The sequence below is a fragment of the Cupriavidus oxalaticus genome (assembly GCF_038900635.1).
Taxonomy (GTDB): domain Bacteria; phylum Pseudomonadota; class Gammaproteobacteria; order Burkholderiales; family Burkholderiaceae; genus Cupriavidus; species Cupriavidus oxalaticus_B.
The window spans coordinates 111,911-168,469 of the sequence record NZ_JAYMRX010000014.1 but is presented as its reverse complement, the minus strand read 5'-3'; the positions used below and the strand labels follow the sequence as shown (position 1 = coordinate 168,469).

General features: G+C 66.4%; 52 protein-coding genes (2 of these 52 only partly in view). 18 read left to right on the top strand and 34 right to left on the bottom strand.

Annotated features, from left to right (window positions below; genetic code table 11):
• From VSR71_RS21740 to VSR71_RS21725, 4 genes are all read right to left on the bottom strand, one after another.
• Window positions 1–341 carry the 5' portion of an alkene reductase gene (locus VSR71_RS21740; RefSeq protein WP_342915905.1) on the bottom strand. The gene continues 766 nt to the left of window position 1, outside the view, so 341 of the gene's 1,107 nt are visible here — the first part of the coding sequence; its start codon is at window positions 339–341; the stop codon falls past the left edge of the window.
• A 127-nt stretch (window positions 342–468) separates the two neighbouring features.
• Entirely contained in the window at window positions 469–1,215 is a 747-nt protein-coding gene (locus tag VSR71_RS21735; protein ID WP_342915904.1) for an SDR family oxidoreductase, read from the bottom strand.
• A 30-nt stretch (window positions 1,216–1,245) separates the two neighbouring features.
• Window positions 1,246–1,647, bottom strand: a complete 402-nt coding sequence (locus VSR71_RS21730) for a nuclear transport factor 2 family protein (RefSeq protein ID WP_342915903.1) — start codon at window positions 1,645–1,647, stop codon at window positions 1,246–1,248.
• A gap of 32 nt (window positions 1,648–1,679) precedes the next feature.
• Window positions 1,680–1,946, bottom strand: a complete 267-nt coding sequence (locus tag VSR71_RS21725; RefSeq protein WP_342915902.1) for a hypothetical protein — start codon at window positions 1,944–1,946, stop codon at window positions 1,680–1,682.
• 55 nt (window positions 1,947–2,001) lie between these two features.
• Between VSR71_RS21725 and VSR71_RS21720 the strand changes: the two genes are divergently transcribed.
• Entirely contained in the window at window positions 2,002–2,631 is a 630-nt protein-coding gene (locus tag VSR71_RS21720) for a TetR/AcrR family transcriptional regulator (protein ID WP_342915901.1), read from the top strand.
• 379 nt (window positions 2,632–3,010) lie between these two features.
• Here VSR71_RS21720 and flgL read toward each other — a convergent pair whose 3' ends face one another.
• The 11 genes from flgL to flgB all read right to left on the bottom strand — a co-directional run bounded on the left by flgL (window position 3,011) and on the right by flgB (window position 14,050).
• Window positions 3,011–4,234: a flagellar hook-associated protein FlgL gene (gene flgL / locus VSR71_RS21715; protein ID WP_342915900.1), complete on the bottom strand. Its 1,224-nt coding sequence runs from the start codon at window positions 4,232–4,234 to the stop codon at window positions 3,011–3,013.
• Between the two features lie 41 nt (window positions 4,235–4,275).
• Entirely contained in the window at window positions 4,276–6,198 is a 1,923-nt protein-coding gene (gene flgK, locus VSR71_RS21710) for a flagellar hook-associated protein FlgK (protein ID WP_342915899.1), read from the bottom strand.
• Between the two features lie 372 nt (window positions 6,199–6,570).
• Entirely contained in the window at window positions 6,571–7,608 is a 1,038-nt protein-coding gene (gene flgJ / locus VSR71_RS21705) for a flagellar assembly peptidoglycan hydrolase FlgJ (protein ID WP_342915898.1), read from the bottom strand.
• 2 nt (window positions 7,609–7,610) lie between these two features.
• Window positions 7,611–8,780 (bottom strand): flagellar basal body P-ring protein FlgI, encoded by a 1,170-nt coding sequence (locus VSR71_RS21700; protein WP_342915897.1) that lies wholly within the window; start codon window positions 8,778–8,780, stop codon window positions 7,611–7,613.
• Window positions 8,764–9,462 (bottom strand): flagellar basal body L-ring protein FlgH, encoded by a 699-nt coding sequence (gene flgH, locus VSR71_RS21695; protein ID WP_342915896.1) that lies wholly within the window; start codon window positions 9,460–9,462, stop codon window positions 8,764–8,766. Before flgH ends, VSR71_RS21700 begins: the two co-directional genes overlap by 17 nt.
• A gap of 11 nt (window positions 9,463–9,473) precedes the next feature.
• On the bottom strand, window positions 9,474–10,259 hold the full coding sequence (gene flgG, locus VSR71_RS21690) for a flagellar basal-body rod protein FlgG (protein ID WP_209758555.1): 786 nt from the start codon (window positions 10,257–10,259) through the stop codon (window positions 9,474–9,476).
• 94 nt (window positions 10,260–10,353) lie between these two features.
• A complete protein-coding gene (gene flgF / locus VSR71_RS21685) occupies window positions 10,354–11,097 on the bottom strand; it encodes a flagellar basal-body rod protein FlgF (RefSeq protein WP_342915895.1) in 744 nt (247 codons plus the stop codon).
• A 45-nt stretch (window positions 11,098–11,142) separates the two neighbouring features.
• The gene (flgE, locus tag VSR71_RS21680) at window positions 11,143–12,405 is read right to left on the bottom strand and encodes a flagellar hook protein FlgE (RefSeq protein WP_342915894.1); all 1,263 of its coding nucleotides are present in this window, start codon (window positions 12,403–12,405) and stop codon (window positions 11,143–11,145) included.
• Window positions 12,406–12,470: 65 nt separating this feature from the next.
• Entirely contained in the window at window positions 12,471–13,142 is a 672-nt protein-coding gene (locus tag VSR71_RS21675; protein WP_342915893.1) for a flagellar hook assembly protein FlgD, read from the bottom strand.
• A 68-nt stretch (window positions 13,143–13,210) separates the two neighbouring features.
• Window positions 13,211–13,618 (bottom strand): flagellar basal body rod protein FlgC, encoded by a 408-nt coding sequence (gene flgC / locus VSR71_RS21670; RefSeq protein ID WP_029048751.1) that lies wholly within the window; start codon window positions 13,616–13,618, stop codon window positions 13,211–13,213.
• Between the two features lie 24 nt (window positions 13,619–13,642).
• On the bottom strand, window positions 13,643–14,050 hold the full coding sequence (gene flgB, locus VSR71_RS21665) for a flagellar basal body rod protein FlgB (RefSeq protein WP_342915892.1): 408 nt from the start codon (window positions 14,048–14,050) through the stop codon (window positions 13,643–13,645).
• 290 nt (window positions 14,051–14,340) lie between these two features.
• Between flgB and flgA the strand changes: the two genes are divergently transcribed.
• The 3 genes from flgA to VSR71_RS21650 all read left to right on the top strand — a co-directional run bounded on the left by flgA (window position 14,341) and on the right by VSR71_RS21650 (window position 16,105).
• Window positions 14,341–15,147: a flagellar basal body P-ring formation chaperone FlgA gene (gene flgA, locus VSR71_RS21660; RefSeq protein WP_342915891.1), complete on the top strand. Its 807-nt coding sequence runs from the start codon at window positions 14,341–14,343 to the stop codon at window positions 15,145–15,147.
• A gap of 180 nt (window positions 15,148–15,327) precedes the next feature.
• Entirely contained in the window at window positions 15,328–15,636 is a 309-nt protein-coding gene (flgM, locus tag VSR71_RS21655; RefSeq protein WP_342915890.1) for a flagellar biosynthesis anti-sigma factor FlgM, read from the top strand.
• A gap of 7 nt (window positions 15,637–15,643) precedes the next feature.
• Complete coding sequence (locus VSR71_RS21650) at window positions 15,644–16,105, top strand: flagellar protein FlgN (RefSeq protein ID WP_342915889.1); 462 nt, start codon at window positions 15,644–15,646, stop codon at window positions 16,103–16,105.
• A gap of 101 nt (window positions 16,106–16,206) precedes the next feature.
• Here VSR71_RS21650 and VSR71_RS21645 read toward each other — a convergent pair whose 3' ends face one another.
• The 11 genes from VSR71_RS21645 to VSR71_RS21595 form a co-directional block, all read right to left on the bottom strand.
• Entirely contained in the window at window positions 16,207–18,495 is a 2,289-nt protein-coding gene (locus tag VSR71_RS21645) for a xanthine dehydrogenase family protein molybdopterin-binding subunit (RefSeq protein ID WP_342915888.1), read from the bottom strand.
• A 71-nt stretch (window positions 18,496–18,566) separates the two neighbouring features.
• Window positions 18,567–19,565 (bottom strand): xanthine dehydrogenase family protein subunit M, encoded by a 999-nt coding sequence (locus VSR71_RS21640; RefSeq protein WP_342915887.1) that lies wholly within the window; start codon window positions 19,563–19,565, stop codon window positions 18,567–18,569.
• Entirely contained in the window at window positions 19,562–20,227 is a 666-nt protein-coding gene (locus tag VSR71_RS21635; RefSeq protein ID WP_342915886.1) for a 2Fe-2S iron-sulfur cluster-binding protein, read from the bottom strand. The genes VSR71_RS21640 and VSR71_RS21635 overlap by 4 nt, the downstream gene beginning before the upstream one ends.
• A 126-nt stretch (window positions 20,228–20,353) precedes the next feature.
• Entirely contained in the window at window positions 20,354–21,172 is an 819-nt protein-coding gene (locus tag VSR71_RS21630) for an AraC family transcriptional regulator (RefSeq protein ID WP_342915885.1), read from the bottom strand.
• A 241-nt stretch (window positions 21,173–21,413) separates the two neighbouring features.
• The gene (locus VSR71_RS21625) at window positions 21,414–21,842 is read right to left on the bottom strand and encodes a flagellar protein FlhE (RefSeq protein ID WP_342915884.1); all 429 of its coding nucleotides are present in this window, start codon (window positions 21,840–21,842) and stop codon (window positions 21,414–21,416) included.
• Window positions 21,842–22,558: an RNA polymerase sigma factor FliA gene (locus tag VSR71_RS21620; RefSeq protein WP_342915883.1), complete on the bottom strand. Its 717-nt coding sequence runs from the start codon at window positions 22,556–22,558 to the stop codon at window positions 21,842–21,844. Before VSR71_RS21620 ends, VSR71_RS21625 begins: the two co-directional genes overlap by 1 nt.
• Window positions 22,559–22,660: 102 nt before the next feature.
• Window positions 22,661–23,455: a flagellar synthesis regulator MotR gene (locus tag VSR71_RS21615; RefSeq protein ID WP_342915932.1), complete on the bottom strand. Its 795-nt coding sequence runs from the start codon at window positions 23,453–23,455 to the stop codon at window positions 22,661–22,663.
• An 11-nt stretch (window positions 23,456–23,466) separates the two neighbouring features.
• Window positions 23,467–25,833 (bottom strand): flagellar biosynthesis protein FlhF, encoded by a 2,367-nt coding sequence (gene flhF, locus VSR71_RS21610; RefSeq protein WP_342915882.1) that lies wholly within the window; start codon window positions 25,831–25,833, stop codon window positions 23,467–23,469.
• Window positions 25,834–25,891: 58 nt separating this feature from the next.
• Window positions 25,892–27,973 (bottom strand): flagellar biosynthesis protein FlhA, encoded by a 2,082-nt coding sequence (gene flhA, locus VSR71_RS21605; protein ID WP_342915881.1) that lies wholly within the window; start codon window positions 27,971–27,973, stop codon window positions 25,892–25,894.
• Window positions 27,970–29,112 carry a flagellar biosynthesis protein FlhB gene (gene flhB / locus VSR71_RS21600; protein WP_342915880.1) on the bottom strand — a complete coding sequence of 381 codons (1,143 nt, stop codon included), beginning with the start codon at window positions 29,110–29,112 and terminating at the stop codon, window positions 27,970–27,972. The genes flhA and flhB overlap by 4 nt, the downstream gene beginning before the upstream one ends.
• A 261-nt stretch (window positions 29,113–29,373) precedes the next feature.
• Window positions 29,374–30,987 carry a hypothetical protein gene (locus VSR71_RS21595; protein ID WP_342915879.1) on the bottom strand — a complete coding sequence of 538 codons (1,614 nt, stop codon included), beginning with the start codon at window positions 30,985–30,987 and terminating at the stop codon, window positions 29,374–29,376.
• A 239-nt stretch (window positions 30,988–31,226) separates the two neighbouring features.
• Here VSR71_RS21595 and VSR71_RS21590 point away from each other — a divergent pair, with 239 nt between their 5' ends.
• The 5 genes from VSR71_RS21590 (at window position 31,227) to VSR71_RS21570 (ending at window position 35,336) form a co-directional block, all read left to right on the top strand.
• A complete protein-coding gene (locus VSR71_RS21590) occupies window positions 31,227–32,345 on the top strand; it encodes a helix-turn-helix transcriptional regulator (protein WP_342915931.1) in 1,119 nt (372 codons plus the stop codon).
• Window positions 32,342–32,662: a LysR substrate-binding domain-containing protein gene (locus VSR71_RS21585; protein WP_342915930.1), complete on the top strand. Its 321-nt coding sequence runs from the start codon at window positions 32,342–32,344 to the stop codon at window positions 32,660–32,662. Before VSR71_RS21590 ends, VSR71_RS21585 begins: the two co-directional genes overlap by 4 nt.
• Before the next feature lie 304 nt (window positions 32,663–32,966).
• Entirely contained in the window at window positions 32,967–33,401 is a 435-nt protein-coding gene (locus VSR71_RS21580; protein ID WP_342915929.1) for a carboxymuconolactone decarboxylase family protein, read from the top strand.
• A gap of 20 nt (window positions 33,402–33,421) precedes the next feature.
• Window positions 33,422–34,198: a histidinol-phosphatase gene (hisN, locus tag VSR71_RS21575; protein ID WP_342915878.1), complete on the top strand. Its 777-nt coding sequence runs from the start codon at window positions 33,422–33,424 to the stop codon at window positions 34,196–34,198.
• Between the two features lie 193 nt (window positions 34,199–34,391).
• Window positions 34,392–35,336: a histone deacetylase family protein gene (locus VSR71_RS21570; protein WP_342915877.1), complete on the top strand. Its 945-nt coding sequence runs from the start codon at window positions 34,392–34,394 to the stop codon at window positions 35,334–35,336.
• A 163-nt stretch (window positions 35,337–35,499) separates the two neighbouring features.
• Here VSR71_RS21570 and VSR71_RS21565 read toward each other — a convergent pair whose 3' ends face one another.
• Window positions 35,500–36,501, bottom strand: coding sequence for a Bug family tripartite tricarboxylate transporter substrate binding protein (locus VSR71_RS21565; protein ID WP_428979447.1), 1,002 nt, complete (start codon window positions 36,499–36,501; stop codon window positions 35,500–35,502).
• 200 nt (window positions 36,502–36,701) lie between these two features.
• Between VSR71_RS21565 and VSR71_RS21560 the strand changes: the two genes are divergently transcribed.
• The 3 genes from VSR71_RS21560 to VSR71_RS21550 all read left to right on the top strand — a co-directional run bounded on the left by VSR71_RS21560 (window position 36,702) and on the right by VSR71_RS21550 (window position 40,367).
• Window positions 36,702–38,486, top strand: coding sequence for an IlvD/Edd family dehydratase (locus VSR71_RS21560; RefSeq protein ID WP_342915876.1), 1,785 nt, complete (start codon window positions 36,702–36,704; stop codon window positions 38,484–38,486).
• Window positions 38,487–38,599: 113 nt separating this feature from the next.
• Window positions 38,600–39,283 (top strand): GntR family transcriptional regulator, encoded by a 684-nt coding sequence (locus VSR71_RS21555; RefSeq protein ID WP_428979448.1) that lies wholly within the window; start codon window positions 38,600–38,602, stop codon window positions 39,281–39,283.
• Between the two features lie 190 nt (window positions 39,284–39,473).
• Window positions 39,474–40,367, top strand: a complete 894-nt coding sequence (locus tag VSR71_RS21550; RefSeq protein WP_342915875.1) for a phosphorylase — start codon at window positions 39,474–39,476, stop codon at window positions 40,365–40,367.
• Between the two features lie 52 nt (window positions 40,368–40,419).
• Here the strand turns inward: VSR71_RS21550 and VSR71_RS21545 are convergent, their stop codons facing one another.
• The 5 genes from VSR71_RS21545 to VSR71_RS21525 all read right to left on the bottom strand — a co-directional run bounded on the left by VSR71_RS21545 (window position 40,420) and on the right by VSR71_RS21525 (window position 46,668).
• On the bottom strand, window positions 40,420–41,064 hold the full coding sequence (locus tag VSR71_RS21545; RefSeq protein ID WP_342915926.1) for a response regulator transcription factor: 645 nt from the start codon (window positions 41,062–41,064) through the stop codon (window positions 40,420–40,422).
• A 43-nt stretch (window positions 41,065–41,107) separates the two neighbouring features.
• Entirely contained in the window at window positions 41,108–42,046 is a 939-nt protein-coding gene (locus tag VSR71_RS21540) for a S1C family serine protease (protein WP_342915874.1), read from the bottom strand.
• A gap of 526 nt (window positions 42,047–42,572) precedes the next feature.
• Window positions 42,573–43,754 (bottom strand): CoA transferase, encoded by a 1,182-nt coding sequence (locus tag VSR71_RS21535; RefSeq protein ID WP_342915873.1) that lies wholly within the window; start codon window positions 43,752–43,754, stop codon window positions 42,573–42,575.
• 13 nt (window positions 43,755–43,767) lie between these two features.
• Window positions 43,768–45,726 (bottom strand): AMP-binding protein, encoded by a 1,959-nt coding sequence (locus VSR71_RS21530; RefSeq protein WP_342915872.1) that lies wholly within the window; start codon window positions 45,724–45,726, stop codon window positions 43,768–43,770.
• Window positions 45,727–45,858: 132 nt separating this feature from the next.
• Window positions 45,859–46,668 (bottom strand): enoyl-CoA hydratase/isomerase family protein, encoded by an 810-nt coding sequence (locus VSR71_RS21525; RefSeq protein WP_342915871.1) that lies wholly within the window; start codon window positions 46,666–46,668, stop codon window positions 45,859–45,861.
• Window positions 46,669–47,016: 348 nt separating this feature from the next.
• On the opposite strand from VSR71_RS21525, the gene VSR71_RS21520 reads away from it, so the two are divergent.
• The 6 genes from VSR71_RS21520 (at window position 47,017) to VSR71_RS21495 (ending at window position 54,130) form a co-directional block, all read left to right on the top strand.
• Window positions 47,017–48,345 carry an aromatic acid/H+ symport family MFS transporter gene (locus VSR71_RS21520; protein WP_342915870.1) on the top strand — a complete coding sequence of 443 codons (1,329 nt, stop codon included), beginning with the start codon at window positions 47,017–47,019 and terminating at the stop codon, window positions 48,343–48,345.
• A gap of 31 nt (window positions 48,346–48,376) precedes the next feature.
• Complete coding sequence (locus tag VSR71_RS21515) at window positions 48,377–49,297, top strand: alpha/beta hydrolase (RefSeq protein WP_342915869.1); 921 nt, start codon at window positions 48,377–48,379, stop codon at window positions 49,295–49,297.
• Window positions 49,297–50,352 carry a zinc-binding dehydrogenase gene (locus tag VSR71_RS21510; protein ID WP_342915868.1) on the top strand — a complete coding sequence of 352 codons (1,056 nt, stop codon included), beginning with the start codon at window positions 49,297–49,299 and terminating at the stop codon, window positions 50,350–50,352. The genes VSR71_RS21515 and VSR71_RS21510 overlap by 1 nt, the downstream gene beginning before the upstream one ends.
• Before the next feature lie 59 nt (window positions 50,353–50,411).
• Window positions 50,412–51,872 carry an aldehyde dehydrogenase gene (locus tag VSR71_RS21505; protein ID WP_342915867.1) on the top strand — a complete coding sequence of 487 codons (1,461 nt, stop codon included), beginning with the start codon at window positions 50,412–50,414 and terminating at the stop codon, window positions 51,870–51,872.
• Between the two features lie 159 nt (window positions 51,873–52,031).
• Window positions 52,032–53,294, top strand: coding sequence for a CaiB/BaiF CoA-transferase family protein (locus VSR71_RS21500; RefSeq protein WP_342915866.1), 1,263 nt, complete (start codon window positions 52,032–52,034; stop codon window positions 53,292–53,294).
• A 35-nt stretch (window positions 53,295–53,329) separates the two neighbouring features.
• Window positions 53,330–54,130, top strand: coding sequence for an SDR family NAD(P)-dependent oxidoreductase (locus VSR71_RS21495; protein ID WP_342915865.1), 801 nt, complete (start codon window positions 53,330–53,332; stop codon window positions 54,128–54,130).
• A gap of 35 nt (window positions 54,131–54,165) precedes the next feature.
• On the opposite strand, the gene VSR71_RS21490 is transcribed toward VSR71_RS21495, so the two are convergent.
• A complete protein-coding gene (locus VSR71_RS21490) occupies window positions 54,166–55,320 on the bottom strand; it encodes a CaiB/BaiF CoA-transferase family protein (RefSeq protein ID WP_342915864.1) in 1,155 nt (384 codons plus the stop codon).
• Window positions 55,321–55,468: 148 nt separating this feature from the next.
• On the bottom strand, window positions 55,469–56,559 hold the 3' portion of the coding sequence (locus VSR71_RS21485; protein ID WP_342915863.1) for a CoA transferase. The gene runs 115 nt beyond the window's last position; the window shows 1,091 of its 1,206 coding nt (coding positions 116–1,206); its start codon lies off the right edge, out of view — the gene reads right to left on this strand; its stop codon occupies window positions 55,469–55,471.

Here is a 56,559-nt window from a genome sequence, read left to right as displayed (position 1 = left end):
CCCGGCTGGAGTACCTCATTCGACTGCCGTCCTGCGTGGTAAAGCTGCAGGAAGATCTTTCCGCCCTTCGCATGCACAGCATCGGTAACCAGTTGCCAGCCCGCGATCTGGCTATCGTCATGGAGTCCCGGTGCCCCATGGTAGCCGCTGCCATTGGGCGCAACCATTGTGGCTTCACCGATCAGCAGGGCGCCTGTCGACGTGCGCTGGGCATAGTACTCGGCCATCAGTGGGCCGGGTACTCCGCCGTCCTCGGCGCGCATGCGCGTGAGCGGCGCCAGCACGACGCGGTGCGACAACGCATGGGGACCTACCTTGACGGGTGTGAATAGCGTGGACATCAATTTGCTCCAGAAAGAGAAGTGGTTCGCGTGCGGACCAGGTGGCGCACGGCAGAATGAATGCAAATAAAAGGACAGGCGTCAGGCAATGCCATGCGGACCGCCTTCGCCCGCCCGGGCCGAGCGGTCAATCGGCCACCATCGAGTCGTTGAACGCGTTGACCCAGGCGTGCTCGTTCGGCCCAGGATTGGCGCGCATGTCCACGGCCGGCCCCACCAATATTTCGTTCGCTTCCGTGCCCAATTGTTCGATCGCACCTGCGATGAATGCGTCGAGCGGCATCGCGCGCGCTTCCTCGCTGCTGTTCATCAACTCGGTGCGGACCCAAGGCGGCGCGATCTCGATGACCGAGACCTTGTCGTTCCGGAGCAAGAAACGTTGCGAAAGCGTGTAGGAATGCAGCGCCGCCTTGGTGGCGCTGTACACCGCGGTGAGTGCCAGAGGTACGAAGCCGAGCACCGATGTGACATTGGCGACGACGGCGTCGTCTTGTGTCTTCAAGTGCTCGATCAGCGCCGAGGTCATGCGTATCGGGCCGAGCAGGTTGGTCTCGACCGTTGCTTTTAGCAGGGCGTCGTCGACCGGGCCTCCGGCGCCATCGGGATGCATGATGCCGGCGTTATTGATCAGCACGTTCAGGCCGGGATGGTCAGCGATCAGCCTGGCGGCGACGGACTCGATATCGAGCGGATCAGTGATGTCGAGCGAAACTGCCCGCATGCCGGGATTCGCGTCGATCGTCGCTTGCAAGCGCTCGGCGCGGCGGCCGGAGATGATGACCTGGTTGCCGAGCTTGTGGAGCGCTTCGGCAAGGCCGCGGCCAATACCAGAGCCGCCGCCGGTGATGAAGATGGTGTTGCCTGTGAGTTTCATGATGGATTCGATGGCACGGTTGGTTTAGCGTCAGCTCGGAAAACTGCTTCCGAACATGGGCAGGCCGCTTTTCGATTCGGCCTCGGTGGCTTCGTCCTGGAGTACGTCCCAATGCTCGGCGAGCACACCGTCCGCAATGCGCAGGATGTCGGCTGCGATCCATGCGGCAGGGCGCCCGTGGCCCGAGAAGCGCCCGTGGACGATTACGTATTCCCCCTCCGCCAGGATCACGCCGGGCTCGTATCGCAATGTCTCGGGCAGGGTCTTGATCAGATCGAACAGCCCGCTGCGGCCCGGTGCGATATGCGCGCTGTGCTGGATGTAGTCGGGCGACCAGAAGCGCTCGGCGGCGGCATAGTCGCGTTGGTTGAAAAGCGTGTCGAAAGCTTCGAGCACAAGCGCCTTGTTGGCGGCTTCGGTAGCGTCGGTCATGAAAGTTTCCAGAGATGGTTGATGGCGGCGCATCACGTCGCAACGGACTGAAGCGGGGGATAGTCGGCAAAGCCCGGGGACGTCGCGCCGTAGACCTTCGGCCAATCGATCTCGAAATCGACGTTCGCATTGATGTTGCCGACGCTTGGTAAATCCAGGTCGCCTGGCTGGATCGGCTTGAGCAGCGGGGGGTGACTTTCAATAGGCATGACGTTCCTGCGAAGTGGTGTTCCCAAACACGATGGTGATTGACATTGAGTTTTGATGATGCGCGTCAAAAAGTCAAGGTCGATCACCATTGTCTTTTGGTGGGGCGGCTATAATTGCACTATCAACGGCCAGGAGCATTGAGCGATGGGTGTCTCAAAACAGAAGGCGGTGGAGAACCGGCAAGCGATCATCGAGGCGTCGGAAAGGCTGTTCCGCGCACATGGAATCGATGGGGTTGGGCTGAGCGCGCTAATGAAAGCGGCAGGCTTCACACAGGGTGGCTTCTATAACCACTTCGCATCGAAAGAAGCGCTGGCGGCCGAAGTGGTGGCAACTGCGATGGACAAGGCCAATCGCGATCTGAAGGAAGCGATCGCGGCGCCCATCGCGTCAGGCGGCAACCGGCTGAGGCGACAGGTCGACTTTTATCTGTCCGGCACGCATTGCAGCGATATTGAGCACGGTTGCGCGATAGCTGGCCTGACAGCGGACGTCCGCCGTCTTGGCCACGAAGCCCAGGCGCACTTCGCAAGCGGCCTGCAGACAATGTTCGACACCCTGACCGCGCTCATGGAAGACCAGCGGGCTAGCGGTCCGGATGCCCCCACCTCACGGCGGGAAGCCATCGCTTTTTATTGTGAAATGGTGGGTGCCCTCATCCTGGCCCGCGCTGTCGCGAGCGCCGATCCCGCGTTCGGACAAGAGATACGGGAAGCTAGCCGCGAGACGCTGCTCAAGGCTTTCGCGCTTGATGCAACTGAGGCTAAGCGGTGAGGCGTGTCATACCCGGGCGGGCCGGCTGTGGCCGCCTAAGATCGGTCATTTAGCAACTACGCCTGCCGCAGCCGAAACGATTGATGGAAAGCGGACAGCGTTCACGCGAATGGCCGATATTGACGTAGCCGAACGGACTACACGCGCATGAAGCTCGAAAGGGTAGCTATGAAGATGTGACCGTCGAAAAAGGTGGACTGCCGCCTCCCTTTCCGACGCCGCCTTTGAGATGGCGGATACCATTTGTCAACGCTTTGTCCCACAAGGGTTTTCGGTCCCTGGAGCGGAATTTGACAAATGTTTGGTTGGCGGTTTGCCGAACTCTATTCCCACAGGACAGAAAAGCTGCGGAATCCGTCCGGCTGACACCGACCTACACTCAAAGATACTTGAACAGATTCATCCCCTGAATCTGCATGAACGACTGCTGCGCTCCCTGCAGAGCCGTCTGCCGCTGGTAATACTCGGTAATCGCCGCCGCGTAATCCAGGTCCTGCAGCCCCGACAGCGTCTGCGAATACGTCAGGTCGCGATTGGTGCCGACATCGTCCAGCGCATCCAGTTCCTGCATCCGCGAACCCACCGAGGCACGCACCGTCAGCACGTTGTCCAGCGAATTGGAAAACTGGCGCGTCGCCGTGGACAGCACGTTGTTCAGCTGGGCCTGGTCGCTGGGGGTGCTGGTCGGCCGGCGCAGCGTGTCGATGACGTTCTGCAGGTTCGCGAACATGTCGGTGCCGGCTTCCCTGGCGGGCTGCATGGTCAGGGTATCGCCGTCCTTCGGCTCGCCGCTGACATTGAAGGTGACGCCGCCGACCTCGATGCGAGTCGGTGCGTTGTAGGCAGTCGGGCCGGCCAGCGCGGGCGCGGTGGGATCGGCCATGTCGGTGATGGTGTATTCCATCTGGCCGGTGGCGTTGGTCTGGAAGTTGACTTGCAGCGACTTGCCATACAGCGGGTCGCTGGGGTCGGTGATCGAGACCGTGCCGAAGGTGGCGGTGCCGGTGTTGGCACTGTTGCCCTTGATGACATAGCCGGCGCCGCCCGTGACGCTCATGAACACGTCGCGGCCATTGTCGCCGGCGGACATCTGGCGCGCGACGTCGACCTGCAGCAGCTGCTGGCCGGTATCGCCGATGTAGCTGCCGGCGCCGGCACTTTGCGTGAACGGCGCGGTGCCTGAGCGGGTGCCGCCGAACAGGTACTGGCCGTTGCCGTCATCGGAGTTGGCCAGGCCGAGCAGCTGGTTATAGAGCCCTTCCAGCGCGGTGGCGAGCGAGCCGCGGTCGGCATCGCTCATGGTGCCGTTGCCGGCCTGCACCAGCAGCGTCTGGATGTTCTGCGTGACGGTAGTTGCCGACTGCAGCGCGTTTTCCTCCGCCGCCAGCGCGATATTGGCCTGGCTGCGCGAGGTCGCGTACTGGCCGTTGACCGCCTGGGCCTGGCTGACGCCGAGCGCGCGGGTGGCGGCGACCGGGTCGTCGGACGGCGTGAGGACGCGGCGGCCGGTGCCGAGCTGTTGCTGGATATGCAGCAGCGAGCCCTGTTGCAGGTTCATTGACGCCAGGCCTTGCTGGTAGAGGGTGGAGCTTGCAACGCGCATGATGGATTGTCTATTCGAATACGTTGACTTGCTGGCAGGCCTTACCGGATGCCGATGAGGGTGTCGAACAGCGAACCGGCCGTCTGGATCACGCGGGCGTTGGCCTGGTACAGCTGCTGGAAGCGCAGCATCGACACCGTTTCCTCGTCCATGTTGACGCCGGACACCGACTGCTGCGCTGCCTTGATCTGCGTCGTGACGCTGTCCTGCGAGGTCGACGCGATCTTGATCGACTTGGCGCGCGTGCCGACGTCGTTGACCAGCTGTGCATAGGCTTCGCTGAAGCTGGACACGCCGCCGATGGTTTTCGCGCTCTGCAGCTTGGCCAGGTTCAGCATGTTGCCGTTGTCCTTGACGCCGCCGGCGTTGCCGCCGAGCGTGAAGGAATCGCCAACCGCGGGCGTGCCGCCGAATGTGAAGGTCAGGCCGCCGATGTTGTAGTCGGTATTGCTGCCATTGGGCACGCCGGTGGGCTGCGGCGTCAGGTCCGTGCCCGTTGCATCCTTGAACACGTAGCCGGTCGCGGTATAGACGGCGGTGATCTTGCCGGCCATCGGCGTGAAGCCCGGCGCAACGTTGCTCAGGCCGGCGGTGGCGCTGCCCTTGTTGCCAGCGGCGGCATCGGCACGCGCCGGCGAGGCCGCGGCGATCCTGGCGGGATCGCTGATCGCCATGTCGAAGCCGGCCGCGGCATTGCGCGTCGGCTGGATCACGAACGAATCCTGGGCGCCCATTGCCGCATTGATCGTCACGCTGAAGCCGTCGGCACTGAAGGTCAGCGGATAGGTCGGTGCGGGTGTGCCCGGCACGGGCGTGGCTACCTGCGCGTTGTCGGACAGGCGCGTCAGCGTGTAGTTGGTGCCGTCGAACTGCAGCTTGTAGTCGCTGGTGGTCAGTGCCGAGGCGTCGTCGATGGTGGCCGACGCTACGGTGCCGATGGCAGTGTTCCTGTCGTTGGGCAGCACCGTGGCATTGCCCAGCTTGAACATGTCGGTGCCGATCGCGCCAGTCAGGTCCATGCCCAGCTTGTGCTGCGCATTGAAGCTCTGGCCAATCGCCAGCGACAGCCGGCCGATCGCGCTTTGCGCGGAATCGAGCGTTTCGGAGCGGAATTGCAGCAGGCCGCCCAGCGAGCCGCCGGTGATCGCACCGGGCTGGCTTTCATACGCGCTGCCGTTCGGCAGCGTGTAGGCGACCACGGTACGGCCGGGGTCGGCAGCGGAGGTCACGGCCTTCAGGTCGTACGATTCATTGCCCATCACCAGCGGCTGTCCGTTGCCCACGAAGACGTTGTAGGTGCCGCCGTCCTGCACCACCACCTTGGCGCCGACCAGCTTGTTCAACTCTGCCACCGCCTGGTCGCGCTGGTCGAGCAGGTCGTTGGGCGGCTGGCCGCCCGAGGCGGCTTTCATGCGCGTGATTTCCTTGTTCAGGTCGGCGATCTGCGTGGTGTAGGCATTGACCTGCGAAACCGCGGTGCCGACCTGTTCGTTGACGCCCGACTGCAACTGCTTGAAATAGTTGCTGGCGGAGCGGACCTGGCCGACCAGGGCCTGCCCGGCGGACAGCATGCCCTGGCGCGCGGCGGGGTCGGCCGGCGTGTCGGCCACTGCCTGCACCGCGGCGAAGAACTTCTGCATCAGCGGCGCCAGGCCGCCCTTCTGGTCGGCGAGCAGGTTGTCGATCTGGGCGATCTGGTCGGAGTAGGCCGCCAGCGAAGCGCTGGCCGAAGTCGCGCCGCGCAGCTGGCCGGTCAGGAACTCGTCATAGACCCGGATCACCGTGGTGGTGCTGGATCCGTAGCCGTAGAAGCCCTGGCTGGTGTACTGGCCGCCTGCCGATGCGATGATAGTGTTCTGGCGCGAATAGCCTTCGGTCGCCGAGTTGGCGAAGTTGTGGCCGGTCGTCGTCAGCGCGTTCTGCGCGGTGTTCAGGCCGGAAAGACCAATACTGAAGAGAGACATCGTGCTCTGACCCCGGATTCGTTGGACTGCCGCGGCTTGGAGCGGCGGAGGTGGATGTGGGAGTTATCGGTTGGATGGGGGCGGGACTTTAGGTTCAAGTGCGGTCGATTGCGCACGGTGCGCGATAGCCGATGGCCGATAGCCGATGGCCGATAGCCGATAGCCGATAGCCACATGCAGTTCCACTTGCGGCGGTTTGCTCCCCTCTCCCGCTTGCGGGAGAGGGGCCGGGGGTGAGGGCAGGCGCTGGCAGTACTGAAGCGCTTTACTTCGTGGGTGCTCCGGCCCTCACCCCCACCCCTCTCCCACTTCGCGGGAGAGGGGAGCCTGGTTTTGGCGGTGTCAGCTATGGCGGATGCCGCGCCGTCCGCCTTAAACCGCCACCTTCTTCATGATCTTCACCAGCTTGTGCCCGTACGACGGATCCGTCGCATACCCTGCCCGCTGCAGCCCGTGCGCCGCCTCCTCCGCCGAGCCCGCGCTCACCACGCCCGCGTAGCGCGGATTGCTGGTCAGCAGGCGCGCGTAGTCCGCGCAGGCCTCGTCATACGATCCATAGGCGCGGAACTTTGCCTTTACCTTCTGCGGCTGGCCGTCGACGTACTCGGTGGTGGTGATCTCGGCCACGGGGCCCTTCCAGCCCGATCCGGCCTTGATGCCGAACACGTTGAACGTGGTCGAGCCATCGGCATGCAGGATCTCGCGCTGGCCCCATCCCGACTCGAGCGCCGCCTGGCCGACGATCAGCCGCGCCGGCACGCCCGAGGCGCGGGACGCGGCCTCGGCCGGCGCCGCCATGCGCGCGACGAAGGCGCTGACGTGGGCGGGCGCATCGGCTGGCAGCGGGCCGAGTTCTTCGCCGTTCTGGCCACGGTCGCCGTAGAACTGCGACTGGTACTGGCGCAAGCCCGCGGTAGGGTTCCAGCTCTGTCCCGGCACCACCGTGCCGACGGCGGGCAGGTCCGCGGATTCATTGCCGTCGGCAGGCGCAGCGCCGCGGCTGTCGAGCAGCCGTGCCATCTCGGCATCGGCGGCACGGCCCGACTCGGCCGCCGTCATTGCATTCATGCCCGCCGGCATCGGCGTGCCCGAGGCACGCGCCAGCTGGCGCACCATCACTTCGGCCAGCCCGATGCCGCGCGACGACATCTGCTGCGCAAGCTGCTGGTCCATCATCGACATGTAGAGCTTGCTCTGCTCGTTGTCGAAGAGGCCGTCCTGCGGCGTGGCGTTGCGCATGCTCTTGAGCACCATCTGCGTGAACACCGCCTCGAACTGCCTGGCGGCCGCCTGCAGGGTGGCCGCGTCGGCACCGTTGCGCGCGCTATGCTTGAGCGCCTCGAAACCCTGCGTGTCGAGCGCGAAGCGCTGCGTCAGGTCCGCGGCCTGCGGTGGCATGGACGCGCTCATGGTCAGATCACTTCCAGTTCCGCACGCAGCGCACCGGCGGCGCGCATGGCTTCCAGGATGGTCTGCAGGTCGGCCGGGGTCGCGCCCAGCGCGTTCAGGCCCTTGACCACGGCAGCCAGCGAGGCGCCGGCCTTGACCACCTGCAGCGAGCCGCCCTGCTGCTTCATGTCGATCTGCGACACCGGCGCCACCACGGTCCGGCCCTCGCTGAAGGGCGCGGGCTGGCTGATCACCGGCTGCGTATTGATCACCACCGACAGGTTGCCGTGCGCAACCGCGCAGTCTTCCACCGTCACCGCCTGGTTCATCACGATCGAACCGGTGCGGGCGTTCAGGATGACCTTGGCCGCGGCCTTGGCCGGCGTCACGTCGATATTCTCGATGCGGGCCAGGAAGGCCACGCGCGCGCTCGACGCGGCAGGAGCGCGTACCTGCACCGTGCGGCCGTCGAGCGCCGCGGCAACGCCGCCGCCCATGGAACGGTTGATGGCCTCGACCACGCGCTCGGCGGTGCCGAAATCGGTTTCCTTCAGCTCCAGGTTGAGCACGCCGCCGTCCGGCTGGAACGGCGCGACCGCGCGCTCGACGATGGCGCCGTTGGCGATACGGCCCACCGCGAGCTGGTTGATCTGCACCTTGCTGCCGTTGGCCGACGCACCCGCGCCGCCCACCAGCATATTGCCCTGCGCGATCGCGTAGACCTGCCCGTCAGCGCCCTTGAGCGGCGTCATCAGCAGCGTGCCGCCGCGCAGGCTCTTGGCATTGCCCATCGACGACACCACCACGTCAAGCTGGCTGCCGGGCTGCGCAAAGGCGGGCAGCGTGGCCGTGACCATCACCGCGGCCACGTTCTTGAGCTGCATGTTCTTGCCGGCCGGCAGCGTGATCCCCAGCTGCGAGAGCATGTTGGTCAGGCTCTGCGTGGTGAACGGCGTCTGCATGGTCTGGTCGCCGGTGTTGTCCAGGCCGACCACCAGGCCGTAGCCCACCAGCGGGTTGTCGCGCACGCCCTGGAAAGTGGCCAGGTTCTTCAGGCGCTCGGCCTTGGCGACGGTGGCGAAGGCCCCGAAGGCCACGCCCAGCGCCAGGCTGATCACGCTCACGCGCAGCAGGCGTGACAGGAAATAGGCGAGCATGGAAGCGGACATGGCGCGGTCAGAACGGCAAGACATTGAGGAAGAAGCGCTGCAGCCAGCCCATGTTCTGCGCTTCGTCGATCACGCCCTTGGCGGTGTATTCGATGCGCGCGTCGGCCACCTGCGTGGACAGCACGGCGTTGTCGCCGGTGACGGTGCGCGGATTGACCACGCCCGAGAAACGGATGAACTCGGCGCCCTGGTTGATCGCCATCTGCTTTTCGCCGGAGACCACCAGGTTGCCGTTCTGCAGCACCTCCAGCACGGTGACGGTGATGGTGCCGTTGAAGGTGTTGGCCGCGCTCGCGCCGCCGCTGGCCTTCATGCTGTTGGCGCCGTTGATGTCGGCATTCTGGCTGGCGCTGAACAGCCCCGCCAGCGCACGCGGCACGGCGTCGAATGCCAGCGTGGTGCTGCCGGTACGGCTGGTATTGGTGCCGGAGTTCTTGCTGGCGTTGACGTTTTCGGTGATGACGATGGTCAGGATATCGCCCACGTTGCGCGGGCGGCGGTCCTCGAACAGCGGGTTGCCGGCATACGACGACTGGTAGATCGAGCCGGAGGCCGGCCCCACCGGGCGCGGCTCGGCACGCGCGGTGGTGGGCAATTGCACCAGCGGCTCGCGCGGCATCAGCGCGCAGCCGCTGGTGGCCAGCATTGCCACGCCGGCCAGGCAAACCAGCGCACGCGCGCCCAGGCGGGAAAGCAAGGTGGCCATGTCCACAACCCTCAACCCATCTGCGCCAGGCGCTGCAGCATCTGGTCGGACGTCTGCACTGCCTTGCTGTTGATCTCGTACGCGCGCTGGGTCTGGATCATGCTGACCAGTTCCTCAACCACGTTGACGTTGGACGCTTCCACGTAGTTCTGCTGCAGCACGCCGGCGCCGTTCAGGCCCGGCACGGTGGTATTGGGCGCGCCCGACGCGTCGGTCTGCACGTACAGGTTCTCGCCCATGCTTTCCAGGCCGGCCGGGTTCATGAAGGTGGCGAGCTGCAGCTGGCCGACCTGCACGTTGGCGCTGGAGCCCGGCTGCGTCACCGACACCGTGCCGTCGCGCGCGACCGTCAGCGACAGCGTGTTGGCCGGGATGGTGACGGCGGGCTGGATCACGAAGCCGCTGGAAGTCACCAGCTGGCCGTTCTGGTCCACCTGGAACGAGCCGTCGCGGGTATAGGCGGTGGTGCCGTCGGGCAGCGCCACCTGGAAGAAGCCCTGGCCGATGATGGCCACGTCCTTGTTGTTGCCGGTCTGCTGCGGATTGCCCTGGGTGTGGATGCGCTCGGTCGCGACCGGGCGCACGCCGGTGCCCAGCTGCATGCCCGAGGGCAGCGTGGTCTGGTCCGACGACAGCGCGCCGGGCTGGCGGATGGTCTGGTACATCAGTTCCTCGAACACCGCGCGACCGCGCTTGAAGCCGTTGGTCGACACGTTGGCCAGGTTGTTCGAGACCACGTCCATCTGCGTTTGCTGCGCATCGAGGCCGGTCTTGGCAATCCAGAGAGAGCGGATCATGGTGGTCCTTGCTTGGAGTCTTGTAGCTGGTAGCTGGAGCGGCGGGCGCGCCCGCAATCGGCGCGCCGCGCTCCGGATCAGTGTTGCGGCCGCGTCAGTTGGTCGACAGCAGCTGGTTGGCGCGCTGCTCGTTGCCGTCCGCGCCCTGGATCATCTTCATCTGCATCTCGAAGCGGCGCGCATTGGCGATCATCTCGACCATGGCTTCGGTCGGATTGACGTTGCTGCCTTCGAGCGCGCCCGAGATCACGCGCACGGTGGGATCGGCTTCGAGCGGCTGCGCACCGGGGCGCAGGCGGAACAGGCCGTCGTCGCCGCGCGCGATGGCGTCATTGGGCGGGTTGACCACGCGCAGCCGGCCCACCTGGGCCAGGCCCGCGGAGGCCTCGCCCGGCCCGCGCGCGGTGATGGTGCCGTCCGTGCCGATGGTGACCTGCGAGCCGGGCGGCACCGCCAGCGGTCCGCCGTCGCCCATCACTGGCAGGCCGGACAGGGTCTGCACCTGGCCGTCCTGCGCCACCTGCAGCGCGCCGGCACGGGTATAGGCCTCGGTGCCGTCAGGCGCCTGCACCACCAGCCAGCCGTTGCCCTGCAGCGCCACGTCGAGCGCGCGGCCGGTGTAGGTCAGCGGACCGGCGCGCATGTCGGCGCCCGGCGTAGACGCCAGCGTGAAGGCACGCGTGCCGGCCTCGGCGCCGACCACCGGCACCGCGCGATACAGGTTGACCTGCGCGCGGAAGCCCGGCGTCGACACGTTGGCCAGGTTGTTCGATACCGCCGCCTGCTGGTCGAGTATCTGCTTGGCGCCCGACAGGGCGGTGTAGATCATGCGGTCCATCGACTTGCCTCAGCTGGTTTTGCTTGTGATGCGGCGCGCCACGGCTTACATGTTCACCAGCGACTGCATGACCTGGTTCTGGGTCTCGATGGTCTTGGCGTTGGCCTGGTAATTGCGCTGCGCGATGATCAGGTTGACCAGCTCGGCGGAGAGGTCGACGTTGGACGCTTCATTGGCGTTCGACATCAGCTGGCCGCGCGAGCCGCCCGGCGTGCCGATGACCGGCTGGCCGGAAGCGCCGGTGGCTGCCCAGGTGTTGCCGCCCTCGGGGCGCAGGCCTTCGGCGTTGCCGAAGCTGGCCAGCACCACGGTGCCGAGCTCCTGGGTCTGCTCGTTCGAATAGCTGCCGCGGATGGTGCCGTCGGCTTCGATCGAGAAGCCGAGCAGGCTGCCCGAGGCATAGCCATTCTGTGTGGGCGGCTTGGCGTCGTGGTCGGAGCCAAATTGCGTCGTGCCGGCCAGGTCTACCTTCATCGACATGGCGCCGGCGCCGTTTGCCGCCGGCGAGGTCAGTGCGAACGAGGCGGGGTTGGTGGAGACCAGTTTGCCGGCACTGTCGAACGACAGCGTGACCGTCTGGCCGGCGGGGGTGGGAGGCGTGGTGGCGGTATCGCCGACACCAAGCCGGTTGCCGGCCTCATCGGTCACGTTCAGCACCCAGTCGGTGCCGCCGGGCACCGTCGGGGCCCCTCCCATCTCCTTGCCGAAATAGGCAACCACCTGCCGGGCATTGCCGAGCGAGTCGTACACCGTCATGCTGGTGCTGTAGTTGTACATCGACGAGTTAGGCAGGCTGCCGGGCGTGCTGGCGAACGCGGTCGTCGGCACGGTGCTGCGCGAATCGAGGTTGAACTGCGCCGTGATGTCGGTGGTTTCCTGGGGCGCCATCTGCGCATTGGATACCACCAGCGGCTGCGGCGTGGCGCCGCCGCCGGCCGCGGCCGCCGGATAGCCGGTCAGCTGCAGGCCCTGCGCGTTGACGATGCGTCCGTCATCGGTGCGCAGGAACTGCCCGTTGCGCGAGAAATGCACCGATCCATCGGTCCCGACCAGCCGGTAGAAGCCGTTGCCGTTGGTGATGGCCACATCCAGCGATCGCCCGGAAGCCTCGATATTGCCCTGCTTGAACGACTGGACCACCGAGTTGACCGTCGTGCCCAGGCCGATCTTGCTGCCGGCATAGACATCGGCGAACTGCGTGGTCGATTGCTTGTAGCCGACCGTGTTGGCGTTGGCAATGTTGTTGCCGATCACATCCAGATTGGCTGCCGCGGCATTGATGCCGCTTACCCCTTGACCGAAACCCATGGATAGCTTCCTTTTGATTTGGCTGTCGTTGATGCCGGGCGCGCAGCGCGCACCAGCGCCTGCGATTAGAGAATGCGCCGTACCTCGTCGACGTTCGCGGCCTGGCCGTCGGCCAGGTTGACCAGCACGCCGGACGCGTCGCCACTGATGCTCTGTACCTTGCCGTAGACCAGCGCCACCGGCTGCACCGAGGTGCCGTTGGCGGTGGCGTTGACGCGGAAGGTGTATTCGCCGTCAGCGACCGCGACACCGGCATCGTTCTTCCCGTCCCAGGCCACGTCGTGCACGCCCGAGGTCTGGCCCTTCATGTCGATGGTGCGCACCACATTGCCCTTGTCGTCGAGCACGTCGACTGTGACGGCATCCGCCGTGGACGGCAGGTCGATGCCGAACTTTGCGGGCACACCGCCTTCGACCGACACCTGCTTGCCCGGCACCATCACGGTGCGGCCGATCAGCGCGGCGGAATCCATCGCGCGGCTGGCGCTGACCTGGTTCAGCAACTGCGACAGCGTCGCGTTCATGGTCTGCTGGCCGCTGACCGTGGAAATCTGCGCCAGCTGCGAGGTCAGCTGCGAGTTATCCAGCGGCTTGAGCGGGTCCTGGTTGTTGAGCTGGGTCACCAGCATCTTCAGGAAGTTGTTCTGCAGGTCGGCGGCGCTGGAGCTGCTGCTCTTCAGCGCATCGTTGATGTTGGTGGTACTGCTGTTGCTGTTGACCGAAGACGTGGTGGTCATGTCGCGCGGTTCCTTTTCGTTAGATCGTCGAGGGGCCGTTAATTGCCGATACTGGCCGATACTGGCTGTTACTGGCCGATCGTCAGCGTCTTGAGCATCATGTTCTTGGCGGAGTTGAGCACCTCGACATTGGCCTGGTACGAGCGCGAGGCCGAGATCATGTTGACCATCTCTTCCACCGGGTTGACGTTGGGCATGACCACGTAGCCCTGCGCGTTCGCCATCGGATGCGTGGGGTTGTGGACCATGCGCGGCGGCGACGGGTCTTCGCTGATGCCGGCCACCTGCACGCCGCCGACGTCGCTCTGGCCGGGCGTGGGAGCCATGCCGAACACGACTTGCTTGGCACGGTAGGCCTGCCCGTCAGGGCTGACCACGCTGTCGGCGTTGGCCAGGTTGGACGCGGTCACGTTCATGCGCTGCGACTGCGCCGCCATGGCCGAGCCCGCGACGTCGAAGATGTTCATTGCCGGCATGCGCTCTCTCCTTGCTGCGTGGTCTTATTGCTGGATCGCCGCCAGCATGGTCTTGATCTTCGAGTTCATCACCGTCAGGCCCGACTCGAAATGCACCGCGTTGTCGGCGAAGGCGACGCGCTCGGCATCCATTTCAACGGTGTTGCCGTCGGCGCTGGACTGCAGCGGAATGCGGTAGGCCAGGTCGAACGCCTCGCGGGTCGGTGCCTGCGCGGGCAGGTGGCGCACCTGGGTGGTCGACAGCGACATGCCTTCGTTGCGATGGCCGCGTTCCACCGACTGCGCCAGCGTGCTGGCGAAATCGAAGTCGCGGGCCTTGTAGCCCGGGGTATCGGCGTGCGCGATGTTGGAGGCAATCACCGATTGCCGCTGGTTGCGCAAGCTCAGCGCCTCCTGCTGGAAGCGTAGCGACGCGTCGAGTCTGTCGATCATGCTGGCATCTCCCTGTCCGACTGCGTGGACGAACCACCGGACAACGAATTCAATGAATTCAACGAATAGCGAAGGGACGACCTTCTTCAGGGTTGCCATCTTAGGCGGGGGCCCGTCACGCCAATCGGATGAATAAGGACAGGAAATCCTTGCATTTCGGCACGCCCTCGCGCAAGGCGCTGCCTACAATCGGAACCCGATGACTGATGTAGACGGGGCGCGCCGCCGGTCAAGGGGCAGCGCGCCGGGCATGCCAGCGCAGGCCCCGCCGTCCTTGCCGGGAAGTACAGATGAACCCCAATCGCCGCACCCTCCGACGCACCCTCTGCCGCCATTCCCGCCGCAACGGCCCGCGCAAGGCGCAGGCCCTGCTGGCGGCGTGCCTGCTGTGCCTTGCCGGGGCCGCCGGCGCCGCGCCGGCGCAGGTCACGCCGGTCGCCATGCAGGCGCCGGCCGGCCAGCACGCAGCCGCTGCGGGCCCCTTCACCGAGGATCCCGCGCGCGTTGCCGTGGAGCGCTTCCTGCTGCAGCAGACCGCCGGACTGCCGGGCAAGGTCAGCGTGCAGGTGGCGCCGCCGTCGGGCGGCCGCGCGCCGGACTGCGTGTCGCCCGACCCGTTCCTGCCTGCCGGCGCCTCGCCGTGGGGCCGGGTCTCGGTCGGCGTGCGCTGCGGCGGCGAGCGGCCGTGGGTGCGCTATATGCAGGCGCGCGTGTCGGTGCTGACCGACTATTACGTCGCCGCGCGCGCACTCGGCCCGGGCGAACCGGTCAGCCAGGCCGATATCGAAGTGCGCCAGGGCGACCTTGCCACCTTGCCGCGCACGGTCATCACCGACCCGGCACAGCTCGCCGGCGCCATCGCCGCCAACCGCATCGCCGCCGGCTCGCCGATGCGCGGCGACCTGCTGCGCAAGGCCATCGCGGTGCGCCAGGGGCAGACCGTCACGGTGTCGGTCGAGGGGGACGCGTTCCAGATCACCAGCGAGGGCAAGGTGCTGGCCGACGCCGCCACCGGCAATACCGTGCAGGTTCGCCTGCGCAACGGCCACGTGGTCAACGGCCTGGTGCGCAGCGGCGACACGGTCGTGCTGCAATAGGCACTTTTAGTGTGCTGATCGTGGCTGACAGCCGGATTCAGATGGCGCCTCGGCATGCGAAAATGCCGCCGGTCCTGCCGTGCGGGCGATATCGGGCACAGGGGCACACCCCTGGGGCACGTTCCCTAAAGATTTCCCCGCCACGGCCGTAATGCCATAGGAAACCAGCAAGGAACGCCCGTGAAGATCAACCATTCCACCTCGTCCCGGCCCGCCGACGCGCCCGCAGGCGACGCCGCCGCCCGGCCCCAGGCCGCGCCGGCCAGCGCCGCCCCGCCGTCTTCCGGGCTGAGCGTCAGCCCGCTTGCCGCGCAGGTGCGCGAGATCAGCAGCCGCCTGACACAGGAAACCGACGACGATATCGATACCGCCAAGGTCGAAGAAATCCGACAGGCAATTGCCGAAGGCCGGATCAAGATCGACCCGGGCAAGATTGCCGATGGCCTGCTCGCCAGCTTGCGCGAGCTAGGCCAGGCCGACCCTCAATAGCCAAATCATGAGCCAAAGCCTGATCCAGTCCCTGCAGCGTGAAACCGAAGGCGTTGAAGCTTTCGGGCAACTTCTTGCGGAAGAGCGCGATGCCATCAAGCGCGGGGATTTCACCGCGCTCAGCGAGTTGCTGACGCGCAAGGTGGAAGTGGGTCAGGCGCTGTCGCGGCAGGTTCGGGCGCGCGAAGCGCAGATGCAGGCGCTTGGCCTGCGTGCCGGCGCGGACGGGCAATTGCTTGGCCGGCAGATCGATGCCGGCGTGGCGGAGGCCTGGCGCAAGCTGATCTATGCGGCGCGGGTGACGCGCGATGGCAATGCGCTGAACGGCGCGGTCATCAAGGCGCATCTCGATTTCACGCAGCAGGCGATTCAGGCGCTGCGGCAGCATAGTGGGGGCGATGCCGGGTTGTATGGGAAGGATGGGAAGGCGGCGGCTGGGGTGGGAGGTGTCAGCCTGGCGGCTGGGTGAGCCTGACCGGGCAAAGCTCTGCCTTCTGCGGATCCCTGGTGCCACGGACCTGCATTGCAGCAGGTCCGATTTTTCACGACCTATCTTGGTGTCGCCTCCTGTTATTGCTCTGATCCCGCCTGCAGCCCCGGCAGCAGCTTGTCCAGCGTCAGGGGGAACTCCCGCACCCGCACCCCGGTAGCGTTGTAAACCGCATTGGCTACCGCCGCTCCCGCGCCGCACACGCCAAGCTCCCCCAGTCCCTTGACGCCCAGCGGGTTCGCATTGAAGTCGGGTTCCGCCAGGAACACCACGTCCATCTGCGCCACATCGGCGTTGACTGGCACGTGATATTCGGCAAGATCGTGGTTGATGAAGTTGCCGTATCGCACATCCAGCAGCGTCTGCTCCATCAGGGCCGCGCCGATGCCCCACGCCATGCCGCCAAGGATCTGCGAGCGCGCCGTCTTGGGATTGAGGATGCGGCCGGCCCCGATGACAGCCAGCATGCGCCGCATGCGCACTTCACCGGTATCGGCATCGACAGCCACTTCGGCGAAGTGTGCGCCATAGGCGTGTTGCGAGTACGCTTTGTACGCCTCGTCCATGCCTGCCACCCGGCCTTCCGCCTGCAGTCCGCCGGGCGCGACACGCGGCAGCAGGTCGTCCAGGCGCTGCGTCCGCCCGTTCACGGTGATGGCTCCATTGGCGAAGCGCACTTCCCTGGAGCCGCCCTCGGAGGAAACTCCACCGCCCTGCCCGTGCGCGGCCGATACGATCCTGCGCTTGAGCTGCACGCAGGCATCAGCGACTGCGGAACCGGCGCTGGCCGCGCCCCAGGATCCGCCAGACCCCGCCGTGCGCGGAAACCGGCTGTCCCCCAGTTCGACCCGCACCCAGTTCAGGGGTATGCCCAGGCTCTCGGCCGCGATCTGCGTCAGGATGGTGTAGGTGCCGGTGCCGATGTCGGTCATGTCCAGGCGTACCGTGACGCGCCCGCGCGTGTCCATGTCCACCTGTGCCGCAGCGGCGCCGAGGTAGTTCGGCCGTATCGCCGCCGCCATGCCCATGCCCACCAGCCAGCGCCCTTCGCGCACGCTGCGCGGCGCGGCGCGGCGGCGCTGCCAGCCGAAACGCTCGGCGCCCGTGCGCATGCAGTCCACCAGGTTGCGGGTCGAGTAAGGCAGGCCGGTCTCGGGCTCGCGGCCGGGCTCGTTGCGCACGCGCAGCTCGATCGGGTCTAGCCCCAGGCGCTCGGCCAGTTCATCCATGGCGCATTCGAAGGCCTGCATGCCTGGCGCCTCGCCCGGCGAACGCATCCATTCGCCGCGATTCAGGTCCACCGACACCAGCCGGTGCCGCGTAATGCGGTGGGGCGCGGCGTACAACGCGCGGGCGAACACCGCGGTCTGCTCGCAGAATTCCTCGAACCTGCAGGTGGCAGACCAGACTTCATAAGCCATCGCCGACAGCCGGCCGTCGCGGCCCGCGCCCAGCCGTACACGGTGTGACATGGCCGCGCGGTGACCGGCATTGGCGTACATTTGCTGGCGCGTCAGTGCGATCTTCACGGGCCGCCGCAATTCGCGGGCGGCCAGCGCGGCCAGCACGGTGTCGGCATGGACGATCAGCTTGGCACCAAAGCCGCCGCCGGTGAATGGGCTGACGATGCGCACGCGTTCCGGCGGGATGCGCAGCGTGGCAGCCAGCCCGGCCTGGAAATTGCCGACGGTCTGCGTCCCCGTGTAGACGGTCAGGCCCGCATCCGACCATACCGCCATGGTGGCGTGCGGCTCCATCGGATTGTGGCTCTGGTACGGCGTGGCGTAGGTCACGTCCAGCGCAACAGCAGCCTGGGAAAACGCGTTGCCGAAATCTCCCGTCGTGCTGTCGGGCGCGAAACCGGCGTTGGTGCGCGGCGGCTTGTAGGCTTCGGCCAGCCTGGGCGCCAGCTCGAATTCACCCTTCGCGGCCTGGTAGCGCACCTGCACCAGCGCGGCCGCGGCGCGTGCCGCTTCGAAGGTCTCGGCCACGACCAGCGCCACCGGCTCGTCGTAGTAGCGCACGTGGTCCGATGCCAGGTACGGCCTGGCGCGCGTGAACACGTCGCGCGCGGTGGGCGGCACCGGCGGCCCGAATGCCGGCTGCGCCGGCGCGTTGAGGTGCGTCATCACATACAGCACCCCGGGCGCCTGCCGCGCTTGCCGCGTATCGATGGAAAGGATGCGGCCGCGCGCGACAGTGGCGCCCACGATATAGCCGTAGGCTGGCGGCGCGCCGCCGGCCACCCGCTGCTCATAGGCATAGGTGGCGCGGCCCGTGACCTTCAGCCTGCCGTCAACCCGGTCGACAGGCAAGCCCACCGGTGCGCCCGGCCCCTTGCCTGCGTTGCCCTGCATATTCGTCGTCATTTTCGCTTTCCGTTTCTATTGCCCGCCGGGGCAGTTCGCAAGCTGCCGGCGCATCGGATTACCGACTCGCTTCAAGCCCGCCTTGGCGCGACCTGCGCGGCGGCAGCCAGGGTCTGCCGCAAGGTCTGCGCGGCCAGCGGAATCTTGAAATCGTTGCCGCCATGGCCGCGGGCGCCCGCCAGGGCCGCATCCGCGGCCGCTTGCCAGCTGGGCGCGTCCGCAGACCTGCCGGCCAGCACCTGCTCGGCGGCGTCTGCCCGCCAGGGGCGCGGGGCCACGCCGCCCAGTGCGATACGCGCCGCCTGCACGCGGCCATCTCGTATGTCCAGCACCAGCGCCACCGACACCAGCGCAAACGCATACGAAGCGCGGTCGCGTACCTTGCGGTAGAGCTGCCGGCCGGGCGGCGGCGGTGGCAGCGTGACCGCGGCGATCATCTCGCCATGCCCGAGCTGGGTTTCGATATGTGGCGTCGCGCCCGGCAAGCGGTGCAGCTCGCGCAAGGCGATGACGCGCCCGCCGCCCTGCGGCAACACGGTATGCACCTGCGCATCCAGCGCCGCCATCGCCACGGCCATGTCGGACGGGTGCACGGCGATGCAGGAGTCGCTGGCGCCCAGGATGGCGTTCATGCGGTTGTGGCCCTGCATCGCCGCGCACCCGCTGCCGGGCGTGCGCTTGTTGCAGGGCATGTGCGGGTCGTAGAAATAGGCGCAGCGCGTACGCTGCAGCAGGTTGCCCGCCGTCGACGCCTTGTTGCGGATCTGCCCGGATGCGCCGGCGAGCAGCGCCTGCGACAGCAGCGGATAGCGCGCCCTCACGCGGGGATCGGCCGCCAGATCGCTGTTGCGCACCTGTGCGCCAATGCGCAGCCCGCCGTCCGCCGTCTCGTCGATCGTGGCCAGCGGCAGGCGGCTGAGGTCGACCAGATGGCGCGGCGCTTCGATGCGCAGCTTCATCAGGTCGAGCAGGTTGGTGCCGCCGCCGACAAAGCGCGCCCCGTCCCGAGCGGCCACGGCCCGCGCGGCTTGAGCCGGGTCCTGGGCGCGTTCATAGGTAAAGGGGTTCATGAGCGCCCTCCTTGCGCAGCATCGCGAATGGCGGCGACGATGTTCGGATAGGCGGCGCAACGGCACAGGTTGCCGCTCATGCGCTCGCGTATCTCCACCTCGTCGAGCGTGAATTCGCGCGCAGCCACATCACTGCTTGCATGGCTGGGCCAACCGGCGCGAACCTCGGCCAGCATGCCCACGGCCGAGCAGATCTGCCCGGGCGTGCAGTAGCCACACTGGAAAGCGTCACGCGCGATAAAGGCGGATTGCACCGGATGCAGCGCATCGCCGTCGGCCAGGCCTTCGATGGTGGTGATCTCGTCGCCTTCATGCATGACCGCCAGCGTCAGGCACGCATTGATGCGGCGGCCGTTCACCAGCACGGTGCAGGCGCCGCACTGGCCGTGGTCACAACCCTTCTTGGTACCGGTCAGGCCGAGCTGGTTGCGCAGCGCGTCCAGCAGGGTCGTGCGCACGTCCAGCTCGACCGCGTGTTCCGCGCCGTTGATGCGCAGGACCAGCGGCCGCGCCGGCACCGCGGCGGCTGGCGCACCCGCCGACGACTCGGCCACTGCGGCCTGGGCCGCGCCGGCGCGCACTGCGAAGAACATGCCGCTCGCCGCGCTGGCCCGCAGCACAGCGCGGCGACCCGGGTTTTGCGGATGATCCGCCTGATCCATGGTCTGCTCCTGATAAGGACGGCAGGGCCTGGCCCTGCCGCGCGGCGCGGCAGACTTCCACCACGGAAGCCGCCACAGCCAGCCCTTGCAGTATCCCGGAGGCCGCGGCGGCGCTTCTTTCACATATCAGGAGGAAATATCAGAATCCTGGCCCATGTGCGTCCGGTAGCTGCGGGGCGTGGTGCCAGTCAGGCGTTGGAAGGTGGAAGTGAAATGGCTCTGGCTGGAAAAACCCAACTCCAGCGCCATGGCGCTGATCGGCATCGGACTGCCGCGCAGCAGGCATTGCGCACGCCGCACGCGCCGCGAGATGACATAGGCATACGGAGCCATTCCGGTCTCTGCCTTGAAGCGGCGCGCGAAGGTGTCCACCGGCATGCCGGCCACGCCGGCCAGGTCGCTCAGTGAAAGCGGCGTGTCCAGCCGCGAGTCGATGTAGTCCGTCAGGCGCGCCAGCAACCGCTTGCCCACGCCCGGCATGCGGCGCACGGGTGCGGCCGGCATGGCGCCGGCGATGCGCAGCGACACCAGCGAGACCAGATGTTCGAGATAGACGGCTTCCGGAACGCGACCTGCGGCCATCTCCGCGCTTAACGATTTCAGCAATGCCTGGACCACGGCGTCGGCCGTGTCGTTGATGCGCATCGGCAATTGCGCCAACCGGTCGCAGCCCGGCAGGCCCAGCGCAGGATCAAGCCATAACGCCGTATAAACCAGGTCTGCGTCGCGGAAATGGCCGCTGCGCTCGGCATGGGCCGGCACAAAACTGAGCGTCCCCGGCCCGTCGCGCCCGTCGTGCATCACACGCCCTTCGCTGGAGACACAGGTGCGCGCGGTCGTCCCGCGCTCGGTCAGCACGATCAGGTGGCGCGGAGCACTCCAGCGGAATTCCGCCTCGCCGCACACCCAATGGCGATGGTCGAAGACCAGGCCGCCGTCGAGCACCGAAGTCGTGCACGCGGCGGCGGTCCTGGCCTGGCGGGCCCGCAGCCGGCCGTGGCCAATGGCAGGGGTTAGCGTCATCATCGTTCCTTTGTGACGGACGACCGTACACCAGAATCATGACGAACGATTTTAAGCCAGGCGCTATGGTCGCGCGCCGGGCGAACACGGGGAGGAAACCGGTCCGCGGGGCGCAGCCGAAGGCATTCCTGTGCTGCGGCTGGCAGCAGGGGCCAAACAACCCCTACCGAAACCCTACAACCACCTCATTGCTCCCGCCCTGCAAAACCGGCACCAGACTCCCCTGCCCCGGCACCCGAAACGCAAACACAAACCCCTTGGTAGCATCATCCCCGGAAAACGCCGAAGTCTGACCCTCGGCCTGAGGCAGCATCACACACCGCTGCGCATTGCAGAGGTATGCCTGCAGTTCCACCGGCGGCGTCTGAACGAAGCGATAACGCCAGCGCACGCTAGTAATCACCCCTTCCGCCTGCGGCAACACCCCCACAGGATGAATCGGCGCCGAAACAGCCCGCTGCCCGCGCCCATGCAGCGCCGGCCCATTGACCGACCCGGTCCACGCATGCCGCGTCCCGCCTTCGATCGCCGCCCATGCGCAGGCAGACACGGCCATGAGCGCGAGACCGGCGCCGCGCGCCAGGCCGGCCATCACAACAACCCACGCAACTGATTGCGCAACCGCGTAATCGCCTGCCCCCGGATCTGGCACACCCGTGACTCGGTCACATCCAGCACCGCCCCGATCTCGCGCAGGTTCAGTTCCTGGTCATAGCACAGCGACAGCACCAGCTTCTCGCGCTCGGGCAGCCGGTCGATGGCGCGGATCAGCGCTTGGCGCATGCCGCTTTCCATCAGCACCGTCAGCGGATTGCCGTCGTCGCTGGCGCCAAGATGGCGGTCGAGGAAATCCTCTTCGCCGGAGCGCTCGAAATCTTCGTAATGCAGCAGCTGGCAGCCATAGACCTCGTTGAGCAGGACCTGGTATTCATCCAGTGGCATTTCCATCGCCTCGGCCACCTCGGAATCGAGCGGCGTGCGTCCGAGCTTCTGCTCGAGCGAGCGCTGGGTGCGTTCGATGCGCCGCGTGAACTGGCGCAGGCTGCGCGACTGCCAGTCGTTGGCGCGCACCTCGTCGAGCATGGCGCCGCGGATGCGCTGGCTGGCGTAGGTCTCGAAGCGTGCGCCGTGGGTGTCTTCATAGCGCTTGGCGGCATCGAGCAGGCCGATCATGCCGGCCTGGATCAGGTCGTCGATCTGCACGCTGGCAGGCAGCTTGGCGGCCAGCTGCAAGGCGATGCGACGCACCAGCTGTGCGTGCGCCTTGACCACATCGGCCTGGTCGAGCTTTCCCTGGATCGTGTACATGGTGCAATTCTCGTGAATGCTGGATTGCTGGACGGGCGCGCCACGCGGCGCGCCGGCTGGCTCAGGGTCTGGTTCGTTGGTAAGGCATGGTTCGGGCGGGGCTCATGCCGGCACCGGCGTCGCGGCAGGGGCTGGCGCCTCGACGCGCAGCGGCCAGCCGCCGATGCTGCCGGCGGTGCGGCGCAGCGCGCTGGTCGCGGGTGCGGCCGGGAAGGCCTCGACCACGCAGCGGCCGAGCTGCACGCCGCGCGCCACCAGCGGGTCGGCCGGCAGCCGGCCGGCGCACAGCACTTCCACGCCCAGGTACTGGCTGGCGGTGCGCGCCAGGTTGCGCAGGATCGCCTGCACGCCGGCTTCGGCGGCGGCCATGTTGACCACCAGGTGGAAGCGGCGCCAGGCATACAGGTGGTGCAGGCGCTTGATGCAGGCATACGCGGCGGTGATCGACGCCAGTTCCGGACGCATCACGATCACCACGTTGTGCGCGCTGCCGGCAAAGGGCGACAGCGCGCCGCCGGCATCGGCGGTGGCATCGACCAGCACGCTGCGGAAGGCCGACAGCGCCGCGGCTGGCACCTCAAGCCCGGCGCGCTGGCGGCCGGCCGGCAGCACCGATACCGCGCCGCCGGTGCCGAGGCCTGCCGCGGCTTCCAGCGGCAGGCGTCCTTCCTGCACGTCGGCGAGCGTGCCGGCCGGGGTCGCGCCGGCAAGCCGGGTTGCGCGCGCCGTGGCAGGGTCTTCGTCGAGCAGCAGCACGCGCTCGCCCTGCATCGCCAGTGCGTGCGACAGGCCCAGCGCCACCGTGGTGGCGCCGGCGCCGCGTTCGCTGGCGACCACGGCGATGCGGCGCGTGGTGCGCGGCGCCAGCATGCGCCGCAGGCTTTCTGCCTGGTCCATGGCGAGGGCGCTCACTGCAGGGCTCCCATGGCGTCGGCCCCCATGGCATCGACCGTTTCCTCGGCAGCGGCAGGTGCCGCCGCCGCGCGGCCGGGGTAGTTCTCCAGTACGTCGAGCAGCGCCAGCATGCGGCCCATGCCTTCATTGAGCACGGTGCCCGGCACCGCCGTGCCGGCCCGCACGGCGCGGCCGGCCAGTCGTGCCAGGAATGACGGCGCGGTCGCGGTCGGCGCGTGTTCGAGGCGCAGCACGGACAGGCCCAGTTGCAGCGCCGCGAGTGCGGCGCTGGCGGCGTGGCCGGCCTCGGCATCCTGCGCGAAGTGGTCGGCGGCATGGCGCAGCGTGCGCAGGCGCGTTTCGGCCGTGTCCGACCATGGCGTCCAGTGCGCCACCCGCGCCGCGTCCGGCGCCAGCGCGGGGTCGCACAGCGAATAGCGGGTATCGAGCAACTCGCCGCTGGCGCGGTCGACCAGGCGCACCACCACCAGGCAGGCATCGATGCCGCCTTCCGGGGCGCCCTTGCCACGCGCGGGGCTGTCGGGCACGCGCACGTCGGCGGTGGCGAGCCAGCGCTCGGCGTCGCGCTCGCGCACGACGGCGTCGCCGACGGCGTGGAAGGTCAGGGTATCGGCAAGCGCATCGAGCTTCCAGGCGGCGCCTGCGCTGACCACGCGCACGGTCTTGCGCGCGCCCGCGATCCAGCGTTCGCCGGCCTGCTGCCAGCGCGCCAGCGCGGCGGCGGACGGCATCGCGTCGACCAGGTTGACCACCTTGCGCGCGGCGCTCATGGCCGCGCGCAGGTTGGCGGCCTCGGCATCGGCTTCGCCCAGCGGCTGGCCGGCGCGGCCGGCGGCGGTGACGGTGGCGGCCAGCGGCGTGCCGTCGCGGTCGCCCAGCCACAGCGTGTGCTGCAGCGGCTGCGGCGTGCGGCGGCCGGGCACGCTGACCGGCAGCGTGGCCGCCAGCGCCAGCACGTACTGGTCGCAGGCACGGTTGACGTCGCGGCAGACCGCTTCACGTACCTGCTGCGCCATCGCGCGCAGCGCGGTATCGCCCGCGGTGCGCTGCTGCCATAGCGAGCGCGCCAGGTCGAAGCCGAGGCCGGCGTGGTTGAGCTCCGCAACGCATTGGCCCAGCGCGTCGGCGCTGTCGGTCAGCGAGCGCAACACGTCCTCGGCACCGCCCTTCCCACCGTTCCCGGCCTGCTCGTCCGCGACCGCCTGGCGGCGGCGCGCGGCGTCGGCATCGGCAAAGACCGAGCCGCGGCGCGGCGTCAGGAAGGCGCGTTCGACCAGCGCGGTGCTGCTGGCCAGCTCCAGGTGCTCGGGCACGCGCTGGCCGGTGGAGGCGTAGAACACCGGCAGGCGGTGGCGGATCACCACGTCGAGCACGGAGCCCAGGTGCGTGGCCTCATCCAGCTTGCTGATGATGCAGCCGTCGATGCCGCCGCCATCGGGCGCGGCATCGTGGCGGTAGGCATGCACGACTTCATTGAGCGTGTCGCCGTGGCTGGCGCCATTGAGCAGCAGCACGCGCTGCACCGGCGCGGGCACGCCGGCCAGCATGGCGATCTGCTCCGACAGGCTGCGGTCGCGCTGGCTCATGCCGACGGTGTCGATGATGACCAGGTGCTTGTCCTTCATCGCCGCCAGCGCGAAGCGCAGGTCGGCGGCGTCCTTCACCGCATGCACCGGCACGCCGAGGATGTCGCCATAGATGCGCAGCTGTTCATGCGCGCCGATACGGAAGCTGTCGGTGGTCAGCAGCGCCAGCTTGTCGGCACCGTGGCGCAGCACAAAGCGCGCCGCCAGCTTGGCGGTGGTGGTGGTCTTGCCCACGCCGGTGGGCCCGATCAGCGCCAGCACGCCGCCCTGCGCGAACAGGTGGTCTTCGTCGCCCAGCACCGGCACCTTGCTGGCCAACTCCTTGCGGATCCACGTCATCGCGGCGGGACGGTCGTAGCCCAGCGGCAGGCGTGCCAGCAGCGTGCGCGCCAGCTGGCCGGAGAAGCCGGCGCCCACCATCCATTCGAACAGCGATTCGCGCAGCGGGTCGCTGGCGGCAACGCCGTGGCCTGCAGCGGTGGGCGCATTGCCGATGCCGGCAAGCTGGCGCTCCAGCATCGCGCGCATCGACTGCAGCTCGCCGCGCAGGTCGCCAATGGCTGCAGGCTCGGCCGCCGGCGCGGGCGGCGCGGGTGGCACATAGGCCTGCGCGCTGCCCGATACGCTGCCCAGGTCGGCATCGCGCATCGCGACGATCTCGACCCCGCCCTCTACGGTGCGGTTGGACAGCACCACGGCATCGGGGCCCATGGCTTCGCGCACCTGGCGCATGGCTTCACGGCCGTTGGCGGCGACAAATTTGGCTACGCTCATCGTTGGCTCTGTCGTTGGCTCTGTCGTTGGCTTGATCGTTGGCTTGGTCGTTGGCACCTCACGCGCCGATCATGGCGGTGATGCGGATATTGCGGTTGTCAGGCACCTCGGCGTGCGACAGCACCCTCAGCTGCGGCAGCGTGCGGCGCAGGAAGCGCGCCATCAGCGGGCGCAGCTGCGACGGCACCAGCAGCACCGGGTCCAGCCCCATCTGCTCCTGGCGCGTGACCGCGCCCTGGGTCTGCTGCAGCAGCGCATCGGCCAGCCCCGGCTCGATGCCGCCGCCGTTGGTCAGCGCGTGCGACAGCACCCGCTCCAGGCCGGCGTCGAGGCCGATCACCTGCAGGTCGGCGTTGTTCGGGAACAGCTGCTGCGTGATGGCGCGGCCCATGGCCACGCGCACCATCGCGGTCAGCTCGTTGGGGTCGCTGATCTTGGGCGCATGCTCGGCCACCACGTCGAGAATGGTGCGCATGTCGCGGATCGGCACGCCTTCGTCGAGCAGGTTCTGCAGGATCTTCTGCAGCGCCGTCAGCGAGATGGTCTTGGGCACCAGGTCTTCGGTCAGCTTGGGCGCATCCCTGGCGATGCGGTCCAGCAGCGCCTGCACTTCCTGGCGGCCGAGCAGCTCGGCCGCATGCATGTGGATCAGGTGGTTCAGATGCGTGGCGACCACCGTGCTGGCATCGACCACGGTGTAGCCGTAGGACTGCGCCTGCTCCTTGATGCCCGCATCGATCCACACCGCCGGCAGGCCGAAGGCGGGATCGCGCGTGGCCGCGCCCGGCAGCGTGCCGCTGACCTGGCCCGGGTTGATCGCCATCCACTGCCCCGGCATGGCTTCGCCGCGGCCGATCTCGACGCCCTTGAGCGTGATGCGGTAGGCGTTGGGCTTGAGCTCCAGGTTGTCGCGGATATGCACGACCGGCACCAGGAAGCCGATTTCCTGCGCCACCTTCTTGCGGATGCTCTTGATGCGGCCGAGCAGTTCGCCGTCCTGCGCGCGGTCGACCAGCGTGATCAGGCGATAGCCCACTTCCATGCCGAGCGGGTCGACCAGCGCGACATCGTCCCAGCTGGCTTCGGTCGATTCCTGCGCCACCGCGGGCGTGCGTTCCTCGCGCTGCTTTACCTGCTGCTGCGTTGCCGCCTTGCGCGACAGGTAGCGGCCCATCCAGACCAGCGCGCCGGCCAGCAGCAGGAAGGCGAAATGCGGCATGCCCGGGATGATGCCCATCAGGCCCATGATGCCGGCGGTCAGGTACAGCACGCGCGGGTTAGAGAAGAGCTGCCCGGTCAGCTGCTCGCCGACGTCCTGCTCATTGGCCACGCGCGACACGATCACGCCGGCCGCGGTCGAGATCACCAGCGCCGGGATCTGCGCGACCAGGCCGTCGCCGATGGTCAGCAGCGTGTAGTTGTGCACGGCGGTGCCGAAGTCCAGGTCGTGCTGCACCATGCCCACCACCATGCCGGCGGCGACGTTGATGAACATGATGATCAGGCCCGCCACGGCGTCGCCGCGCACGAACTTGCTGGCACCGTCCATGGCGCCGTAGAAGTCCGATTCCTGCGCCACTTCGGCGCGGCGCTTCTTGGCCGCGGCTTCGTCGATCAGCCCGGCGTTGAGGTCGGCATCGATCGACATCTGCTTGCCGGGCATCGAGTCCAGCATGAAGCGCGCGCCCACCTCGGCGATACGGCCCGCACCCTTGGTGATGACCATGAAGTTGATCACCACCAGGATCGCGAACACCACGATGCCGACCGCGAAGTTGCCGCCCACCAGGAAGTGGCCGAACGCTTCCACCACCTTGCCGGCGGCGTCGGGGCCGGTGTGGCCTTCGAGCAGCACCACGCGGGTGGAAGCGACGTTCAGCGACAGGCGCAGCAGCGTGGTAAACAGCAGCACCGCGGGGAACGCGGCGAAGTCCAGCGGCTTCTGCGTATACATGCTGACCAGCAGCACCATGATCGCCAGCGCGATATTGAAGGTAAACAGCAGGTCCAGCACGAAGGCCGGCAGCGGCAGGATCATCATCCCCAGGATCATGATGATCAGCAGCGGCCCGGTGAAGGCCTTCATCTGGCCGGCCGAGCGCAGGCCAGGCAGGTTCAACAGCGAGCTCAGAGCGTTCATTCGCGGCTTTCCGGTACGGCGAGTTCATCAGGCACCGGCAGGTCCGACGGCGCGTGCGGCTGCGGGCCCTGCGAGTAGTGCCAGTGCTTCAGTTGGTAGACCCAGGCCAGCACTTCGGCCACGGCGGTATAGAGTCCTGCGGGAATCTCGTGGCCCAGCTCCACGTGGCGGTGCAGCGCACGCGCCAGCGGCGGCGCCGACATCAGCGGCACGCGGTGCTCGGCCGCCAGCGCGCGGATGCGCGCGGCGACTTCGCCGGTGCCCTTGGCCACCACGCGCGGCGCACTCATGCGACCTTCCTCATAACGCAGCGCCACGGCGAAGTGCGTGGGATTGGTCACCACCACGTCGGCCTTGGGCACCTCGGTCATCATGCGGCGGCGGGCCATGGCGCGCTGCTGCTGGCGGATACGGTTCTTGATATGCGGATCGCCCTCGCTCTCCTTGAATTCCTGCTTGACCTCTTCCTTGGTCATGCGCAGCTTCTTGAAGAACTCCCAGTACTGCCAGGGCACGTCGATGGCCGCCACCACCAGCAGCGACAGCGACACCAACAGGCAGCAGTACAGCACCAGGTCGACCATGCGCAGCAGCGCTTCCTGCACCGGCGCGTTCATCAGCGCGATCGCTTCCGGCAGGCGCTGCCACAGCACCCAGGCGCCGACCGCGCCCACCAGCAGCGACTTGGCCACCGCCTTGAGCAACTCGACCAGGGAATGCGCCGAAAACAGTCGGCCCAGCCCGGCGATCGGCGACATGCGCGAGAACTGCGGCGCGAACGACTTGGCCGAGAACACCCAGCCGCCCAGCATCAGTGGCGCGGCCAGCGCGGCAACGCCGAACAGCAGCAGCAGCGGCAGGAAGGCAAGCAGGCTGTCCCATACCATCAGGGCAAAGCGCGACAGCATGCGCGAGGTATCGAAGGCGGTTTCCCGCTCGAAGCGCAGCGCGCCCTGCATGACCTGGTTGAGGCTGCGGCCCATGTGGCCGCCCAGCGTCGACAGCCCGACGACGCCGGAGATCAGCATGATGAACGTGGCCAGCTCGCGCGAGCGCACCACCTGCCCCTCCTCGCGCGCCTTTTCCAGGCGCCGGGGTGAGGCGGGTTCGGTTTTCTCGAGATCGCTTTCTTCGGACATCCACGCTCCGTGCGAAGCGGCCAGCCGCTATTCGTCAGGACGGATTATCGAAGCGTGGGGGGGTTCCCATTCATGGGAAAAGGCGGGGGATTTGGGTGCTGTTTGGGAAATGGGGGGCGATTGGGGTTAACGGCGGGCTGGCTGGGGGACTTTAGGGGGAAAGTGGAGAAGCCGTCAGCTGGCGAGTGCATTGAAGCGGAAAAAGGAAAAGGCCCCGCCGAACCGAAGCTCGCGCGGGGCCTGGACATCAGCCGGACCGGCTTACGGCCGGTCGATCGAGATCGAGTAGAACGTGTTGATCGGGCTGGCGTTGATCGCAATGGTCAGGCCCGTGTTGGACAGGTTCATGCTGATGGCCTCGGCGGCGCCCGGAATGCCATTGACCGGTGCCACGGCAGGCCGGTAACGAAGGCCCGTGAGCGGCACGTTGTCATACCAGGTGTCGATACGGCCATCGTTGCGCTGGCGCGTGTAGCTGTGAGCAGTCGTATCGACGGCCGTCACCGTGTTCGAGAACGTGGTGATGTCGGTGACACCCATAGGATTCACCGAAGCATCCCAGTAGGCGTTGGTGAAGCCCACTGCCGGCAGCACGCGTGCGACCGGATGCCTTGCGACCATGAAGCCGTCGGCATGGACAATCACGATGGCGAGTTGGCCATCCACGCCCTTGAAGCCGAATGCGCGGGCAGTGCCGCTGGTGTCGGTGAGATCGAAGCCGCCATTGGCATTGACCGAGAACGTCGGCAGGTCACTGGCGGGCCAGGGCTGGCCACAGCCACTCTTGCCGCAATCGGCGGCCGTGGTGAACTTGCCCGCGCCATCCACACTGAACTGGATCAGGCCGGAGCCGTAGTTGCCAGGATTGGTGTCGCGCTCAAAGCTCATCGCCACCCAGTCGCCCGCCAGTTCGGACAGCGGAATGGTCTGCTCCGGAATCAGCAGGCTTGGCGCGCCGGCGCGGCGCTCCAGCCCGATGCCGGATTTGGAAACCAGCAGCCTGGCGTCGGTATTGCCAAAGCGGCAGGCTTCACTGGCGTTGGCCTCGAACTGCTCCGATGCGCTCGTAGCGTCATTGGTGCGCGTGAGCGCGACGGCGTCCACGGTGAATCGCTGGATCGTGTTCGCCGTCAGGTCCACCTTCTGGTATTTGCCGCTGCGGTACGTGGCACAGGTGGCCGATGCGGGATTCAGGAGGGTCGTGATGCCGTCCGTCGAACCCGTGTTGCTTGCCACGGCGTCGGACAGGTCCGAGATCGAGGTCTTCGACGAGTCGAGCGCGGCGCCCAGTGTATCGAGCCGCTGGTCCAGCGCATTGCCCGGCGTATCGCCGTGCGCGGCAACCAGGGTGTCCTTGAGCGGATCCACGCCGGCCAGGTCGACCGTGCCGCTCAGGATCAGCCTGACCGTTTCAATCGCGCCGCTGAGGCCATCGGCGTTCAGCTTCGACTGCGCGGTGGCATCGAAACTGTCGAAGAAGTCCTTGGTGCTACCGCCGGCAAGTGATGCCGTGATCAGCTCGGTCAGCGGCGTGATGTTGGCCACGGCGCTCGTGCCCGTGCCCGCCTCGACCACCGAATGGAGTGTGGTGCCGTCGGCTGTTGTGACACTTAGCACACACGGACGCTTTGCGTCCGGGATGCTGATCGTGAAGGTGCCGTCGGCGGCCGTGGTAGCCGTACCACTGCCGGATGCGCATTTGGCTTGCACCGTGGCGTTCGGCAGTGCCGCGCCCACGGCGGCGGTACCGGACACCTTGGTGGTCGGCGTGGCCGGTGCGGCGGGTGTGCCCGACGGCGCTGCCGAATCGGAACCGCCACCGCATGCGCTCAGTGCCGCTGCGGCGATTGCCGCGAGTAGAAGTCTTGTTTTCATGAACCGGATTCCCCCTGTCGTTTTCAGAAAGCGTGAGACGTGCATGGCCCGTCTTCGCGCTGCGATTCTCTGAAATGGAAAATCCTCGCGCATCATTCATTTGAATGAAGAACGGTCAATCCCCCGATTGGAAGGGCATGGTCTAGCAAGGCGTTATGGCAAGCTGAACGCAGCCCGCTAGAGGCTTGTCGGCACATGCGCCGATCAGAAGGAAAGCGAATCGTTTGGGGGAGAAAGGCTTGCTACGGGACCATCAGATTGGCGACCTCTATGAGGCCGCATTGCAACAGGACGGCTTTCTCGACGTGTTTCAAACAGTAGTCGAAGCCTTGGGAGCGACCGGATTCCATATGTTCAGCTGGGACCCGGAACGCAACGCCCCGCACCTGGCTGCCTACACGTCGGACAAACACTGGGATTCGGTCGTGGCGCTCTATGACCAGTACTACGGCGCGCTCGACCCACGGCGCGAAGTGGTGGCCAGGGCAGCCATCGGCCAATTCCAGTTCTGCCAGGACTATCTAAGCGAGGCCGACGTCGCGCGCAGCGAGTTCTACCAGGACTTCCATATTCCAACGGGCTTCCGCTACCTCACCGGCGCGCGCCTGGCGCGGCCCGGTTCAGATGACATCCTGCTGGGACTGCTGCGGTCGAACGATCGTCCAGCCTATTCGGACCAGGAGCGCCAGGGCATCAACGGCATGGCGGCCCACCTGCAGCGCGCCATCAACCTATGGCAGGACGCGCGCGTGCTGCATCGCGACGCGGCCATGGGGTCGGAAATGATGGCGCAGTTGGGTGTCGCCGTGTTCGCGCTCGACAGCAGCATGAAAGTTGTCTTTGCCAACCAATCGGCGGAGGGTATGCTGCGGGCGACGGCCTGTCTGAAGCTCAGCCACGGGCAGTTGTCCGCCACCGTGGCGGCCGAGAATGCCAGGTTGCAGGCCGCGATCGTGCGTGCCGCGAGATCGCGTCAGGCAGAAAGCCTGGCACTGCGGCCGGCACCGGGCCTGCAGCCGGAAATCTTCCTGGGCATCAGCCGCCTGCCTGGCCGCGATACCCGCATGGCATTCGGTCATGCGGAAATCCTGGTGACGGCCAGGCGCCGGAGCGAGGTGCCAATGGTGCGCGCAAGGCAGTTGCAGCAGGCGTTCGGGCTGACAGCGGCCGAGGCCGCGGTGGGCGAGGCGCTGATCGGCGGCAAGACCCCCGACGAGTATGCCGCGGCCGCCGGTGTATCCGTCGCAACGGTTCGTACCCAGTTGCGCGCGATTTTCGAGAAAACTGCCACGCGTTCCCAGGCCGAAGCTGTCGGGGCGATGTTGTATCTTCCGTCGCAGACCACGAAAGGGCACTGATCCATAGCACTTTCGGAGCCGTCTCAGCGCGGCGCGGCCAGTTCACTCAATACCTGCGTCTCGAGCGCCAGGCTGACCGCCCTCAGGCTACACTCAACAGCGTTGGCATGATCCGCCGATTGGCGAAACTTGACATGGGCATCATCCTGATGCCGGAAGAAATCGTCGCCGATGACCTGGCCAGCGGCAAACTGCGGCGCATCATGCCCGCATGGCACGGCGCGCCGATGCCCGTATATGCCATCACCGAAACCCGGTTGCTGCCAGCGAAGACGCAACGCTTTATTGAGTTCCTGCGGGAGAGACTGGGGCGATAGCCAAGAGATAGCCAAGAGGATGCGGACCATTGGTGAGCGCACTTCCTCTATGCACTGGCAGGCGTCGGTAGCCAACGAAGCGGACCGCCGCGGAATTCAGCGGTTGGCCATGAAGAGCCGTTCGACCTTCCCGCAGCCGGATATTGGTGTCCTGCGAGCAACACACTCGTTCACGACGCATGTCTGGTGCAGCCTGACCTCGGTTCCTATAGTGAATACGACCGTGGCATCCCCGGCGCGGGACTGCGACGATACGCCGATCCCCGCGCTGGCGCCGGGTACCAAAGACAAGCAGGAGGCTTCAATGAGACTCGACTACACCAAGGCATCGCCCGCCGGTTTCAAAGCTTTTGCCGACGTCTATGGCTACGTTCTCCGCTCGGGACTCGACAAGATGCTCGTCGAACTGGTTTTTTTGCGCGTGAGCCAGATCAACGGGTGCGCCTCTTGCCTGGTCAGGCATACACGCGACCTCATCAAGCGAGGGGTTGATCCGGAGAAACTCACGCTCCTGCAAGTTTGGGATGAAGCGGGGCCCTTGTTCAGCGACCGTGAGAAGGCAGCGCTGGCGTGGGCAGAATCTGTCACACGGGTGGCGGACACCCACGTGCCCGACGATGACTTCAAAGCCGCCGCCGCGATGTTCAGCGAGAAAGAACTTGCTGACCTCACGGTGGCCATCAGTTTGATTAACGCCTTTAACCGGCTCAATATCAGTTTCCGCCTCGACCCTGATTGAAGGTCCACGTGGAGCGTGAAGTGAACGCTGACGATCTCCGGGCCCTGTCTATATTTTCCGGTGAGTTGGCCGACATCGCCCGCGCCAAGGCCATGCATTACTTCCGGTCCGGCGTGGAAATCGCAATCAAGTCGGACGCGAGTCCCGTCACCCGGGCCGACCGGGAAATCGAGTCGGAACTTCGGTTGCTGATTGCCAACCGCTACCCACACCATGGCTTTTTCGGCGAAGAATCCGGCGGCTCAATCGGCGCCGGACTTGGCTGGGTCATCGACCCGATCGACGGCACGCAGAGCTTTATCTGCGGCGTACCACTGTTCGGCTGCCTCATCGCCCTTCTTGACGACGGCAAGCCGGTGCTTGGCGTGATCGAAATGCCGGCGCTGCGCGAGCGCTGGGTCGGGCATGCCGGACAAACGACCTTCAGCGGAACACCTGTGCGCGTGAACGCTTGCACATCGCTGAAGGACGCGCGGCTCTTCGCCACCTCGCCAGACATGTTCGACGGTCAGGACGCGGACGCCTTCGCTGCCCTCAGCCGCGAAGTCGGGATGCGCAGGTTTGGCACCGACTGCTACGCCTATGGGCTGCTCGCCTCCGGGCTTTGCGACCTGGTTGTGGAGGCCGACCTCGAGATCTACGACGTCGTGGCGCTGGTGCCGGTCATCGAGAACGCGGGCGGCATCGTGACGGACTGGAGCGGGCGCCCTATTGACAAGAACTTTTCAGGCCGAATACTGGCGGCCGCGACACCGGCCCTGCACAGTCAGGCAATGTCAGCGCTCGGAAGCTGCTGAACGCATTCGGAAGATCAAGAAGCTCCCGGCTATTGCTCGGATGCTGGCGAGCCGAGACCCGTGTTCGCGCGACCCCGGCGATCCCCGCGCCCTTCTGATATATTACATATCTGATGGATTGCCGGGATGATCGACATTGGCCACCGGTGTGCGATCAGGGAAAGTCGCCGGTTGAAACCGAGTACAGCCGAACATGACAACTACGATTGTTTATACCCACACCGCGTGTCTCGAACACCGCCCCGGGCCGCACCATCCGGAGTCGCCCGAACGCCTGAGAGCCGTCGTGCAGGCGTTGCGAACGCCGGAGTTTACATCGCTGGAATGGCGCGATGCGCCGATGGGCACCGTCGAGCAGCTGCAATTGATCCACGATTCGCACTATATCGACGAGATCGCGCACAGCGCCCCCAGCCAGGGATACGTGCCGCTGGACGCGGGCGACACGGTCATGTCGCCAGGCTCGTGGGAAGCCGTCATGCGCTGCGTCGGCGCTGCTTGCGCGGGTGTCGACGCGGTGATGGACGGCCAGGCGCGCAACGTATTCTGCGCGACGCGGCCGTGCGGCCATCACGCTGAACCGGCGAAGGCAATGGGCTTTTGCATTTTCAACCAGGCGGCGATCGCGGCAGCCTACGCCTGTGAGTTCCACAAACTCGAGCGCGTCGCTGTGGTCGATTTCGATGTGCATCACGGCAATGGAACCCAGGCAGCATTCTTCGACCGCCCGGGGCTGTTCTACGCATCCAGCCACCAGTCGCCTTTCTATCCCGGTACGGGAGCCCGGTCCGAGACAGGGGTGAACCACAATATCGTCAACGTTCCGTTGCCTCGCGGCTGTGAGCCTGCGCAGTTCCGTGCCGCGATTTCTGCCCTCATGCTTCCCTCGCTAATGGCGTTCGCCCCCGAAATCCTCATTGTCTCCGCGGGATTCGACGCGCACCGCCTGGATCCCCTCGCTGGCTTGAACCTGGAGGACAGCGACTTCCATTGGATCACCAGGGAACTGATGCAGATTGCCGACAAGACGTGCGACGGCCGCATCGTGTCGATCCTGGAAGGGGGCTATAGCCTCGACGCATTGGCCACGAGTACGATGGCTCATGTGAGCGCACTGCTGCAGGTCGCTGCCAAGTGAACAGACAGCCGCGGACACTGCTGCTGAAATGCAGATCCGATTTTGCTCTTCGTTTTGTTCCAGTCTTTTCTCAACTTCGATCACAGTTGGACCACATAACCGTGTGCCAGGCGCAGGCCGCTCTCAATGGCAACCATTCGCCCGACACATCAGAGCGAATTGTCTAGTCAGCCTTGATGTCTGACTCCTTGATCACCTTTGCCCACCGTGCCACCTCATCATTGATTTGCGAGCGAGCTTGGTCAGGTGTCGTGTAGACCGGCATGGCACCTTGATTGGTCAGCGCGGTCTTTACCTCCTGCTGGGCCATGATGTCCTTGAGGGCCGCGCTAAGCTTGTTGATGATCGGCGCGGGGGTGCCGGCAGGCGCCAGTACACCAAACATAGAACTAACCTCGAACCCGGACAAACCAGCCTCGCTTGCCGTCGGAACCTCGGGTAGAACTCGTTGCGGCGTGGCCGTAGCCAGTGCACGCAAGCGGCCGCCTTTGATAAAGGATTGGGTAGCGGGCAGTGTGTCGAAGACGACGTCGACCTGTCCGCCCATCAGGTCATTCAATGCCGGGCTGCTTCCCTTGTAAGGCACATGGACCAAGTCAACTCCGGCCTGGCGCTTAAACAGTTCCGCCGCCAAATGCTGCGGCGAACCGTTGCCCGACGACCCATAATTCATTCCACCCGGTTTTGCCTTCGCTGCGGAGATGAACTCGGCGAGCGTCTTCCCCTTGAATGAGGGACCGACTGCAACAACGAGAGGCACGCGACCGACAACTGCAACAGGCGCGAAGCTCTTGACCATCGTGAAGCCGGCCGAGGATGGAAGAAGAACGCTGTTGATGGAGTGACTGGTCAGGGCTCCAAGCAGCAAGGTGTAGCCGTCCGGCTTCTCCTTGGCCACGTACGCTGCGCCGAGGTTGCCTGCCGCACCGGCTTTGTTCTCGACAACGACTGGTTGCCCCAAGGAAACGGATAGCTTCTGCCCGATAACCCGGGCAATTACGTCCGTCGCGCCGCCAGGCGTGTAGGGCACCACGAGCTTGACAGGTTTGTCGGGGTATTCGCCGGCATGAGACGTGAAAGGCATGCCCAGTAGCGTCAAAGCACCAGCCAACATGGCGCTTCGGCGACTTATGTGACCGAATCGGGATCCGGTTCGTGGATTCATGATGGTCTCCTTCTATTCGAGTGAGGTCGTGTGAATGCATGTGCCTGGCATGAACCCAGGAACCTGCCGAACTCTAGTCAATTTGATTATTAATAATATAGGTGATAGTCCTAACAACAATCTGCCTGGCTTTGGACTATGCTTCACACCGACATAGCAGTCGGGACTCCCTCGTCCCCCAAGTACAGAGCTCCTAATCCATGCCCACCGAAGACCAGAACCCGAAAGGCGCCGCTCCGCGCCACGACATCGCCCCTGAAGCCGCCGCGACGGGCATCTCCAAAGGCCTCACAAATTACGGAGACCGCGGGTTCTCGCTGTTTCTTCGCAAGGCGTTCATCAAAGGAGCCGGCTACACCGATTCCGCACTGGACCGTCCCGTCATCGGCATCGTGAACACCGGCAGCGCTTACAACCCTTGCCATGGCAACGCGCCCCAACTGATCGAGGCGGTGAAGCGCGGCATCATGCTGGCGGGCGGCCTGCCCATGGACTTCCCCACGATTTCGATTCACGAGAGCTTCTCGGCGCCGACCAGCATGTACCTGAGAAACCTCATGTCGATGGACACCGAGGAGATGATTCGCGCGCAGCCGATGGACGCAGTGGTTCTGATCGGCGGTTGTGACAAGACGGTTCCGGCCCAATTGATGGGCGCGGCCTCGGCTGGGATTCCTGCTATCCAGCTGATTACTGGATCCATGCTCACCGGCTCGCACCGGAGCGAACGCGTCGGCGCCTGCACGGACTGCCGCCGGTACTGGGGAAAATTCCGCGCCGAGGAAATTGACGCCGAGGAGATTTCCGACGTGAACAACCAGCTGGTAGCCAGCGTCGGCACCTGTTCGGTAATGGGTACCGCGAGCACGATGGCCTGCATCGCGGAAGCACTGGGCATGACAGTGCCTGGCGGCGCCTCGCCTCCCGCGGTGACTGCCGACCGCATCCGCGTCGCAGAGCAAACGGGTGCGGAGGCCGTTCGTATCGCGAAAGAACGCCTGACAATCGACAAGATTCTCACGCCCGCTGCTTTCGAGAACGCCATGCGCGTGCTGCTTGCCATTGGTGGGTCCACAAACGGCATCGTGCATCTGGCGGCAATTGCAGGTCGCATGGGATACGACATCGACATGGCCGAGCTTGATCGCATGGGCAGCGACACGCCCGTCCTGCTAGACCTGAAGCCTTCGGGCGACCACTACATGGAAGACTTCCACCATGCGGGCGGCATGGCAACCCTGTTGCGTGAGCTGAAGCCGCTGCTAAACCTCGACGCCATGACGGTGACCGGTCGAACCCTTGGTGAAGAGATTGAGCGTGCCGGTCCTGGATTCCCTCAAGACGTAGTGCGCTCGCGCGAGAACCCCATCTACCCACAAGGAGGCATTGCCGTCCTCAAGGGCAACATGGCGCCGGGCGGCGCCATCATCAAACAATCGGCAGCGGATCCCAGGCTGATGGAACACGAGGGACGTGCGGTCGTATTCGAGAACGCCGAAGACCTCGTTAACCGCATCGACGACGACGACCTCGATGTCACGGCCGACGACATCCTGGTACTGAAGAACATTGGTCCCAAGGGGGCGCCAGGTATGCCGGAAGCCGGCTACATCCCGATCCCGCGCAAACTTGCGCGGGCGGGCGTGAAAGACATCGTGCGTATCTCCGACGGCCGGATGAGCGGCACAGCGTTCGGCACAATCGTCTTGCACGTCACACCAGAAGCGGCAATCGGCGGGCCGCTCGCGTACGTTCAAAACGGCGACCGCATCAGCCTGTCCGTTTCCCGTCGCGAGTTGAAGCTGCACGTGAGCGATGAGGAACTGAAGCAGCGCGCAGACGCTATGCCCGTCGTCGTACCAACCGCAGACCGCGGCTACCGCAAGCTCTTCCTCACCACCGTAACCCAGGCTGACCAGGGCGTTGACTTCGACTTCCTGCGCGCTGCGCAGTCACGTGGCAAGGTACCGGGTAAAGGGGAGTAAGTCCGGAGCACCTTGGGGTGAAAAAATAGGTCAAAATGATGGTTTTCATTCCGGCTCCTGCCGCAGCACTGGCCTTCCTTGGCGGTGCCGCTGGCCCGATGCCCACCACCGAAATGCTCTCCGCTGTTCCTGATACCAACGAGGCCAACTTCGCTGATCAAGACCCTTTGGCCGCCATGATCGCGGCGCTGGAGGAGGACATCGTCTTCGGCCGACTGCATCCGCGCGAGAGGTTGGTGGAAGACGAGTTGATGGAGCGCTTTGGGGTCAAACGTCACGTCGCCAGGGACGCCCTGGCTGCGCTGGACCGGATGGGACTCATTGAACGTCGCAAGAACATTGGCGCTCTGGTCCGCTCATTTTCGGTTCAGGAGGTAATGGAGCTTTATGACGTGCGCTGTATGCTGGAAACCGAGGCGGCGCGTCGAATCGACCTATCCCTCGTGCCCTCCAGGCTGGGACACCTGATTGCCATACAGATACAGCATGACGAGGCGGTCGCGGCGGGCAATGTGCGCACCGTCTTTCGTCTGAATCTGGCTTTCCATCGCGAACTTTTTAGCCTTTGCAGTAACAACACACTGCAGAAGGCGATATCGGAGTTTGCGCGACAGACCCACCCGATCCGTTTTGCGTCACTTGTATCTGCGGAGTATCGAGAACGGGCGCGCAAAGAACATTGGCAAATGATTGAAGCGCTCAAAGCCGGCGATATCGATGCATTGGTTGCGCTCTGCGCGGACCATCTCTTGCCTTCTCGCGATGCATATCTCGACGCACAGCAGTACAGAAGGTAGCTTGCAGGCGCTGCCTGCAAGATTAAGGTAAGGCTATAACAAACGGCTTCTGTGGAACTTTTCCAGCCATTCAGCCTGACTAGGCTGAATGGCTGAGAGGGGTCGGTCTGCGCCCCTTGGCTATGGGCGGCGCCATGAGTTGAGCGCTCCCGCCGGAGAATCTATGCTGCAGTAGGAGCGCAAGCGGGCCATGCACCATTCACACCTTCAGCCCGGCACCATGTGGCCGGCCATCGTGCAACGGACGGCGCACGCCCTGCGGGGGGGAGTGTTGTGCCCGATCGAAACCGTCCAATCGTCGATCGAGGACGGCGGCGTGCGGTTTCTGGTCCGCCAGGTATCGAACCTGGCTCGCAAAGACAAGGCACGCAGAGCGGGCAGTGCCGGGGGCAATCCATTCCTGCCCTATGACCCCGAACTGTTTGTTGCGAATATCTCCGATACCCACGTGGCCTTGCTCAACAAGTTCAGCGTCATCGAGCATCACCTGCTTATCGTCACCCGCCGCTTCGAATCGCAGGAATCGTTGCTGACCATGGTGGACTTTGCCGCGTTGCTGGCTTGCATGGCGGAGTTCGGGAGCCTGGGCTTCTACAACGGTGGGGCAGCCGCTGGAGCGAGCCAGGCCCACAAACATCTGCAGATCGTGCCGCTGCCATTCGCCGAGGGTGATCCGGCGTTGCCGATCGGCCCTTTGCTGGAGTCGGCGCGGATTGCCGGCACCATCGGCACCGTCCCCGGTCTGGCATTTGCGCATGCGTTCGCGCCGCTGGATATCTTTGCGGCGCCCGTGCACGAGATGGCATGCACGGCGTGCGAGCGCTACCGCGCATTGCTCGATGCGGTTGGCGTGCGGGCGGTCGATGTGGACGGCGGACAGCGCCAATCGGCGCCGTACAACCTGCTGGTTATGCCCGCAGGGCTGCTGCTGGTGCCAAGATCCACAGAATTCGTTGAAGGCATCTCGGTCAACGCATTGGGGTTCGCCGGTTCGTTGTTTGTCCGGGATGAGGAGCAGATGCGGATCATTGAGAGCCTTGGCCCAATGAACCTCCTCCGGCGAGCTGCGGCAGCCGCGGGTTAGATGGCCGTGGCCGGATGCGGCTGGTGCCTGCCAGGATCGGCCCGATTTCCGACTACACCATGATGAGACCGTGTCGCATGCCCTGCATGACGGCCTCGGTGCGGCTGCTTGCGCCTAGTTTGCCGAAAATGGCGGAGAGGTGAAACTTCACCGTGTTGTCCGATATGTTGAGCTGGCGCGCGATCTCCTTGTTGCCAAGCCCTTCGGCGAGCATCGTCAGCACTTCAATCTCGCGTGGGGTGAGCAATTCGATAAGCGCCGCGGATGCCATCTGGCGAGGCGCCTTGCGCTCCGCCAGTAGCCTGGCAACAATCTCCGGGGACAGCACGCAAAGGCCCTCGGCCACAGCATCGATCGCGGCGATGATTTCGCCGGGCGTCGCGCTGCGCGGCAGCAGCGCCATGGCGCTGGCTGTCAACGCTTCGTGGATCCAGACGCTGTCCGCCTCGTCTGTAAGCAGGACGAGCGCCGGCGTTGCGGGATCGCGGCCCGCCTCCGGCGCCGGCAAGTCGCCGGCCAGCGGCTCCAGTTCGACCAGGAGCACATCCGGCAATTCGCTGGCAAAGCGGTCGGCGATCACTGCAGCATCGGCCGCGCTGCCTGCAAAATCCAGCCCCGGCGCCGCATCGACAAGCGCCTGCAGGCTTGTGCGCGCTTGCGGCGAGGCGGCGACAACGGCGACCCTGACCGGACTCATTTTTGTCATGGCGGCACCCGACATGCGACGGCTTGCAAGAATCTCAGCGGCATGAATTACGGTGCGGGCGCTCGCCCACCGTGACCGAGCATTCGGTGCGCTCGCCGCCCCGGATCAGCCCGATCTTCATCACGTGTCCGATACGGTCGCCGCCAAGCGCGGCATGCACATCGTCCATGTCGCGGCACGGCTTGCCATCGAGTTCGATCAGCACATCCCCGATCAGCACCCCGGCGTGCTCCGCAGGCCCGCCCGCCGCAAGTGAAACCACCAGCAGCCCGCGCTCGGAAGTCAGATTCAGTTTCGTGATCCACGTCGTCGACAAGTTCACCGGCTGTGTGCCCACTCCAAGGTAACCGTGCAAGACACGTCCTTTGCTTAGCAGTTCGTCGCTCACTCGCGCCACGGTCATTGCCGGAATCAGGATGCCAGCGCCAGACGCAAGCGCCGATGTACACAGGCCCATGACCCGCCCCTGCATATCCGCCAGGGCCGCACCGGAGAAACCGGGGCGCAGGCCGCCGTCTAGCCGCACGAAGACATCGAACTGGCCGCCTCGCCAGGTACGCCATGGACCGCTTGCGGTGCCGACAACGCCGAAATCCGCACTGGTGCCAAGCCGGTCCACTCGCGCCACCGCGAGCACCAGATGGCCTGCTTTGAGGGTGCGCGCATCGCCGGTCTCGACCGGATTCAGCTCCACTCCGTCGAGCCTCAGTACGGCCAGGTCAGTGCCGATGTCTCGTCCCGCCAGGATGGCCGCCACGGTGCGGCCATCGGCCAAGGTGACTTCAATGCCGTCTTCGTGCCTGAGCGTATGCGCGGCCGTGACCACCACGCCGGGTTGCCAGATTACTCCACTGGAGGGAAAGCGGTGCCGGCCGTGCACCGCGACGACGCTTTGGCCGACGCGCTCAGCGATGGACGCCAGGTTCGCGGAGATATCCTGCAAGGGATTTCCGCTGGGGGTCGGGGTTTCCATGTGATGACTCCTGCCATTTGCCAGGTGAATCGATACTGCGCGCGCCCGGCCAGCCCGAAGATGCCAGGCGAGCAAGCGCAGACGAGCGGATTCACAATGACAGGCGCACGACGGCCGCGCACCACCCTAATGGGTAGCCGGCGCATTGGGCAGCTTGCGCGCGGCGTTTGGATAAGGACACGAATTGCTCAGGCGATCGCGCAGTTCACGCATGAGCGCTCGTTAAAGCACAAAGTATCAAACCGTCGCCGGCGACCGCGCTGGCCAACAATCTGCCGGCCGAGTCGGCGGTTCAAGTGACCGTGATACCTTGCGAGTGGCCGTTGATTGCGCGCAGGGGCGAAAGGCCAGCCGCTGCTTCCGCGTCAGCGACAAGAACAACATGTTCGGCGTCGCGCTTGGGCAACCGTCACAAGGCCTAAAGCGGAATGCAAGACGGCGGAGACACCTGTGTGCCTCCGCCGTCCATGAAGAGTCGTCCCGCGTCACGGCGGGCGGCGCTTCCTGTCTTGCTGCCTATGCCTTCTCAGATCACGCCCCGCTCGCGCAGCCCCGCGATCTCCTCGGCCGCATAGCCCGCGTCATGCAGGACTTCCTCCGTATGCTCGCCGGCCGTCGGCGGACGCCGTGCGATTGCCGGTCCTGTACGCGACAGCGACACCGGTGTGGCGACGAGCGGCACCTGCGCGGCAGCACCCGGATACTCCACGCCGTGGAATGCGCCCGAAGCGCGGACGACTTCGTCCTCCAGCGCCTGGCGCGGCGTGTTCACCGGGCCGCCGGGAATGCGCGCTTCCTCCAGCAAGGCCAGTGCTTCGTCGCGCGTCCGGCCGGCGCACCAGTCTGACATGATGTCGCTCAGGACTTCGCCATGCTCGCCCCGCGCAGCATCGTCCGCGAAGCGCGGATCATCCAGCAGATCAGCTCGGGCCACCATGTTGGTCCAGCGCCTGAACATCGCCGTCCCGATCACCTGCGCAATAATCCAGCCGTCTTTCACACGAAAGATATCCGACGGCCCGTAGGTCGGGCTGCGGTTCACAGTCGCCTGCCGGTTCAGCCCACGCAGCGCTTCCTCGATCAGACTGCCGCTGGACAGAGTGAGCGCCGTATGCAGCAGCGACGCACCGACCTCCTGCCCCTGGCCGCTCGCCTTGCGTTCATACAGCGCCATCATGGTCCCGAGCGCGCAGCACAGCGCGGTCGAGAAGTCCACCACCGGCACCATCGACTTCATCGGATGGTCGGGCAAGCCCGTCAGATGGACCGCCCCGCTCATCGCTTGCCCCACGCCATCGAAACCGACCCGGTCCCGCACGGCGGGGTCCGCACCGAATGCAGACGAGGCGGTCAGGATGATGTCTGGCTTCACCTTGCGCAGGCTGTCGTAGTCGAGGCCGAGCGCGGCGATGGTGCGCGGCGGCATGTTCGCCACGACCACGTCGGTGCTCAATAGCAGCTTGCGTACGACCGCCCTTCCCTCCTCGCTGTCGAGGTCGAGCGTGATCGAGCGCTTGTTCCGGTTGACCTGCAGGAAGAACGCGCCTTCGCCTTCGCTGGTCACCGGCGCGACGAACCGGTCTTCGCTGCCGCCTACGCGGTCGATGCGGATGACGTCCGCGCCGAAGTCAGCGAGCAGTGCCGCGCAGAAGGGACCGGCGATGAACCGGCCGAAATCCAGAACCCTGATGCCTTCGAGAACTTTCATCTTGCTTCAAGCCTCATGCCTGCGGGCTGTTGCCCGATGCCGCGCGGATCTCGTCGAGCGACGCCGGGTTGTCGAGCGACGACAGATCGCCCGGCGGCGTATTGCAGTACACGCTGCGAATGACGCGGCGCATGATCTTGGAGCTGCGCGTCTTCGGCAACTGATTTACGACGTGCACCGCGCTCGGACGGAATGGCCGTCCGAGGCGCTTGTCGACATGCCCGGTCACCCGGGACGCGACCGCGTCGGCGTCAACATCACCACCCGGCTCTCCGACGACGAACACCACCAGCCGCTGCCCCTTGTCCCTGTCGTCTACGCCAATGGCAGCGGCTTCCGCGACTTCCCGCAGTTCCAGCACGACTTCCTCCACCTCGGCAGGCCCCAGCCGCTTGCCGGCCACCTTCAGCGTGTCATCTGAGCGGCCCATCATGAAGAAGGTGCCGTCCTGCCTGCGAAGCGCCAGGTCGCCATGCACCCAGAGGCCGGGGATGGTGCGCCAGTAGGTGTCGAGGTAGCGCTCCGCGTCGTGCCAGAACGACTGCGTCATGCCGACGAAGGGCTGCCGGACCACTAGTTCTCCCACCGCGCCGGTCAGCGGCGTGCCGCTCGCGTCGGCCACGTCCACGTCCACGCCGGGCGAGGTCGTGTTGAAGCCGCTCGGCGGGATGGGACGCACCACAACGCTCGAAAGCAGCGCGCCGGATACCTCGGTGCCGCCCGTATAGTTGATCAGCGGCTGCGTGCCGCGCCCGAAGGTCCGCTGGAACCAGCAGAAGTGCTCCGGGTCGATGCCCTCGCCGGCGGTGATCAGCAGGCGAACCGAGGACACGTCGCCCTCCAGCGCCACGTGCTCGTTGCTGGCGAGACCCCGGATCAGTGTCGGCGCCGAGCCGAAATGGGTCACGTTGTGCCGCTCCACCAGTTTCGACATGCGCGACCAGCTCGGATAGTCGGGCGCGCCGTCATAGCAGACGAGCGTCGCGCCGCGCAGCAGGGCGCAGCCCAGCACCAGGGTGCCGGCGATCCAGCCCATGTCGGCGGGCCAGCAGAACACGTCGCCCGGCGCCACGTCGAAGTGGACCACGGCGTCATGGGCAATCTTGAGCGGGAAGCTGCCGTGCGTATGTACGACGCCCTTCGGCTTGCCCGTGGTCCCTGAGGTGTAGATCACCATGAAGGGATCGTCCGGCCCCAACGTGACGGGGTCGGCCAGTCTTCCGGTACCGGACGCCATCACTTCCTGCCAGTCGAGATCCTGTGTCCCGGCCGCCTGCGCCGCGCCAGCCTGCTTCCAGATCACGCGCTTGAGCGCGGGCAGCCGTGCCCACGCTTCGCGCAGCGTCCCTTCCACGTCGATCCGCTTGCCGCGCCGGCTGAATCCGGTGGAGGCAATCGCCGTGGCGGCCTCGGCCGCGGACAGTCGCGCGACGATGGCATCCACGCCGAAGCCGCTGAACAGCGGCACGACGATGGCCCCGATCGACGCCAGCGCCAGTAGCGACACCGTTGCCTCGATGCCGTTCTCCATCAGCAGGCCGACCCGCTCGCCACGTCCGATGCCGATTGCCTGCAGGGCCCCCGCGAACTGGCGCACGCGGGTTCCAAGTTCCACATAGCTGACGGCCTGGACCTCGCCGTTCTCCCGTTCCGCGATGACGGCGGCCTGATCGCGGGTGCGGGGATCGCACGCCCATGCCAGCACGGTATTGACCCAGTTCAGCTGCCCGCCGGGGAACCACTGTGGGAATTCGCGCGGCGAAGCCGGATCCAGGTATCCCTGCGGCGGCGTTTCCCACGCGATGCCGCAGTACCGCATGACCACTTGCCAGTAGCGCTCGGGATCGTTACGCGACAGTTCGAGCAAGTCCTCATACCGCGTCACGTCGAACGCGCGCATCAGGTTGGCAATGCCGGAGGACTGCAACTCGCGCGTGCCTGGCTTCCAGGTATTGGCTTCGGTATCCATCATGTCTCGCTTCGCAATGTCTCGTGGTACTGGCTCAGGCACGCTCGAAGATTTGTATCTTCCTGCATGAGGCAAAGGGGGACGGCATGCCATGTCGGCCGCCGCGCGGTAGGGGAATGCGCCCCGGATGCCGACTCAGCCGGGCAGCTTCGCCGATGGAAATTGAGGCGCACGCTTATTGCGCACCGCGTCCAGCCCTTCGCGCGCATCAGCACCGAGGAAGCCCAGCATCTCGGCGGCCAGCGAGGCATCGAAGATCGGACCCGCCATCCGCATCCAGTTGTTGATCGACATCTTCGTGGCGCGGATCGCCGTCTGGCTGCCCCGCGCCAGCGACTGGGCGACGGCCAGAGCGCGCGTCATCAATTCCTGCGGCGGCACGCAGAATGTCACCAGCCCGAGGCGCTCCGCCTCCTTGCCGTCGATGAAATCCGCGGTCATCAAGTAGTACTTCGCCTTTGCCACGCCACAAAGCAGCGGCCAGACGATGGCGGCATGGTCGCCCGCCGCAACGCCGAGGCGGGCATGGCCGTCGGTGAACCGCGCGGACTCCGAGATGATGCTGACGTCCGCCAGCAGTGCGACCGCCAGGCCCGCACCCACGGCGGTGCCGTTGATCGCTGAAATGATTGGCTTGTCGCAGGCCAGCATGTTGTAGACGATGTCGCCAGCCTCCTTCTTCACCACCGCCACCGCCTCGGGATTACCGACCATCTCCTCGACCCACGCAAGGTCGCCGCCGGCGGAAAAGGCACGGTCGCCCGCGCCCGTCACCACCACCACCTTGACCGACGGATCGTCGTTGACCACGCTCCACAGCTTCGTCAGTTCCCAGTGAAGGCGGGCGTTGGTCGCGTTCATCACCTCCGGGCGATTCAGGGTGGCAAGCAGTACGCCATCCGGCTGCCGGTCAAACAGGATGAACTGGAAGTCTTCGTAACGCATGGTGCAATGTCCTGAAAATGATAGAGCGCCTGACCTCACTCACATAGGCGATGCGGGGACGTTTAATACCTGGCGGCCCCTCATGCCAGCAGGCTTGCGGTGGGCCGCGATGAACGAAGCGTAGGGGCTTGCGCTGCCCACGCCAACTGGCCTTTTCCGAAGCGCCAGTTCACGCGCATCGAAGCCCGCACACCGCGCGTTTCATCCCGGCCGAATCGCCGCTTCGAGAAAGGCCAATTGGTTCGCCGCCGACACGCCACTACCCTTCGGTGGTCCCAGTCACTCCCCCGACGCACACCGCGCCCCGCATGGCGGCGGGATTTAGAAGAAAGATATCCAGGAGACAACGTGCATCAAGCAACACTGCCGGCTCGCAGCGGCCTATTCGTGGTCATGATGTGCTTTTTGACGCTCGTCGCGGACGGCTACGATCTCATCGTCTTCGGGGCCACCCTCCCACGCTTGCTCGAAGAGCCGGGGTGGGGCCTGACACCGGCGGCGGCCGGCATGATCGGGAGCTGGACGCTCGCCGGCCTGATGGTCGGCATGGGCGCGGCCGGCCCGCTGTCCGACCGCATTGGCAGGCGCCACCTCATCATGGCCGGCGTGCTGTGGTTCTCCATCGGCTCCGTCCTCTGCGCGCTCGCCATCTCGCCGTTCTGGTTGGGCGCGGCGCGCTTCTTCACCGGCATCGGGCTGGGCGGTGTGGTGCCGGCCGCCGTGGCGCTGACTGTGGAGTACGCCCCGGCGCACCGGCGCCAGTTGTACAACGCGCTGACCCTGACGGGATATTCCGTTGGCGGCGTCATTTGCGCCCTGCTTGCCATCACGCTGCTGCACGAGCACGGCTGGCGCACGCTCTACGCGCTGGGGGCCTTCTATGCGCTGATCCTCCCGGTGATGTATGTGTGGCTCCCCGAGTCGGTAAGTTTCCTCGTCGAGCGCGGCCGCATGGAGGAGGCGCGCGTGCTGGCTGTCCGGTATTCGCTCAACCTGGGACAAATCGTCCGGGAACAGGAGGCCCAGCACTCAAACGCGGCCGCCCCCGGCGCGCGCGGCTACCGAATGCTGGCGACGGAGGCACTCCGCACTTCGGCGCTGCTGTTCGCGCTGGTGAGTTTCTGCGTCCAGTTGATCGTCTATGGCCTGAATGCCTGGCTGCCGCAACTGATGCGCAAGGCCGGCTATCCGCTGGGGTCGTCGCTGCAGTTCCTGCTGGTGATGCAGTGCGGCGCAGTGATCGGCATGATCGGCGGCGCCTGGCTGGCGGACCGGCTGGGCTCCAAGCGGGTGATCATCCCGTTCTTCGCCATTGGCGGCCTGTCGCTGCTCGCGCTGAGCCAGAAGCTGGAATTCGGCTGGCTGATGCTCGCGGTGTTCGGTGCGGGCATCGGTTCCATCGGAACCACGACGCTGATCTACGGCTACATCGCCACGCACTTCCCGGCTTCATGCCGCGGCTCGGCACTCGGGGCGTCGCAGGCATTCGGACGGTTCGGCTCCATTCTCGGCCCGCTGGTCGGCGGGTGGATCGTCGGCTCGAACCTCCCACTACACTGGAATTTCTACGTGTTCGTCGTGCCCGCCTTCGTCGCCATCATGCTCGTGCCGCTGATCCCGAGGCCGGCACGGGAACCCGATGTCGGCCCTGGCGCGGACTACCGTACCGCGGACTGAGTCCGCAACCCGCTACCCCATGAGGTGAGACATGAAAACCGTCAGCATCAAGCACCAGTACTGGAATATCGCCGCCGACCTCCACTTCCCGCCGGACTTCGACGAGAAGAAGAAGTATCCCGCCATCATCAGTGCCCATCCGATCGGTAGCTGCAAGGAGCAGACTGCGGGAATCGTCTATGGCAGCGCACTCGCCGAGGCTGGCTTCGTCGTCATCGCGTTCGACGCCAGCTTCCAGGGCGGCAGCGGCGGCGAGCCCCGCTACATCGAGGATCCGACGCTGCGCGTGGAGGACTTCCGCGTGGTCGCGGACTATCTCGTGACGCTCGACTATGTGGACGAGCGCCGCATCGGCGTACTCGGCATGTGCGGCGGTGGCGGCTACTCCATCAACGCCGCCATGACGGAGCGCCGCATCCGCGCGGTGGGCACCGTCACGGGGGTCAACTACGGCCGGCTGATGCGCGAGGGCTTCAGCGGCTACGATCCGATCGGCGCGCTGGAAGCCATGGCACAGCAGCGCACCGACGAGGCACGTGGTGCCGCACTGCGCGTGGACGATCTGCTGCCGCCATCGCCCGAGGTAGCAAAGCAGCGCGGGCTGACGGAGATCGATGTCTACGAGGCCACCGAGTACTACCGCACGCCGCGCGGGCAGAAGCCGCACGGCGCCAACCGTTCGCTCTTCTCTCACCAGGGCGCCGCGGTCGGATGGGATGCCTTTCACCTGGCCGAGGTCCTGCTGACGCAGCCGCTGATGGTGGTGGTCGGCGACAAGGTCGGTGCCTTCGGCGCCTACCGCGACGGCTGCGAGATCATTGGCCGCGCACGCTCGGCAAAGAAGGAACTGGTCGTGCTCGACGGCTGGTCGCACTACGACCTCTACGACAAGCCCGAGCCCGTGCGCAAGGCGCTCGACAAGCTGATCCCGTTCTACCGGGAACATCTCTGATGCGCGGCATGATCTTCCGGGGCGCCCGCGAGGTCGAGCTGGCGCACTTCGACGATCCCACGCCCGGCCCCGGCGAGGCCGTGATCGAGATGAAAGCGTCGGGCATGTGCGGCACCGATCTCCACTACTACCGGCATGGCATGGCGGCATCGCTGGAAATGCTGGGCCTGCAGGACCGCATTGCATCCGACCGGATCATCGGCGGGCACGAGCCCTGCGGCGTGGTGGCCGCGCTCGGCCCGGGCGTGGAAGGCAAGGCGTTCCGCGTGGGGGACCGCGTGATGGTATTCCACTACGAGGGCTGCCGCCACTGCGATCACTGCCGCACCGGGTGGACGCAACTCTGCGACCACGGCGCCCGCATCCACGGCGTGCTGGCGCACGGCGGCCATGCCGATTACATGAAGGTGCCGGTGTCCTCGCTGGTGCACCTGCCGCAGGAGATGTCGTTCGCGGGCGGCGCGGCCGTGGCGTGCGGCACCGGCACCGCGTACGGCGCCTTGCTGCGGCTCGACATCAGTTCCCGCGACACGCTTGCCGTCTACGGCCTGGGGCCGGTCGGCCTGTCGGTCGCCCAGCTTGCCGCCGCAATGGGCGTCGAGGTGTTCGGCATCGACATCAGCGCAGCACGCGTGGCCCGCGCGAAAGACTTCGGCGTGGCGCACGCGATCGACGCCACGCAGTCTGACCCCGTCGCCGAGATCCTGAAGCTGACCGGGGGCAAGGGCGCATCGTGTGCGGTGGAGTGTGCCGGCGGCGAGCTGCCGCGCGCTCAGGCTGTGCGCAGCACCAGGGTGTGGGGCCGCGTCGCGCTGGTCGCCGTGGGCGGCAACCTGGTGCTCGATGCAATGAAGGACCTGATCGGCAAGCAGCGGCTGTTGCTCGGCTCGTTCACGTTCTCCGCAGTCGAGATGAAGGCTTGCGCCAGCTTTATCGCCACACGCGGCGTCGCGGTGGACCGGCTGTTCACCGACACCTGGCGGCTCGACCAGGCCGCGCAGGCCTATGCCCACTTCGACCGGCAGGCGGGCGGCAAGGGCGTTTTCCTGTTCTGAATCCTGCCGCGCCCTTTCACGCTTTGCCGCCAGCCAGGCGGGCAACGGATATCCATTCCATGACGAACCGAACTATCGAACTCAAGCACCCGCGCCGGCTGTACATCGACGGCGAGTGGATCGAACCCTCCACCGGCGGCGTCTTCGACGTGCTGGACTGCTCCACCGAGCAGGTCGTGGCGACGGTCGCCCGGGCCGAGTCGGCCGACATGCAGCGCGCCGTCGCCGCCGCGCGCAGGGCATTCGACGACGGCCCCTGGCCGCGCATGACGCCGCTGGAGCGCGCCGGCTTTCTCGAGAAGATTGCCGCGCGACTCGACGCCCTGAACGACGAGTTCGCGCGCATCTGGTCGCTCGAAACCGGCATCGTCTACCGGGTCGCGCAGCCGCGGATCGGGTTGTTCATCAGCGGCGCCTTCCGGCAGTACGCGGCGATGGCATCGACCTTCCCTTTCGCGCAGCCGTGCCAGTCCGTCACCGGCAACGATGCGTATCGCGTCTACGAACCGGTGGGCGTGGTCGCCGAGATCCTTCCCTGGAACGGCCCCGCCGGGCTCCTGGCCTACAAGACCGCACCAGCGCTGCTGGCGGGCTGCACGCTGGTCATCAAGTCGCCGCCCGAGGCGCCGTGCTCGGGCTACCTGTTCGCACAGGTTTGCGAGGAAGTCGGGTTGCCCCCGGGCGTCGTCAACGTCATCACGGCCGAGCGCGACGTATCCGAGGCACTGGTGCGCAGCCCCGACGTCGACAAGATCACATTCACCGGCTCGACGGCGGCCGGACGCCGCATCGCGTCCATCGCCGGCGACCGCGTGGCGCGCGTGACGCTGGAACTCGGCGGCAAGTCGCCCGCCGTCATCCTGGACGACTACGACGTCGAAACCGCCGCGGCCACACTGGGCAACTCCTACTTCGGCTACAACACCGGGCAGATCTGCCACAGCCTGACGCGCATCATCGTGCCACGCGCAAAGCACAACGCGATGGTGGAGGCGCTGTCCGCCATCGCGCGGCAGATTGTGCTCGGCGACCCGCTCGCGGCAGAGACCACTTCCGGCCCGCTCGCAAGTGCGCGCCAGCGCGACACCGTCGAGCGCTTTGTCGGCAAGGGCGTGGAGGAAGGCGCCGTGCTGGCGGCCGGCGGCAAGCGTCCGCCGCATCTGGCGCGCGGCTTCTTCTTTGAGCCGACGGTGTTCGGCAACGTCGACAACCGCTCGAGCATCGCCCAGCAGGAAATCTTCGGCCCCGTGCTGAGCGTGATCCCGGCCGACGATGAGGCCAGCGCCATCCGCATGGCGAACGACACGCCGTTCGGGCTGAATGCCGCCGTCTTCACCAACGACCGCGACCGCGCGCTCGCCGTGGCGCGGCAGATCCGCGCGGGCACAGTGGGCCACAACGGCCCGCGCACCGATTTCTCCATCGGCTTCGGCGGCTTCAAGCAGTCCGGCATCGGCCGCGAGGGCGGCGTGGAAGGACTGACCGCCTTCATGGAGTCAAAGACCATCGTGCTGGGCTGACGATGGCGGCCGTCCGGAGCGGGCGAATGTTCGCCGCCCGCTCCGGGTCGTCCGTTTCGGTCCATCCGAACCGCAGCTTCGAAAATGGCAAGTTGGACGCGGGCCCGGGGCGCTCTACCCTTGCATCAAACCCTTCCGGAAGATGCAAAGGAGACAGCCTTGAACACCGAATCCGGCCGCGCCGCGGCGGCCACGCAGGACCAACGCCCCACCCCCGACCGCCCGCTGCAAGGCGTGCGCGTGCTGGCCGTGGAGAACTTCGTCGCCGGCCCGTTCGCGTCCATGTGGCTCGCCGACGCGGGCGCCGAGGTCATCAAGGTCGAAGCCCCGGCCGGCGGCGACTTCGCGCGTAGCACCAGCCCCGTCAGGATGGCGGAGGACGGCAGCCCGCACGCGCTGTCGTTCCTGCGCACCAACCGCAACAAGAAGAGCCTGACGCTGGACCTCAAGCAGCCCGAGGGCAAGCGGCTGTTCCTCGAACTGGCCGCCGGCGCCGACATCGTGATCGAAAACCTGCGCCCGGGCGTGATGGACCGGCTTGGCGTCGGCTACGACGCCCTGCGCGCGCGCAACCCGCGCCTGATCTACGTCGCCATCTCCGGCTTCGGCCACACCGATGTGAAGCCGAGCCCGTACACCGACCACCCGGCCCTCGACATCGTCGGCCAGGCGCTCAGCGGCCTGATGTACCGGCCCGAGCGGCAGGACGACCGGCCGACCTATCTCGGTTTCTCGATGACTGACCTGCAGGGCGGCATCCTCGCAGCGCAGGGCGCGCTGCTGGCGCTCTTCCAGCGCGAGCGCACCGGGCGGGGCAAGAAGGTGGACATTTCGCTGTACGATGCCTCGCTGGTCCAGAACGAGATCTCGGTCACCATGTACTCGGCCCTGCACAAGCCGCTGCCGCCGGGCGTACCCGCAGTGACGGCGCCGTTCGGGCCGTTCCGCGCCAGCGACGGCCATATCGTCATCGCGGTGCTCGGCGAGCATATCTGGCGCCGATTCTGCGAGGTGATCGGCAAGCCGGACCTGGTGGACGACCCGCGCTTCGCCGATGGCATCGCCCGCCGCAAGCACAGTGACGCGCTGGATCCGCATATCGACGCCTGGCTCGCCACACGCACGCGCGCGCAAGCCGTGGACCTGCTGCGCGAGGGCGGCGTGCCGGCGTCGGTGGTCAACGATGTGGCCGACCTGTTCGACTGCCCGCATGTCGCGGCGCGCGAGATGCTGATGACGGTCCACGACCCGGTGTGGGGCCCGGTGCAGGTGGTCGGCAACCCGATCAAGATGTCGGACGTGCCCGAGCCCGAGGCGGGGGTGCCGCCCCGGCTCGGGGAACATACCGACGCGGTCCTGCGCGACTGGCTGCACCTCGATGCGCGGCAGGTCAATGCGCTGCGCGCCGACGGCATCGTCTGACCGGAAGACAGTGAAACCACAGCAAGGAAACAGCAATGAAGAGTCTTGAAGGCAAGGTGGCGATCGTCACCGGCGGCACCGGCGGGATCGGCCGGGGCGTGGCACTGCAGCTCGCCGCACGCGGGGCGCTGGTGGTCATTAGCGGCAGGAGCGCGTCAAAGGCCGACGCGGTGCTCGCCGAACTGCGCGAGGCGGGCGGCCAGGGCGACTTCATCGCCGGCGACGTCCGCGTGAAGGCCGACATGGACGCGCTCGCCGCCGAAGCCGCGCGCCGCCACGGCGGCATCGACATCGTGGTCGCCAATGCCGGCGGCAATGACGACGAGGCGCGCCGCCCGGACGTGCGCGGCCCGTTTGGCGATATCGACCTCGCGCGCGTCTGCGCCGTGGTGGCGGAAAACACCGCTGCGAAACTGTTGCCGGTGCAGTCGGCCCTGCCCTTCATGCGCGAGCGCGGCGGCGGAGCTGTGGTCTTCGTGACCTCGGAGGGCGGCCGCGTGCCGACGCCAACGCAGACCGCGGTGGCCACCTTCGCCGGCGGCCTGATCAGCGCGAGCAAGGTACTGTCGAAGGAGCTGGCGGGCGACCGGATCCGCGTGAACTGCGTCTGCGTGACGGTGGTGCGCGACAGTCCGTCCTGGAAGGCTGCGTTCGAGCGCACCGATGGCGTGTCGGACCGGCACCGCAAGCAGTACGAGAAGATCATCGCCAGCAGCCCACTCGGCGTGGCGAGCCCGGAGGATATTGGCCAGGTGGTGGCCTTCCTCGCCTCCGACGAGTCGCGCTACCTGACCGGGTCGACCATCAGCCCGACCGGCGGACTGACGATTCACTGACGATGCGCTGACGACTGGCCGCGCGGCCCGCCGCCTCACACGATGGCGCCGACCGCGCGCAAGGCCGCAATGTCCTGCAAGCCGAAGCCCCAGTCGCCCAGCACCGCGTCGGTATGCTCGCCGGGGCGTGGGGGGGAATTCTGGATCGCGCCCGGCGTGCGGCTGAAGCGCGGGGCGGGCGCGGGCTGCACGACACCGTCCCGCTCGACGAAGGTCCCGCGCGCCCGCAGATGCGGATGGCCGGGCGCCTCCGCCAGCGACATGACCGGCGCGAAGCACACCTCCCGTCCTTCGGCCAGCGCACACCATTCGTCGCGCGTGCGCGTGCGGAAAATTTCCGCGAACCTCGCCTGCACCTCCGGCCAGCGCGAACGGTCGTGCTGGTCCGGCATCTCCGCTTCATCCAGCCCGAGCACTTCCAGCGTATTGCGCCAGAAGCGCGCCTCGTTGGAGCCGACGCTGATCCAGCGGCCGTCCCGCGTCTCGTAGACGTTGTACCAGGGCGCCCCCGAGTCGAGCCGGTTGCTGCCGCGCTCGTCCTTCCAGTAGCCGCTGGCGAACATGCCGTAGAAGAGCGTCATGAGCGAGGCGGAGCCGTCGACCATCGCGGCATCCACCACCTGCCCCTTGCCCGACCGCCGGCTTTCCAGGATGGCCGACACCACGCCGAGCGCCAGGTACAGCGAGCCGCCGCCGAAGTCTCCCGCCAGATTGAGCGGGATCACCGGCGGTCCGCCGGAGGTGCCGACCGCGTGCAGCACGCCGGTCAGCGCAATGTAGTTGATGTCATGGCCGGGCGCGTGCGCAAGCGGCCCGTCCTGGCCCCAGCCCGTCATGCGGCCGTAGACCAGCGCGGGGTTCGCCGCCAGGCAGTCTTCCGGGCCAAGCCCCAGTTTCTCGGCAACGCCCGGCCGGAATCCCTCGACCAGCGCGTCGGCCTGGCCGACGAGCTTCAGCACCGCATCCCTCGCTTCGGCTTTCTTCAGGTCGAGTGCGGCGCTGCGCCGGCCGCGATTGAGCAGGTTGAAGCGCGTATCGTCGGGCTGCCCGCCGTCGTGGCCGGGCGGACGGTCGATGCGGACGATGTCCGCGCCGAGGTCCGCGAGCAGCATGCAGCAGAACGGCACAGGCCCTATACCGCCCAGCTCAACAAGCCTGACGCCCGCGAGCGGGCCCTGGGTTTTGCGCATCGTATTGGTCTCCTCAAACGTTGAAACCCGGCTCGCTGGGACGAGCCGGGTCTGCATCGCGCGCCGCGCCGCCCCTTCGGGTGGCCACGGTCACGCATTCGACGGTCATGGTGGTCATGGCCGCCAATGGCCGCCATGACCACCACTTCTACTCCGCGACCCCCGCGTCGAGCACTGCCTCGCCGCCCGACGGCTCCGCCTCGCGCCGGCCACGCCGCGAGGCCAACAGCCTGTCGAGATCCGCATTGTCCTCGCCAACGTCGCGCGCCGCCGACAGCGGTCCGGGCCGCCTGCCGTTGAACTGCAGCGGCAGTCCGACCAGCGCCAGATCGTCCCCGGACGGCTTGCCGATGATGCCCAGCGCCCGCGTCTGTTCGTGATTGACGAGTTCGCTGGTAGTCTGCACCGGTGCACACGGCAGGCCGGCGGCGCCGAGCACTTCCTGCCAGTGTGCGCGGGGATGTTCGGCCAGCCGCCCGCCGATCAGGGCATCGATCTGCCCGCGATGGCGCAGGCGCGCGTCGTTGGTGGCAAAGCGCTCGTCGGTGGACCACTCCGGCCGGTCCAGTGCGGCGCACAGGCGCGCGAAGAGCCGGTCGTTGGCGCAACTGACCACCAGATGGCCATCGGCCGTGTCGTACGCGCGGTGCGGCACGATGAAGCCGACGCCCGAGCCATGCCGGCCGCCCGTGTCGCCATCGGCGTTGTAGTTGGCGATGCCCACCGTCATCCACGCGATGGCCGTCTCCAGCAGCGAGCTGTTGACGGTCGCGCCTACGTGCTTGCGCTGCCGCCGGCACAGCGCGGCAAGGATGCCGATGACGGCCCACATGCCGGCGCCGAAGTCGACGATCGACACGCCTGCGCGCACCGGCGCCTGCCCCTCTTCGCCCGTGACGCTCATGATGCCTGCGAAGGCCTGCATCAGCGGATCGTAGCCGGGCGCCTGGTTCAGCGGACCGACATTGCCGAAGGCGCCTACCTCGCAACAGACCAGTTCGGGCTTGGTCACGCGCAGGCTGTCGGGGTCCAGTCCGTATTGCGCGGCCGAGCCCGGGCGCAGGTTGTGGAAGAAGACGTCGGCGTGCTCGGCGATGAGCCGGTGCAGCGTGCCGAGGTCGTCCGGGTCCTTGATGTCGAGGCTGATGAAGCGCTTGCCCTGGTTGATCGCATGGAAGGCGGCACCGCTGCCCTTCCACTTGCTCGGCCCCCAGCCGCGGGCCGAATCGCCCGTGGGGC

Coding starts and splice junctions, on each gene's coding strand:
- VSR71_RS21735 (WP_342915904.1), bottom strand. CDS start 1,215: ATGAAACTCACAGGCAACACCATCTTCATCACCGGCGGCGGCTCTGGT.
- VSR71_RS21730 (WP_342915903.1), bottom strand. CDS start 1,647: ATGACCGACGCTACCGAAGCCGCCAACAAGGCGCTTGTGCTCGAAGCT.
- VSR71_RS21725 (WP_342915902.1), bottom strand. CDS start 1,946: ATGGTGATCGACCTTGACTTTTTGACGCGCATCATCAAAACTCAATGT.
- VSR71_RS21720 (WP_342915901.1), top strand. CDS start 2,002: ATGGGTGTCTCAAAACAGAAGGCGGTGGAGAACCGGCAAGCGATCATC.
- flgL (WP_342915900.1), bottom strand. CDS start 4,234: ATGCGCGTTGCAAGCTCCACCCTCTACCAGCAAGGCCTGGCGTCAATG.
- flgK (WP_342915899.1), bottom strand. CDS start 6,198: ATGTCTCTCTTCAGTATTGGTCTTTCCGGCCTGAACACCGCGCAGAAC.
- flgJ (WP_342915898.1), bottom strand. CDS start 7,608: ATGAGCGCGTCCATGCCACCGCAGGCCGCGGACCTGACGCAGCGCTTC.
- VSR71_RS21700 (WP_342915897.1), bottom strand. CDS start 8,780: ATGTCTTGCCGTTCTGACCGCGCCATGTCCGCTTCCATGCTCGCCTAT.
- flgH (WP_342915896.1), bottom strand. CDS start 9,462: ATGGCCACCTTGCTTTCCCGCCTGGGCGCGCGTGCGCTGGTTTGCCTG.
- flgG (WP_209758555.1), bottom strand. CDS start 10,259: ATGATCCGCTCTCTCTGGATTGCCAAGACCGGCCTCGATGCGCAGCAA.
- flgF (WP_342915895.1), bottom strand. CDS start 11,097: ATGGACCGCATGATCTACACCGCCCTGTCGGGCGCCAAGCAGATACTC.
- flgE (WP_342915894.1), bottom strand. CDS start 12,405: ATGGGTTTCGGTCAAGGGGTAAGCGGCATCAATGCCGCGGCAGCCAAT.
- VSR71_RS21675 (WP_342915893.1), bottom strand. CDS start 13,142: ATGACCACCACGTCTTCGGTCAACAGCAACAGCAGTACCACCAACATC.
- flgC (WP_029048751.1), bottom strand. CDS start 13,618: ATGCCGGCAATGAACATCTTCGACGTCGCGGGCTCGGCCATGGCGGCG.
- flgB (WP_342915892.1), bottom strand. CDS start 14,050: ATGATCGACAGACTCGACGCGTCGCTACGCTTCCAGCAGGAGGCGCTG.
- flgA (WP_342915891.1), top strand. CDS start 14,341: ATGAACCCCAATCGCCGCACCCTCCGACGCACCCTCTGCCGCCATTCC.
- VSR71_RS21650 (WP_342915889.1), top strand. CDS start 15,644: ATGAGCCAAAGCCTGATCCAGTCCCTGCAGCGTGAAACCGAAGGCGTT.
- VSR71_RS21645 (WP_342915888.1), bottom strand. CDS start 18,495: ATGACGACGAATATGCAGGGCAACGCAGGCAAGGGGCCGGGCGCACCG.
- VSR71_RS21640 (WP_342915887.1), bottom strand. CDS start 19,565: ATGAACCCCTTTACCTATGAACGCGCCCAGGACCCGGCTCAAGCCGCG.
- VSR71_RS21635 (WP_342915886.1), bottom strand. CDS start 20,227: ATGGATCAGGCGGATCATCCGCAAAACCCGGGTCGCCGCGCTGTGCTG.
- VSR71_RS21625 (WP_342915884.1), bottom strand. CDS start 21,842: ATGGCCGGCCTGGCGCGCGGCGCCGGTCTCGCGCTCATGGCCGTGTCT.
- VSR71_RS21620 (WP_342915883.1), bottom strand. CDS start 22,558: ATGTACACGATCCAGGGAAAGCTCGACCAGGCCGATGTGGTCAAGGCG.
- VSR71_RS21615 (WP_342915932.1), bottom strand. CDS start 23,455: ATGGACCAGGCAGAAAGCCTGCGGCGCATGCTGGCGCCGCGCACCACG.
- flhF (WP_342915882.1), bottom strand. CDS start 25,833: ATGAGCGTAGCCAAATTTGTCGCCGCCAACGGCCGTGAAGCCATGCGC.
- flhA (WP_342915881.1), bottom strand. CDS start 27,973: ATGAACGCTCTGAGCTCGCTGTTGAACCTGCCTGGCCTGCGCTCGGCC.
- flhB (WP_342915880.1), bottom strand. CDS start 29,112: ATGTCCGAAGAAAGCGATCTCGAGAAAACCGAACCCGCCTCACCCCGG.
- VSR71_RS21595 (WP_342915879.1), bottom strand. CDS start 30,987: ATGAAAACAAGACTTCTACTCGCGGCAATCGCCGCAGCGGCACTGAGC.
- VSR71_RS21580 (WP_342915929.1), top strand. CDS start 32,967: ATGAGACTCGACTACACCAAGGCATCGCCCGCCGGTTTCAAAGCTTTT.
- VSR71_RS21570 (WP_342915877.1), top strand. CDS start 34,392: ATGACAACTACGATTGTTTATACCCACACCGCGTGTCTCGAACACCGC.
- VSR71_RS21565 (WP_428979447.1), bottom strand. CDS start 36,501: ATGAATCCACGAACCGGATCCCGATTCGGTCACATAAGTCGCCGAAGC.
- VSR71_RS21560 (WP_342915876.1), top strand. CDS start 36,702: ATGCCCACCGAAGACCAGAACCCGAAAGGCGCCGCTCCGCGCCACGAC.
- VSR71_RS21555 (WP_428979448.1), top strand. CDS start 38,600: ATGCTCTCCGCTGTTCCTGATACCAACGAGGCCAACTTCGCTGATCAA.
- VSR71_RS21550 (WP_342915875.1), top strand. CDS start 39,474: ATGCACCATTCACACCTTCAGCCCGGCACCATGTGGCCGGCCATCGTG.
- VSR71_RS21545 (WP_342915926.1), bottom strand. CDS start 41,064: ATGAGTCCGGTCAGGGTCGCCGTTGTCGCCGCCTCGCCGCAAGCGCGC.
- VSR71_RS21540 (WP_342915874.1), bottom strand. CDS start 42,046: ATGGAAACCCCGACCCCCAGCGGAAATCCCTTGCAGGATATCTCCGCG.
- VSR71_RS21535 (WP_342915873.1), bottom strand. CDS start 43,754: ATGAAAGTTCTCGAAGGCATCAGGGTTCTGGATTTCGGCCGGTTCATC.
- VSR71_RS21530 (WP_342915872.1), bottom strand. CDS start 45,726: ATGATGGATACCGAAGCCAATACCTGGAAGCCAGGCACGCGCGAGTTG.
- VSR71_RS21525 (WP_342915871.1), bottom strand. CDS start 46,668: ATGCGTTACGAAGACTTCCAGTTCATCCTGTTTGACCGGCAGCCGGAT.
- VSR71_RS21515 (WP_342915869.1), top strand. CDS start 48,377: ATGAAAACCGTCAGCATCAAGCACCAGTACTGGAATATCGCCGCCGAC.
- VSR71_RS21510 (WP_342915868.1), top strand. CDS start 49,297: ATGCGCGGCATGATCTTCCGGGGCGCCCGCGAGGTCGAGCTGGCGCAC.
- VSR71_RS21505 (WP_342915867.1), top strand. CDS start 50,412: ATGACGAACCGAACTATCGAACTCAAGCACCCGCGCCGGCTGTACATC.
- VSR71_RS21495 (WP_342915865.1), top strand. CDS start 53,330: ATGAAGAGTCTTGAAGGCAAGGTGGCGATCGTCACCGGCGGCACCGGC.
- VSR71_RS21490 (WP_342915864.1), bottom strand. CDS start 55,320: ATGCGCAAAACCCAGGGCCCGCTCGCGGGCGTCAGGCTTGTTGAGCTG.